The 57,671-nt window shown below is 64.5% G+C and carries 55 protein-coding genes and 1 tRNA gene (1 of these 56 cut by a window edge); 41 read left to right on the top strand and 15 right to left on the bottom strand.

Annotation, left to right across the window (positions count from 1 at the left end):
• Positions 1–486, top strand: the end of a protein-coding gene (locus ATJ78_RS09140) for a FecCD family ABC transporter permease (protein ID WP_098407315.1). Its footprint begins 543 nt before the window's first position; 486 of the gene's 1,029 nt are visible here — the last part of the coding sequence; the start codon falls outside the window, past its left edge; its stop codon occupies positions 484–486.
• 58 nt (positions 487–544) lie between these two features.
• Here the strand turns inward: ATJ78_RS09140 and ATJ78_RS09145 are convergent, their stop codons facing one another.
• The 4 genes from ATJ78_RS09145 to ATJ78_RS09160 all read right to left on the bottom strand — a co-directional run bounded on the left by ATJ78_RS09145 (position 545) and on the right by ATJ78_RS09160 (position 4,055).
• Entirely contained in the window at positions 545–955 is a 411-nt protein-coding gene (locus ATJ78_RS09145) for a Fe-S oxidoreductase (protein WP_098407316.1), read from the bottom strand.
• Positions 952–2,370 (bottom strand): dihydrolipoyl dehydrogenase family protein, encoded by a 1,419-nt coding sequence (locus ATJ78_RS09150; RefSeq protein ID WP_098407317.1) that lies wholly within the window; start codon positions 2,368–2,370, stop codon positions 952–954. Before ATJ78_RS09150 ends, ATJ78_RS09145 begins: the two co-directional genes overlap by 4 nt.
• A gap of 35 nt (positions 2,371–2,405) precedes the next feature.
• Positions 2,406–3,224, bottom strand: coding sequence for an arginase family protein (locus ATJ78_RS09155; RefSeq protein ID WP_098407318.1), 819 nt, complete (start codon positions 3,222–3,224; stop codon positions 2,406–2,408).
• A gap of 99 nt (positions 3,225–3,323) precedes the next feature.
• Entirely contained in the window at positions 3,324–4,055 is a 732-nt protein-coding gene (locus tag ATJ78_RS09160; protein ID WP_098407319.1) for a PspA/IM30 family protein, read from the bottom strand.
• A gap of 176 nt (positions 4,056–4,231) precedes the next feature.
• Between ATJ78_RS09160 and ATJ78_RS09165 the strand changes: the two genes are divergently transcribed.
• The 3 genes from ATJ78_RS09165 to ATJ78_RS09175 all read left to right on the top strand — a co-directional run bounded on the left by ATJ78_RS09165 (position 4,232) and on the right by ATJ78_RS09175 (position 6,983).
• On the top strand, positions 4,232–4,978 hold the full coding sequence (locus ATJ78_RS09165) for a gamma-glutamyl-gamma-aminobutyrate hydrolase family protein (protein WP_245836263.1): 747 nt from the start codon (positions 4,232–4,234) through the stop codon (positions 4,976–4,978).
• A 49-nt stretch (positions 4,979–5,027) separates the two neighbouring features.
• On the top strand, positions 5,028–5,867 hold the full coding sequence (locus ATJ78_RS09170) for a DUF3097 domain-containing protein (protein ID WP_169923340.1): 840 nt from the start codon (positions 5,028–5,030) through the stop codon (positions 5,865–5,867).
• Between the two features lie 177 nt (positions 5,868–6,044).
• Complete coding sequence (locus ATJ78_RS09175; protein ID WP_245836264.1) at positions 6,045–6,983, top strand: M23 family metallopeptidase; 939 nt, start codon at positions 6,045–6,047, stop codon at positions 6,981–6,983.
• Between the two features lie 252 nt (positions 6,984–7,235).
• Here ATJ78_RS09175 and ATJ78_RS09185 read toward each other — a convergent pair.
• Positions 7,236–7,308, bottom strand: a tRNA-Arg gene (locus ATJ78_RS09185).
• 159 nt (positions 7,309–7,467) lie between these two features.
• Here ATJ78_RS09185 and ATJ78_RS09190 point away from each other — a divergent pair.
• Positions 7,468–8,262 (top strand): transglutaminase-like domain-containing protein, encoded by a 795-nt coding sequence (locus ATJ78_RS09190; RefSeq protein WP_098407323.1) that lies wholly within the window; start codon positions 7,468–7,470, stop codon positions 8,260–8,262.
• A gap of 1 nt (position 8,263) precedes the next feature.
• Here the strand turns inward: ATJ78_RS09190 and ATJ78_RS09195 are convergent, their stop codons facing one another.
• Complete coding sequence (locus ATJ78_RS09195) at positions 8,264–8,908, bottom strand: arginyl-tRNA synthetase (RefSeq protein ID WP_098407324.1); 645 nt, start codon at positions 8,906–8,908, stop codon at positions 8,264–8,266.
• A gap of 107 nt (positions 8,909–9,015) precedes the next feature.
• Here ATJ78_RS09195 and ATJ78_RS09200 point away from each other — a divergent pair, with 107 nt between their 5' ends.
• From ATJ78_RS09200 to prfA, 7 genes are all read left to right on the top strand, one after another.
• On the top strand, positions 9,016–10,680 hold the full coding sequence (locus ATJ78_RS09200; RefSeq protein WP_098409298.1) for an arginine--tRNA ligase: 1,665 nt from the start codon (positions 9,016–9,018) through the stop codon (positions 10,678–10,680).
• 1 nt (position 10,681) lies between these two features.
• The gene (locus ATJ78_RS09205; RefSeq protein WP_143741397.1) at positions 10,682–11,473 is read left to right on the top strand and encodes an LmeA family phospholipid-binding protein; all 792 of its coding nucleotides are present in this window, start codon (positions 10,682–10,684) and stop codon (positions 11,471–11,473) included.
• Between the two features lie 85 nt (positions 11,474–11,558).
• The gene (gene lysA, locus ATJ78_RS09210; RefSeq protein ID WP_098407326.1) at positions 11,559–12,959 is read left to right on the top strand and encodes a diaminopimelate decarboxylase; all 1,401 of its coding nucleotides are present in this window, start codon (positions 11,559–11,561) and stop codon (positions 12,957–12,959) included.
• The gene (locus ATJ78_RS09215; protein WP_098407327.1) at positions 12,956–14,266 is read left to right on the top strand and encodes a homoserine dehydrogenase; all 1,311 of its coding nucleotides are present in this window, start codon (positions 12,956–12,958) and stop codon (positions 14,264–14,266) included. The genes lysA and ATJ78_RS09215 overlap by 4 nt, the downstream gene beginning before the upstream one ends.
• A 49-nt stretch (positions 14,267–14,315) precedes the next feature.
• The gene (gene thrB, locus ATJ78_RS09220) at positions 14,316–15,236 is read left to right on the top strand and encodes a homoserine kinase (protein ID WP_098407328.1); all 921 of its coding nucleotides are present in this window, start codon (positions 14,316–14,318) and stop codon (positions 15,234–15,236) included.
• Between the two features lie 160 nt (positions 15,237–15,396).
• Positions 15,397–17,493, top strand: coding sequence for a transcription termination factor Rho (gene rho / locus ATJ78_RS09225; RefSeq protein WP_434061489.1), 2,097 nt, complete (start codon positions 15,397–15,399; stop codon positions 17,491–17,493).
• Between the two features lie 99 nt (positions 17,494–17,592).
• Complete coding sequence (gene prfA / locus ATJ78_RS09230; protein ID WP_098407330.1) at positions 17,593–18,672, top strand: peptide chain release factor 1; 1,080 nt, start codon at positions 17,593–17,595, stop codon at positions 18,670–18,672.
• Positions 18,673–18,741: 69 nt separating this feature from the next.
• Here prfA and epsC read toward each other — a convergent pair whose 3' ends face one another.
• Positions 18,742–19,305: a serine O-acetyltransferase EpsC gene (gene epsC, locus ATJ78_RS09235; protein WP_098407331.1), complete on the bottom strand. Its 564-nt coding sequence runs from the start codon at positions 19,303–19,305 to the stop codon at positions 18,742–18,744.
• Between the two features lie 2 nt (positions 19,306–19,307).
• On the bottom strand, positions 19,308–20,246 hold the full coding sequence (gene cysK / locus ATJ78_RS09240) for a cysteine synthase A (protein ID WP_098407332.1): 939 nt from the start codon (positions 20,244–20,246) through the stop codon (positions 19,308–19,310).
• A 147-nt stretch (positions 20,247–20,393) separates the two neighbouring features.
• Here cysK and prmC point away from each other — a divergent pair, with 147 nt between their 5' ends.
• Complete coding sequence (gene prmC, locus ATJ78_RS09245) at positions 20,394–21,266, top strand: peptide chain release factor N(5)-glutamine methyltransferase (RefSeq protein ID WP_098407333.1); 873 nt, start codon at positions 20,394–20,396, stop codon at positions 21,264–21,266.
• 2 nt (positions 21,267–21,268) lie between these two features.
• Here the strand turns inward: prmC and ATJ78_RS09250 are convergent, their stop codons facing one another.
• Positions 21,269–22,216, bottom strand: a complete 948-nt coding sequence (locus tag ATJ78_RS09250) for a TetR/AcrR family transcriptional regulator (RefSeq protein WP_169923432.1) — start codon at positions 22,214–22,216, stop codon at positions 21,269–21,271.
• A gap of 139 nt (positions 22,217–22,355) precedes the next feature.
• Here ATJ78_RS09250 and ATJ78_RS09255 point away from each other — a divergent pair, with 139 nt between their 5' ends.
• From ATJ78_RS09255 to ATJ78_RS09320, 14 genes are all read left to right on the top strand, one after another.
• On the top strand, positions 22,356–23,261 hold the full coding sequence (locus ATJ78_RS09255) for an ATP-binding cassette domain-containing protein (RefSeq protein ID WP_098409299.1): 906 nt from the start codon (positions 22,356–22,358) through the stop codon (positions 23,259–23,261).
• Positions 23,258–24,055: an ABC transporter permease gene (locus ATJ78_RS09260; RefSeq protein WP_245836265.1), complete on the top strand. Its 798-nt coding sequence runs from the start codon at positions 23,258–23,260 to the stop codon at positions 24,053–24,055. The genes ATJ78_RS09255 and ATJ78_RS09260 overlap by 4 nt, the downstream gene beginning before the upstream one ends.
• A 76-nt stretch (positions 24,056–24,131) precedes the next feature.
• On the top strand, positions 24,132–24,794 hold the full coding sequence (locus tag ATJ78_RS09265) for an L-threonylcarbamoyladenylate synthase (RefSeq protein WP_098407336.1): 663 nt from the start codon (positions 24,132–24,134) through the stop codon (positions 24,792–24,794).
• Positions 24,795–24,802: 8 nt separating this feature from the next.
• The gene (locus tag ATJ78_RS09270) at positions 24,803–26,059 is read left to right on the top strand and encodes an MraY family glycosyltransferase (RefSeq protein ID WP_098407337.1); all 1,257 of its coding nucleotides are present in this window, start codon (positions 24,803–24,805) and stop codon (positions 26,057–26,059) included.
• Positions 26,056–26,502, top strand: coding sequence for a Cg1360 family ATP-synthase-associated protein (locus tag ATJ78_RS09275; RefSeq protein WP_098407338.1), 447 nt, complete (start codon positions 26,056–26,058; stop codon positions 26,500–26,502). Before ATJ78_RS09270 ends, ATJ78_RS09275 begins: the two co-directional genes overlap by 4 nt.
• A 171-nt stretch (positions 26,503–26,673) precedes the next feature.
• Positions 26,674–27,468, top strand: coding sequence for a F0F1 ATP synthase subunit A (gene atpB / locus ATJ78_RS09280; RefSeq protein WP_098407339.1), 795 nt, complete (start codon positions 26,674–26,676; stop codon positions 27,466–27,468).
• A gap of 44 nt (positions 27,469–27,512) precedes the next feature.
• Positions 27,513–27,746, top strand: coding sequence for an ATP synthase F0 subunit C (gene atpE / locus ATJ78_RS09285; RefSeq protein ID WP_098407340.1), 234 nt, complete (start codon positions 27,513–27,515; stop codon positions 27,744–27,746).
• 29 nt (positions 27,747–27,775) lie between these two features.
• Positions 27,776–28,336: a F0F1 ATP synthase subunit B gene (locus ATJ78_RS09290; RefSeq protein WP_098409300.1), complete on the top strand. Its 561-nt coding sequence runs from the start codon at positions 27,776–27,778 to the stop codon at positions 28,334–28,336.
• Positions 28,337–28,342: 6 nt separating this feature from the next.
• Positions 28,343–29,137: a F0F1 ATP synthase subunit delta gene (locus ATJ78_RS09295; protein ID WP_098407341.1), complete on the top strand. Its 795-nt coding sequence runs from the start codon at positions 28,343–28,345 to the stop codon at positions 29,135–29,137.
• A gap of 51 nt (positions 29,138–29,188) precedes the next feature.
• A complete protein-coding gene (atpA, locus tag ATJ78_RS09300; RefSeq protein WP_098407342.1) occupies positions 29,189–30,814 on the top strand; it encodes a F0F1 ATP synthase subunit alpha in 1,626 nt (541 codons plus the stop codon).
• A gap of 3 nt (positions 30,815–30,817) precedes the next feature.
• Positions 30,818–31,714 carry a F0F1 ATP synthase subunit gamma gene (locus tag ATJ78_RS09305; RefSeq protein WP_098407343.1) on the top strand — a complete coding sequence of 299 codons (897 nt, stop codon included), beginning with the start codon at positions 30,818–30,820 and terminating at the stop codon, positions 31,712–31,714.
• Positions 31,715–31,746: 32 nt separating this feature from the next.
• A complete protein-coding gene (atpD, locus tag ATJ78_RS09310) occupies positions 31,747–33,210 on the top strand; it encodes a F0F1 ATP synthase subunit beta (RefSeq protein WP_098407344.1) in 1,464 nt (487 codons plus the stop codon).
• 2 nt (positions 33,211–33,212) lie between these two features.
• On the top strand, positions 33,213–33,482 hold the full coding sequence (locus ATJ78_RS09315; RefSeq protein WP_098407345.1) for a F0F1 ATP synthase subunit epsilon: 270 nt from the start codon (positions 33,213–33,215) through the stop codon (positions 33,480–33,482).
• A 30-nt stretch (positions 33,483–33,512) separates the two neighbouring features.
• Positions 33,513–34,253, top strand: coding sequence for a YaaA family protein (locus ATJ78_RS09320; RefSeq protein ID WP_098407346.1), 741 nt, complete (start codon positions 33,513–33,515; stop codon positions 34,251–34,253).
• 13 nt (positions 34,254–34,266) lie between these two features.
• Here the strand turns inward: ATJ78_RS09320 and ATJ78_RS09325 are convergent, their stop codons facing one another.
• Positions 34,267–34,770 carry a methylated-DNA--[protein]-cysteine S-methyltransferase gene (locus ATJ78_RS09325; RefSeq protein ID WP_098407347.1) on the bottom strand — a complete coding sequence of 168 codons (504 nt, stop codon included), beginning with the start codon at positions 34,768–34,770 and terminating at the stop codon, positions 34,267–34,269.
• Between the two features lie 102 nt (positions 34,771–34,872).
• On the opposite strand from ATJ78_RS09325, the gene ATJ78_RS09330 reads away from it, so the two are divergent.
• The 7 genes from ATJ78_RS09330 to ATJ78_RS09360 all read left to right on the top strand — a co-directional run bounded on the left by ATJ78_RS09330 (position 34,873) and on the right by ATJ78_RS09360 (position 45,191).
• Positions 34,873–35,835, top strand: a complete 963-nt coding sequence (locus ATJ78_RS09330) for an aldo/keto reductase (RefSeq protein WP_098407348.1) — start codon at positions 34,873–34,875, stop codon at positions 35,833–35,835.
• 41 nt (positions 35,836–35,876) lie between these two features.
• Positions 35,877–36,461, top strand: a complete 585-nt coding sequence (locus ATJ78_RS09335) for a TetR/AcrR family transcriptional regulator (RefSeq protein WP_245836266.1) — start codon at positions 35,877–35,879, stop codon at positions 36,459–36,461.
• Positions 36,458–38,203 carry an ABC transporter ATP-binding protein gene (locus ATJ78_RS09340; RefSeq protein ID WP_098407350.1) on the top strand — a complete coding sequence of 582 codons (1,746 nt, stop codon included), beginning with the start codon at positions 36,458–36,460 and terminating at the stop codon, positions 38,201–38,203. Before ATJ78_RS09335 ends, ATJ78_RS09340 begins: the two co-directional genes overlap by 4 nt.
• Positions 38,200–40,173 (top strand): ABC transporter ATP-binding protein, encoded by a 1,974-nt coding sequence (locus ATJ78_RS09345; protein WP_098407351.1) that lies wholly within the window; start codon positions 38,200–38,202, stop codon positions 40,171–40,173. Before ATJ78_RS09340 ends, ATJ78_RS09345 begins: the two co-directional genes overlap by 4 nt.
• Positions 40,174–40,245: 72 nt before the next feature.
• Complete coding sequence (locus ATJ78_RS09350; RefSeq protein WP_098407352.1) at positions 40,246–41,406, top strand: DUF4192 family protein; 1,161 nt, start codon at positions 40,246–40,248, stop codon at positions 41,404–41,406.
• Positions 41,407–41,503: 97 nt separating this feature from the next.
• On the top strand, positions 41,504–42,319 hold the full coding sequence (locus ATJ78_RS09355) for a PP2C family protein-serine/threonine phosphatase (protein ID WP_245836267.1): 816 nt from the start codon (positions 41,504–41,506) through the stop codon (positions 42,317–42,319).
• Positions 42,320–42,392: 73 nt separating this feature from the next.
• Complete coding sequence (locus tag ATJ78_RS09360; protein ID WP_098407354.1) at positions 42,393–45,191, top strand: FtsK/SpoIIIE domain-containing protein; 2,799 nt, start codon at positions 42,393–42,395, stop codon at positions 45,189–45,191.
• On the opposite strand, the gene ald is transcribed toward ATJ78_RS09360, so the two are convergent.
• Both ald and ATJ78_RS09370 read right to left on the bottom strand, forming a co-directional pair.
• Positions 45,192–46,307, bottom strand: a complete 1,116-nt coding sequence (ald, locus tag ATJ78_RS09365) for an alanine dehydrogenase (protein ID WP_098407355.1) — start codon at positions 46,305–46,307, stop codon at positions 45,192–45,194.
• Positions 46,308–46,402: 95 nt separating this feature from the next.
• A complete protein-coding gene (locus ATJ78_RS09370) occupies positions 46,403–47,404 on the bottom strand; it encodes an asparaginase (RefSeq protein WP_098407356.1) in 1,002 nt (333 codons plus the stop codon).
• A gap of 67 nt (positions 47,405–47,471) precedes the next feature.
• On the opposite strand from ATJ78_RS09370, the gene ATJ78_RS09375 reads away from it, so the two are divergent.
• Positions 47,472–47,945, top strand: a complete 474-nt coding sequence (locus ATJ78_RS09375) for an OsmC family protein (protein WP_098407357.1) — start codon at positions 47,472–47,474, stop codon at positions 47,943–47,945.
• Positions 47,946–47,955: 10 nt separating this feature from the next.
• Here ATJ78_RS09375 and ATJ78_RS09380 read toward each other — a convergent pair whose 3' ends face one another.
• Positions 47,956–48,714, bottom strand: coding sequence for a lysophospholipid acyltransferase family protein (locus ATJ78_RS09380; RefSeq protein WP_098407358.1), 759 nt, complete (start codon positions 48,712–48,714; stop codon positions 47,956–47,958).
• A 120-nt stretch (positions 48,715–48,834) separates the two neighbouring features.
• On the opposite strand from ATJ78_RS09380, the gene ATJ78_RS09385 reads away from it, so the two are divergent.
• Both ATJ78_RS09385 and dxr read left to right on the top strand, forming a co-directional pair.
• Positions 48,835–49,806 carry an FKBP-type peptidyl-prolyl cis-trans isomerase gene (locus ATJ78_RS09385; protein WP_098407359.1) on the top strand — a complete coding sequence of 324 codons (972 nt, stop codon included), beginning with the start codon at positions 48,835–48,837 and terminating at the stop codon, positions 49,804–49,806.
• Between the two features lie 22 nt (positions 49,807–49,828).
• Complete coding sequence (gene dxr / locus ATJ78_RS09390) at positions 49,829–50,905, top strand: 1-deoxy-D-xylulose-5-phosphate reductoisomerase (protein ID WP_098407360.1); 1,077 nt, start codon at positions 49,829–49,831, stop codon at positions 50,903–50,905.
• Here dxr and ATJ78_RS09395 read toward each other — a convergent pair.
• A complete protein-coding gene (locus ATJ78_RS09395; RefSeq protein WP_245836268.1) occupies positions 50,902–52,458 on the bottom strand; it encodes a Mur ligase family protein in 1,557 nt (518 codons plus the stop codon). The genes dxr and ATJ78_RS09395 overlap by 4 nt on opposite strands.
• Positions 52,459–52,557: 99 nt before the next feature.
• On the opposite strand from ATJ78_RS09395, the gene ATJ78_RS09400 reads away from it, so the two are divergent.
• Complete coding sequence (locus tag ATJ78_RS09400; protein WP_245836269.1) at positions 52,558–53,961, top strand: M50 family metallopeptidase; 1,404 nt, start codon at positions 52,558–52,560, stop codon at positions 53,959–53,961.
• Here ATJ78_RS09400 and ATJ78_RS09405 read toward each other — a convergent pair.
• The gene (locus ATJ78_RS09405; protein ID WP_245836270.1) at positions 53,945–55,327 is read right to left on the bottom strand and encodes an MFS transporter; all 1,383 of its coding nucleotides are present in this window, start codon (positions 55,325–55,327) and stop codon (positions 53,945–53,947) included. The genes ATJ78_RS09400 and ATJ78_RS09405 overlap by 17 nt on opposite strands.
• Positions 55,328–55,419: 92 nt before the next feature.
• On the opposite strand from ATJ78_RS09405, the gene ATJ78_RS09410 reads away from it, so the two are divergent.
• The 3 genes from ATJ78_RS09410 to ATJ78_RS09420 all read left to right on the top strand — a co-directional run bounded on the left by ATJ78_RS09410 (position 55,420) and on the right by ATJ78_RS09420 (position 57,623).
• Complete coding sequence (locus tag ATJ78_RS09410) at positions 55,420–56,553, top strand: sensor histidine kinase (protein WP_098407363.1); 1,134 nt, start codon at positions 55,420–55,422, stop codon at positions 56,551–56,553.
• Positions 56,550–57,209, top strand: a complete 660-nt coding sequence (locus ATJ78_RS09415) for a response regulator (RefSeq protein WP_098407364.1) — start codon at positions 56,550–56,552, stop codon at positions 57,207–57,209. Before ATJ78_RS09410 ends, ATJ78_RS09415 begins: the two co-directional genes overlap by 4 nt.
• 99 nt (positions 57,210–57,308) lie before the next feature.
• On the top strand, positions 57,309–57,623 hold the full coding sequence (locus tag ATJ78_RS09420) for an SHOCT domain-containing protein (RefSeq protein WP_245836271.1): 315 nt from the start codon (positions 57,309–57,311) through the stop codon (positions 57,621–57,623).
• The last annotated feature ends 48 nt before the right edge of the window (positions 57,624–57,671 follow it).

Genomic DNA, 57,671 nt, shown 5'->3' on the forward strand with positions numbered 1-57,671 from the left:
AAGAGCGAGCAGGCGACAGTCTTGGCGACGTGGCTGAATGGCAGCCTCGAAGCTCGATCGCTCGGCGATGTCGGGATCATCGCCGTTGTGCTCGGTGTCTTCGGAGCTGCTGCTCTTGTGCTGTCGCGTCGGCTTTCCATCGTCGAGATGGGTGATGACATCGCCGATGGCGTCGGGGCGTCGGCGAGCCGTACACGAACCATCGCCGTGACAATCGCGATTGTTCTCGCAGCGGGAGGAGTCGCGGTCTGCGGCCCCGTTGCGTTCATCGCGCTCATGGCTCCGCATCTTGCGCGCCTTCTCACACGCTCGCAGTCACCCGTTGCAGCCGGTCTCACGGGGTCGGTGCTCCTCATGCTTGCCGACGTGATGGTGCAGTTCTCGCCGCTTCCGAATCAGCTGCCCGTCGGTGTGGTCACCGCCGTGATCGGAGGAATCTTCCTCGGGGGACTCCTCGTGTCGCAGTGGCGCAAGGGCGCACTGTAGGCGGACTCTGTCTGCGCGAGTTCTCGGCGACGTCGGGCACACCACGCAGCGCTTCGAGCTAGCGTACTCGTGCGTATTGTGCGTCGGACCCGCCGCGCTGTCGGGAACGCGGCAGATAGCCGCCCTTCTCAAGGCCGGCCTCAATCTCGAACCGATTCTTCATCGGATCGAACCCCTCGAGCGCATACAGCACAGGGAACAGCAGGCCGTACGTACGCCATTGCTGCTTGTGCACGGCCTCGTGCTCGAGCACGTCTGCGCTCACGTTCGTTCGCGTGAGGTAGCACGCGCCCACGCACGAGCCTCCGCGCCCGAAGGTCCATCGGGGCATGCCGCGAAAGATGAAGAGTCCGTTCTTGCGTTCAACTCGCCCCGTCGACCAGATGAAGCCCCACACGAGACCGACGAGGGTTCCGTAGGCGTAGCCGAGCAGGCTGAGGGGAGAATTCGTGAGGATGCTGCGAATCACTCGGCTTCCGCCTGCCGCGCCTTTTCGAGCACACGCAGCCACGCTTCGCTCATGGTCGGGAACGCTGGAACCGCGTGCCAGAGCCGGTGCAACGGCACCTCTCCCACAACGGCGATGGTCGCAGCGTGCAGCATCTCGGCGACGTCATCGCCGACGAGCGTTGCGCCGAGCACGATGTGCCGCTCCGTGTCGATCACGGCGCGGAGGGTGCCTTCGTAGCCGTCTGCGTGCAGGGCCGCGCCAGCGACGGATCCGAGGTCGATGTCGATCGTCCGCACGCTCCGGCCCGCCTTTCGTGCGGCGGCATCCGTCATGCCGACTGACGCCACTTGCGGGCTGCTGAACACGACAGACGGCACTGCGTCGTGGTCTGCCGTGGCTGTCGTCTCAGACCATGGTCGTGTATCAGGCACGTCCCCCGACGCGCGCGCAGCAATCGCTGCTGCGGCCGCACGTGCCTGGTACTTTCCCTGGTGCGTCAGCAGGGCGCGGTGGTTTACGTCTCCGGCCGCATACAGCCAGTCACCGGGCACGTCCTTGACGAGCATCGTCTCATCGACATCGATCCAGTCGCCTGGAGTGAGTCCGACTGCGTCGAAGCCGAGATCTGACGTTCCAGGGTTTCGTCCCGTTGCCATCAGCACGCGGTCGGCGGTGACGGTCTCGCCCGTGGAAAGCTGGAGCATCGCGCCGCGTTCAGTGCGGGAGAGCGCCTCGACGTCGGCAATCCGCACGTCCGCTCCCGCAGAGCGCAGGCGTTTTGCGACGGCGTCTCCGGCGAACGGCTCGTGTCCGGTCAGGAGTCCGCTTCTGGCGATGACTGTCACGTTCGATCCGAGCGACGTGAATGCGGTCGCCAGCTCGGCAGCAACGACACCACCGCCGACGATGGCGAGCGAATCGGGAACCTCCTCGGCGACCGTGGCATCGCGGCTCGTCCAGATCTCGACGTCGTCGATACCAGGCAGATCGGGAACATTGGCGACAGAGCCGGTGCACACCGCGACCGCGACGCGCGCTGTGAGAGTCGTCGTCTCAACTGCCGTGACTTCGACGGTGCGTTCGCCGGTCAGTCGTCCGCTGCCGCGAACCAGCGCGATTCCAGCATCCTCAAGCCATGACACCTGACCGGAGTCGTCGCCCTTGCCCGTGAACGAGTCACGGCGGGCCAGCACGGCAGCGACATCAAGTCCCCGAACGACAGATTGCGCGGCTCCGTCAACAGCGAGGGCGCCAGCACGCGCCGCGCCCGGTCTCAAGAGAGCCTTCGAAGGAATGCACGCGCGATACGAGCACTCGCCTCCCACTTTCTCCTGCTCGACAATGACGCATGAAAGCCCCGCCTGCGTCGCATAGTCGGCGACGTTCTCGCCCACGGGACCGGCGCCGATGACCACAACGTCGTATTCGCTCATGGTCTGACACTACCCGCGCGCGGGAATGAGCGGAATCAGCGCCGGGTCAGGGCGCCCAGAATGCGCAGAATCGCGGCTAGGTCGTCGGTCGCGGCAGCGGCGGATGCCGGTGCGAATCCGGTGATCCCGGCTCCGGCAACGTCGAAGTCTTCGCGGACACGCCCGATCAGCTCGACGAGGGACGTGAGTGGAATTCCAAACGGTTCGGCCCAGTGCGTGCCATCGATGTCCGCCGGGTCGAGAACATCGAGGTCGATATGCACGTAGACGTGCGAGGCGCCGACCGACGCCAGAGTCGCCACGATGTCGTCGGCCTCGTCGGCGCTCAGAGCATGGACACCGGAACGATCGAGGTACTCGGCTTCGGCATCATCGACCGAGCGGATGCCGGCGAGCACAACCTTTCCGTGTGGCACCGGGCGCGATGCCGCAAGTACGTCGTGGCCTTCGCCGAGCACGGAGCGCAGCGCCATGCCGTCGAATGCTCCGGAGAGCGACGTATCGGCCGTGTGCAGGTCGGGATGGGCGTCGAACCACAAGACGGCGAGATCGCCACCGGTGCGCTCCATCGCGTGATCGATCGCCGCGACCTCGATCCCGCAGCCGCCCCCGATGCTCACTGCTTGGTCGGCTGTGTTTGCGAGCTGTTCGCGCAGGCGCTCGCGCACCGCGACGAGCGACGTGAACCGGCGGATTCCGGTATCCAGCGCGTCGCCCGCTCCCGTCGGAACAGCAACGTCGTGCGTTGCGCTCGCAGGCAGGTCACCTCGGATCGCCTCCGCTCCGTCGATGAGCTGCATGGCTCGTGACGACGACGAGCCTTGCCACTGCGGAACGACCATGAAAGCAGTCATTACTCAAGTATGCGACGAGGACGCTGTGGCATCAGCATCCTGAGAACGAACGGGGGCGGGTGCCGAGAATCCTCGGCACCCGCCCCCGCGCTGCGTGCATCAGGACTCGATCGAACCGCTGCTGCCGCTCTTCAGCGCTGCGAGGCGTGCTTCGACCTCGGTGAGCTCGCCCAGGTCTTCGAGCTCTTCGAACTGTGCGTCGAGGCTCGATGACGCGAGCTCCTGGTGGCCCAGCACCTTCGCCTCTTCGCGCCGGATCTTCTCATCGAATCGGCTGACCTCGCTCGTCGGGTCCATGATGTCGATGCTCTTCATGGCGTCGTGCACCTTGAGCTGCGCCTGCGCCGTCTTCTGGCGCGCCACGAGTTCGTTACGCTTCGACTTCAGCTGCTCGAGACGCTCCTTCATGCCGTTGAGGCCGTTCTTGAGCTGCTCGACAACCTGGCTCTGCGATGCGATCTGCGGCTCCGCAGTCTTCGCTTCGTTCTCCGACCCGATCTGACGCTGCAGCGCCACCTTCGCGAGGTTGTCGAACTTGTCTGCTCCTGCAGTGTCGCCTGACGCGCGCATCTGGTCGGCGCGCTTGCTGGCAGCGAGTGCCTTCGTTCCCCAGTCACGGGCGGCATCGACGTCTTCTTTGTGGTCCTGCTCAAGCATGCGCAGATTGCCGATCGTCTCGGCGATCGCACTCTCGGCCTCGGCGATGTTGTTCGTGTAATCGCGAACCATCTGGTCGAGCATCTTCTGCGGGTCCTCCGCGGCGTCGATGATCGCGTTGATGTTAGCTCGGGCAAGCTGTGCGATGCGCCCGAAGATGGTCTGCTTGCTCATGTGCTCCCTCTCGTCGCAGCCGGCCGCGCGGCCGCCGGTCGTTTCGTCTCGAGTCTACGGGGAGCGGCGTTTCGGTTTCCTGCGAATGTGCTTGGCCGTGTTTCCGACTGTGACGGTGCATGTGGCGGCGCGGGGGAGCGAGCGAGAGAATTGGGTGGGCCTAGAGAGGGGGAGTCGTGACCAACAGTGACCGGATGCTGCAGCTCGCTGTCGTCGAAGTGACCGACGCGCGCCCGCACGCGCCGGCTTATGACGCGTACACGCGCGGCATGATCAGGAGAACCGTCTCTGACGCGACGGTTCTCGGCTGGGACGCACGCCTCCTCACCGCTGAGCGTCTCGGTACAGAGGGGCTGCTCGATGCAACGGCGTCTGCCGATGCGATCGTCATCATGGGCGGTGAAGATATCGCGCCGGAGTTCTACGGCGGACAGTCCGGGTACGAGGGCGAAGGCAGGCACTTTCGAACAGCGGATGCTGCCGAGCTCGCGCTCGTCAGGCGAGCGGCCTTGCGCGCGACTCCGCTTCTCGGCATCTGCCGTGGGCATCAAGTGATCAACGTGGCATTCGGGGGAACGCTCGTGCAGCACATGGAAGAAGCCGGGCATCGGCTGACCGATCTTCCTGTCGAGTACACACTCGTGGAGCATCCCGTGTCTCTTGAACGTTCGAGCACGCTCGCACTCCGCCTGGGGGAGCACATCACGGTGCAGTCCGGCCATCATCAAGTGATTGAGCACCCTGGGCCAGGTCTCAGGTCCGTGGGCTGGTCTCACGATGGGCATATCGAGGCTGTCGAGCACGAGATTCTGCCGATTACGGGCGTGCAGTGGCATCCAGAGGCTCCGATGGCGCCGACTGACCAGCTGGAGCGGCTCCTCGACGGCCTCGAACGCGAGGCTCTTCGGCAACTCGCAGCGTGACCGGGGCGCCTTCGCGAGCAGCGGATGCGTTGCAGATAAGGTGCCGCACGTGACTCATGACCGCTATGGAACAGACGTGCTCGCCGGTGACTGGAGAAACCGCGGAAAACCCTCGCACACGGCCGTGGAGGCTGAGAAAGGCCTCGTCGTCGAAGACGCCGGAAGCGGATGGTGCGGCGCCGTCGTCGGAGTGGAGGGGCAGACCGTTGAGCTCGAGGACTACTCGGGAAAGGTGCGAGCGTTCCCTTTGGGCAAGGGCTTCATGATCGATGGCAGACCCGTAGAACTCGTCAAGGCGCGCCCCAAGGCGCGCGGTAACGCTCGCACGGCGTCTGGGTCGTTCGCCGCGCCACAGCAGCGAGCTCGCGTCGCACGGCAGAGCCGCATCTTCGTTGAAGGACGGCACGATGCCGAGCTTGTCGAAAAGGTGTGGGGTGACGACCTCCGCGTCGAGGGAGTCGTCGTCGAGTATCTCGGCGGCATCGACGACCTCGACGCGATCATTCGTGATGCTGCCCCGACACGCGACGCACGCATCGGCGTCCTCGTCGACCATCTTGTGCCCGGATCGAAAGAAAGCCGCATCGCCGAGCGCGTCGCCGCCTCGGCTCACGGTGCCAACGTGCTGATCGTCGGTCACCCCTATATCGATATCTGGCAGGCCGTGCTGCCCGAGCGCCTCGGGATCTCGACGTGGCCGACGGTACCGCGACGCATGGAGTGGAAGCACGGCATCTGCGAAGCCTTCGGGTGGCCTCACGGCGACCAAGCCGACATCGCACGGGCGTGGAAGACGATCCTCTCGCGCGTCTCGAGTTACACGGATCTTGAACCGCAGCTGCTCGGTCGCGTGGAGCAGCTGATCGATTTCGTCACGGAACCCGACTGAAAATGTTCGCCAATCGGCAAGAAGAGCGTGCACAAATCGTTATGATCCCGTATCCTCGGATGAGTTCGCGTGACAACCGGCCGGTGACCCCCACTCGGCTGAGCCGCACATGCGGGGTGGATTCCCTACTTTTCGCACCCGGTGGCTCACGGTGTGTCATGTGTGGAGGATTTTCTGGTGACTGATTCGTTCGAGACGAGGCGAGACGCCTCTGACGGCACCCCGAACGCACCCGCCACCCGTCGAGCTCGCCGAGAGATGGAGTCACGTCGCATCAAAGACCGCGGCACGGCGCACTCCGCATCGACGGCACCGCGCAAGACGCCGACAACTGCCTCACAGAAGCAACCGCGCTCGGGCAAGAGCATTGCTCGCTCGTGGGCCTCGACGGCGATCGTCGGGCTGGTCGTTCCCGGACTTTTCGCGACAATGGCACTTCCGTCATATGCGACCCCTGAAGTGGCGGGAGACGGCCCCTCCAGCTACGACATCGCAACAGCATCCGCCCAGACGCTTGACGCCAGTGGCGTCGCCGTTGAGCCGGCGCTGAACCTCGTACGCGACAGCTACGGCGCCACGACGACGGAAGAGCTCGAGGCAGCGCGCGAGGCGGCCGCGGCTGAAGCCGCGGCGAAACGCGCGGCAGAGCAGGCTAAAAAGTCGAGCTCCAGCAACGCTGGCGGAGGAAACGTCTACTCGGCGATCGCCGGAGATGGTACGGTGCGCTGGCCTCTCCCCAGTCGGGGAACGATCGGCGACGGCTTCATGAGCCGTGGCGGGTCGCACGAGGGCGTCGACATTCTGATCGCCGGGGGGACTCCGATCGGGGCCGTCGCCGATGGCGTTGTCGTGACATCGCAAGAGAGCTACGGCGGATACGGTGTCGCGGTTGTCGTCGAGCACCAGATCAACGGACAGACGGTGACATCGACGTACGGCCACATGACCTACGGCTCCCGTCAGGTTTCGGTTGGTCAGCACGTGAGCGCTGGCCAGGTGCTGGGCCTCGTGGGAAGCACGGGACGATCAACGGCCAATCACCTGCACCTTGAGATCCGTATTAATGGCGGCCTGGTCAACCCGCTCAGCTGGCTGAGCGCAAACGGCGCCTACTGATCTGCTTCGCTGTCACACCACGATCTACTGAGAGACGGCGGCTCTCCCGTTCAACGCGCTGCTGCCCTGCTGGACGACTGGGAACGCAGAATGGCCGACGACGGATTCGCCTCCGTTATGACGTCGTCACTGGCGTCTGAGAGCGCCCAGCACATGTACCGGCGACGCGGCTACGTCGGCTGCGGGTCACTACTGCTACCGGACGAGGCGAGCGAGATACTCTTCAGAAAAGAACTCGCCACGACATAACTGTGCCCCCGACAGGAATCGAACCTGCGACCTACGGTACCGGAAACCGGCGCTCTATCCGCTGAGCTACGGAGGCGAATGCACACGATGGATCGCATCGGTGCGAACCTAGGCTAGCACCCGCGAGCCCGCACCAGAAAAGCGACGCGATCTCGAGCCTGTGCATCGACCGAGAACCGACGAGCGGGGAGTCCTCCACCTGTCCATACTCGCTTGCGGGTGTGAGGATGAAGGCATGCAGCGCACCGTGACGGCACACCTGGAGTTCAGCCTCGGCGGGCAGAGTGACCTGCTGTTCCAGATCGCTGTCGCGGCGGGCACACCGATCCTCTCAGAATCATTCACGTTCTCGAATAACGGCCGGATGTATCTGCCCCGAGAGATCGTCGATCGGCATGGCACGCGCATTCTGCGCTTCACGGGCGACCCAGGAAACTACGACGTTTTCTACTCAGCTCTCGTTGCCGGTTCGCGTCCGGTCGAGCCGGTCGGTGAAATCGACCTCGTGAGCTACCTGCGGCCCAGCCGCTACGCCGAATCCGATGCCCTGTATGTGCAGGCGCGCTCGATGTTCGCGGGTCTCACAGGGCTCGCACTCGTCAACGCTGTCGCGACCTGGACTCATGACACCCTCGAGTATGTTCCCGGCTCGAGCCGAGGGACCGACAGCGCTCGTACGACCCTGAATGCAGGCAGGGGTGTCTGCCGAGACTTCGCGCACGTCGTTGTGACGATGCTGCGCGCCTGCGACGTTCCGGCCCGCGTTGCGGCGGTCTATGCGCCTGGCCTTGCGCCCATGGATTTCCACGCGGTCGCGGAAGCGTGGGTTGACGGTCGCTGGAGGGTGGTCGACGCGACGAGGCTCGCTCCGCGCCAGTCGCTCGTACGCATCTCGACGGGCCGTGACGCCTCGGACATCGCGTTTCTGACGAATCACATCGCGAGCGTTGCGCTCTCGTCTGTCGAAGTTAATGCCGTCAGCGACACACACATCGTCGACGACCACCTCTCAGCTGCCGTGCTCGCCTGAGCTACGACAGATTTCCGAGCACGAACTGCGCGATCTGCTCGGCACCGCGCGCGTTCGAGAAGTCCTTCGACGAAATCACGACCCAGTGGTCATCTGTGAAGATCTGGGCTGTTCCCACACCTGACGTGCTCGAGAAGTATCCGGTTTCGCCATACGTCGAAACGGCATCCGAGGACTTTTCAGCGTCGGCGGCAAGGTCGTCGAGGGTTTTCGGCTCGAGCTTGGCGATGGCGACGTCGATCGTCCGCCCGCTCGTGTTGTTGCTCCAGCGGCACGTGAGCCCGTTGTACGAGGCGACGGCGGCCGCTGGCGTGTCGGCTGCGGGGGAGAACTCTCCCAATGCACTGACGTTCGGGTTGAACTCGTACATCTGCTGCAGCGTGATGACCTCGTCACACGACATGCCGACATCTTCACCAGCATCCGGATGCGTAGATGGGGCCGTCGTCCCCTCATCGGGCGTCTCGCGGTGCTCGTCTGGCGGAGCGGTGTCCGAGGCGCCTGGTGTCGACGACGGGGCCGAGGAAGCACTGGAGGTGGGTGTGTCATCAGGACCGACGGGGGGAGCGCATGCCGTGAGGGTGAGGCTCGCCGCGGCCAGGGCGATCAGGGCGCTGCGACGAATGAATGCACTGCTGGCGGACATGGGTTCCCTTCGAAGGCGTCAACGACGAATCGAGAGTATCAAGCACTCGCGCGGGCGTGAGGCAGACGCGCGAGCCCGGCGTTGCGCTCGCGTTAGACTCGATGACCATGACTCCAACTGATCTTTCGCGCGTCTTGTTCGACATTCTCGCCCCCGTGGCAGAGCGACGCCGCGACGGATCATCGGCTGAACTGAACGAATCGATGGTCACGATTGAACGGCCGAAGAACCGCGATCACGGGGACTGGTCATCGAACATCGCGATGAAGCTTGCGAAGACTCTCGGAGCTAACCCGCGCGAGCTTGCCGACGAGATTGCCGAGCATCTGCAGAACACCGAGGGAATCGCGTCGGCGGAGGTCGCCGGGCCCGGGTTCATCAATGTGCGTCTCGAAGCCGCAGCGGCGGGTCAGCTGGCCAAAACCATCGTGGACGCTGGAGTCGCGTACGGACACAACGAGAGCCTCTCAGGGACGACCATCAACCTCGAGTTCGTCTCGGCGAACCCGGTCGGCCCGCTGCACATCGGACATACTCGATGGGCCGCCCTCGGAGACTCGATCAGGCGGGTTCTCGCGGCATCCGGCGCCGATGTCGCAAGCGAGTACTACATCAACGATGCGGGCAAGCAGATGGACACCTTCGGTGCTTCGGTGCTCGCAGCGGCACAGGGTGAGCCGACCCCCGAAGGCGGCTACCCAGGCGCATACATCTCAGATCTGGCCGCCGCCGTCGTCGCACGCATACCGAACCTCACGGAGCTGCCGCAGGAAGAGGCCATGACCGCGGCTCGAGAAGCGGCATACGATCTTCAGCTCGCCGAGATCAAGGAATCCCTCGCACGGTTCAACGTGCACTTCGACATCTGGTTCTCTGAACGCACCCTCCACGCAACAGGCAACGACGGCAAAAGCGATATCGACGCGGCGATCGACCGACTGCGCGAACAGGGCCACGTCTACGACAAGAACGACGCAATCTGGGTGCGCACGACGGACTTCGGTGACGATAAGGACCGCGTCATCCGTCGCGGAAACGGCGTGTACACCTACTTCGCCGCCGATGCAGCGTATTACCTCAACAAGGGGGACCGCGGCTTCAAGCACAAGATCTATCTGCTCGGCGCCGACCACCACGGGTACGTGCATCGCCTCAAGGCCGTTGCGGGCGCGGCAGGCGACGACCCCGAACGCGATATCGAGGTGCTCATCGGACAGCTGGTGAGCATCAACGGAGCCCGGCTGTCGAAGCGTGCGGGAAATATCATCGAACTCGACGACCTTCAGGCGTGGATCGGAACCGACGCGCTGCGGTACTCACTGGGCCGGTCGCCCGCGGATTCGCCGCTCACGCTTGATCCCGAGCTGCTGAGAAAGCGCACGAACGATAACCCGGTCTTCTACGTTCAATATGCCCACGCGCGCACGTGCGCCGTGGGCCGGAATGCCGCAGAGTCGGGCGTGGACCGCAGCGTCTTCGCGCCGGAGACCCTCACCCACGAGACGGAGAGCGCCCTGCTGGGAGCGCTGCAGGAGTTTCCGCGCGTCGTGGCGCAGGCGGCCGAGCTGCGCGAGCCGCATCGCGTCGCGCGCTACCTCGAAGAGGTCGCAGGCCTCTATCACCGCTGGTACGACAACTGTCGTGTCATTCCCCGCGGCGACGAGCCGGTCGAGAACGTTCACCGCACCCGGCTCTGGCTCAACGACGCATCGCGCCAGGTGATCGCGAACGGTCTCGACCTGCTGGGCGTCTCAGCTCCCGAGCGGATGTGACGTGACCGGGCTCCCGGAGGCGCAGGAGGTACCACGCCGACGCGGTGGACGACGCGTCGCGATGGCGTTCGTGATCGTCGTCGTCGTCATCGTCGCGATTCTCGGCGTGGCCCTGTGGCTCGCCGACGGCCTCATCCGCGGTATCGCGCAGGACAGCGTCGAGGACGTTCTCGAGTCAAAGCTTCCCGGTGACGTCGAGGCAGAGCTTGACGTGGCCATCGGCGGCGGACTCTTTCTTCCGCAGGCCATCAGCGGTGAGTTCTCTGAGGTGACGGTGACGACCGAGGACGCCGTCGCCAACGGCATCCCGTTCGATCTCGTGGCAACGGCACACGGCGTTCCCCTCGACGAGAACGCGGCGATCGATCACGTGAGCGCGGTCGTCAGCGGAGGAGAGGATGCTGCTAACGCGCTGCTCGTGCTCGGCGGCGCTGATCCCGACCTGAGTCTTGGCGATGGCACGCTCAGCTATGAGCAGTCGACGTCGATTCTCGGCATGACGGTCGGCTACACGCTCGTCACCGAACCAGAAGCGCACGGAGATTCCGTGACGCTGACTCCGGTTGACGTCGAGGTGGCGTCCAGCTTCGGGAACCTCGATCTCACTGGTCTGGTCAATCGGCTGCTCGGGGGCGAGCCGCTCAGCGTGTGCGTCGCATCGTCACTGCCCGAGGGGATCAGCGTCGACGCGATCGACGTGACGTCCCGAGAAGTCGCGTTGACGCTGTCTGCAGATGACGTGCCGCGCAGTGGCCCCGACCTTGCGTCTCGAGGGACCTGTGACGCCGGGTGACGCGGTTGATGCGCGGCGCAGCGTACGTTCTCGATAGACTTCGTGCCATCGCTGTAACTCTCCCGCCCCGCACGAATGGTCTTCTGTGACGCACAATCCACTCGCCCCCTCGTGGCTGACCGAGCCCGACGATGCAAACGCGCTCGCGCCAGGGCTCTGGCCGAGGACCGCCGAGCGTGAGTCATCGGGTGAGCTGCAGATCGGCGGTGTGCCGGCGACGGAGATCGCGCGCCAGTTCGGCACGCCCGTGTACGTGATCGATGAGCGTGAAGCTCGCGAGCGTGCCGACGATGTCCGCGGCGCGCTGCAGGACGCATTCGAGAAGATCGGCAGCCACACGCACGTGTACTACGCGGGGAAAGCCCTGCTGACGAGCGTCGTCGCGCGCTGGATGGTCGACGCCGGTTGCCGCATCGACGTGTGCTCGGGCGGAGAACTCGCGGTCGCGCTCGCCGCAGGAGTCGAACCAGGAGATATCGGGTTTCACGGCAACAACAAGTCGCTTTCCGAGATCGACCGCGCCGTCGGCTCCGGCGTCGGCACGATCATCATCGACAGCATCCAGGAGATCGGCAGAGTGGCCGAAGCTGCCGCGCGCCATGGCGTACGGCAGCGCGTTCGCCTGCGCGTGAACAGCGGGGTGCATGCGCACACGCACGAGTTTCTCGCCACGGCGCACGAAGACCAGAAGTTCGGTCTGTCGCTCGAGGACGCGCCCGACGCGGTGCAGCGCATCCGCCATGCTGAGAGCCTCGAGTTCGTCGGGCTGCACTGCCATATCGGTTCGCAGATCTTCGGAGCGGGCGGGTTCGCAGAGTCCGCGGCGCGACTGCTCAGCGTGCACAAGGAGCTGTTGCGCGACGGCCCGGTACCCGAGCTCAACCTCGGGGGAGGCTTCGGAATCGCATATACGAGTGCCGATGCGCCGACGCCCATAAGCGACCTCGCAGACGCCATTGCCGCGATCGTGCGCGATGAATGCGGCAAGCTGCAGATTCCCGTTCCCGACATGGCTTTCGAGCCGGGGCGCGCGATCATCGGGACAGCGGGCATCACGCTCTACGAGGCAGGAACGACCAAGCCCGTCACGGTCGAAACCGCAGAAGGGCCGCACACTCGTCTGTACGTCAGCGTCGACGGCGGAATGAGCGACAACGCTCGCACAGCGCTCTACGACGCGGATTATTCTGTGCGCATCGCGTCGCGACGCTCTGCCTCGACGCCCGCGCTCGTTCGCATAGCGGGCAAACACTGCGAGTCCGGCGACATCGTCGTGTCCGACGACTACCTACCCTCCGACGTCAAGCCCGGAGATCTCCTCGCGGTTCCCGCTACCGGCGCGTACTGCTGGTCACTCGCGAGCAATTACAACTACCTGGGACGGCCGCCGATCGTGGCCGTTCGCGACGGCCACGCGCGTGTGATCGTGCGCGGCGAGACCGAAGCCGACCTCATGGCGCGCGACGCCGGATTGGATGGACGATGATCGACAGCCGCACCCTCAGGGTCGCCCTGCTCGGGGCCGGTTCCGTTGGCTCGCAGGTTGCCCGGATGCTGATCGAGAACCGACAGGAGCTCGCCGCTCGCTCCGGAGCCGATCTCGAGCTCATTGGCATCGCGGTGCGTGATGTCGACGCGAAGAGGGACGTGGAACTGCCACGAGAGTTGTTCACCACAGATGCAGAGTCGCTCATTCTCGGGGCGGACATCGTGATCGAGCTCATGGGCGGGATCGAGCCGGCCAAGTCGCACATTCTCGCTGCCGTCAATGCGGGTGCCGACGTCGTCACGGGAAACAAGGCGCTGCTGGCCGCTCACGGACCCGAACTGTTTGCCGCAGCCGAGCAGGTGGGAGCGGAGATCTCGTACGAGGCATCCGTCGCCGCGGCGATTCCGATTCTCCGGCCCCTGCGCGACAGCCTCGCCGGCGATAACATCCGCAGTGTTCTCGCGATCGTCAACGGATCTACGAACTTCATTCTCGACCGCATGGACCGGTTCGGCGAGACCATGGACGAGGCATCGAAGCTCGCGTTCGAGGCCGGCTATCTCGAAGCGGACCCGACACTGGATGTTGAGGGCTACGATGCCGCGCAGAAGGTGACGATCCTCGCCGGTCTCGCATTCCACTCGCAGATCGATCCGTCGAAGGTGCACCGAGAGGGCATTACCGACGTCACAGCAGAGCAGATTCAGGCCGCCCAGTCCGCCGGATACGTGATCAAGCTCCTCGCCGTGGCCGAACGCCTCACAACGGCCGACGGCGAGCACGGCATCTCGGCGCGCGTCTACCCGGCACTCGTTCCGCGTGAGCATCCGCTCGCCTCGGTGTACGCCGAGAACAACGCCGTATTCGTGGATGCCGAGGCGGCGGGTCCGCTCATGTTCTACGGTGCTGGTGCAGGCGGCGTGCAGACCGCATCCGCGATTCTCGGAGACGTCGTATCAGCCGCGCGTCGCCATGTCGCCGGCGGACCAGGACTCAACGGATCGAGTCACGCCGGGCTGCCCCTGCTGCCGATCGACGACGTCATCACGAAGTGCCAGATCAACCTTCGCGTCGAAGACCGCCCCGGCGTGCTCGCCGAGGTGGCCGGAATCTTCTCCCGCTGCGGCGTGTCTGTGCAGACGGTCGAGCAGACGATCGGCGAAGACGAAGAGGGGCTCGCGACGCTGATCATCGGCACCCACAGGGCACGCGAGAAGGCGATCCGCGACGTTGTCGACGCTCTGCAAGACGCCAGCGCGACCGATCGGATCGTGAGCGTGCTGCGGGTCGAAGGAGCACAGTAATGGCACTCCTCCGGCGCGGCATCGCCGAGCACTATCTCGAGGTGCGCGCGTGAGCGTCGTGGGGCGCCGAGTGGCAGTGAGGGTTCCTGCGACCTCTGCGAACCTCGGTCCGGGTTTCGACACTCTGGGGCTGGCGCTCTCCATGTACGACGAGCTGACCGTGACGGCGACCGATCGTCCAGAGGTCACTGTTGCCGTGACCGGCGTCGGTGCGGGGGAGGTCGCGCTCGATGAGACAAATCTCGTCGCGTCGTCGGCCCTCGCCACATTCGCCGCCGTCAGGCAGGAAGCGCCCGGCATGCACATCGAGGCGCACAACTCGATTCCACACGGTCGGGGCCTGGGATCATCCGGCGCTGCCGTCGTCGCCGGCATCGCTGCCGCGAAGGGTCTGCTTGAGGGAACAGTCTCGTTCACCGAAGACCTCCTGCTGGGCATCGCCTCGGAGCTTGAGGGTCACCCCGACAACGTTGCGCCGGCGCTTTTCGGAGGTCTCACGATCGCGTGGACCGGCGCTGACGGTCCGCGGCACAAGAAGCTCATGCCGCACCGCGGTGTCTCTCCGTTGGTGTTCATTCCCGAGTCGACGCTGTCGACGCGCCGAGCACGCGAACTGCAGCCCATCAATGTTCCGCACGCCGACGCGGTGTTCAACGTGTCACGGTCTGCTCTGCTCGTTGCTGCCATGCTGCAGAGCCCGGAACTGCTCTTCCACGCCACCGAGGACAAGCTTCATCAGAGCTACCGTTCGTCGGCGATGCCGGAGACAGCCGATACGATCGCGCTGCTTCGTGCACACGGGTATCCCGCAGTCGTGTCGGGTGCCGGCCCCTCGATTCTCGTGCTCTGCGATGGCCCGGGGGACCGACTGGAAGCAGCGAGGCTCGTGCAGGGCGAAGCCGCCATTCCGTGGCGCGCCGAGATGCTCGCCGTCGACTTCAAGGGTGCTACAGTAGTACCGATCCCATAGGGAAACACCAGTCACGGTGAATCTGACCCTCGGATCATTCACCAATCACAGTCCTTACCCGTCGTGTTTCGTGTTCTGACATCTCTGGGACATCACAACGGCGTAAGCGGCTCTCCCTGCCCCATCATCGATGGACAGGATGAGAAAGGAACACTCCCCAGTGACAGACGCAGGAACCCGCGCAGACGGCGCGGCCCGCGGCACGAACCTTCAGACCCTGAAGGTCGCAGAGCTGCAGAAACTGGCTGCCAGCCTCGGCGTCCAAGGCGCCTCAAAGCTTCGCAAGGGCGAGCTCATCGCCGCGATCTCAGAAAAGCAGGGCAGCGGCAGCGGGCAGAGTGCACCCGAGGCACAGACGCCCGAGGCACAGACACCCGAGACGCAGACGCCCGAGGTGCAGGCACCCGAAACGCAGACCGAGAAGAAGCGGACACCTCGCGGATCTCGACGTGTCTCGACGTCAATCATCGAACCAACCGCGTCGACAGCAGACGACCAGTCCGCCTCGCCGAGCGAGCCCGTGCAGACCACGCCAGAGCAGGCCGCCGAGTCGGTGCTCGATGCGCCGTCCGACAGCAGACGCGACAATGGTCAGTCGTCGCAGCCGGCGAACGCCGCGAGCGACAATGGCGATAACAGCACGTCGGAAGCTGCCGCGAGCGACGCGCAGCGCGAGGCTCGTGACGGAGGCGACCAGCGCGACAAGAAAAACGGCAAGCGCAACGGGCGCCGTCGTGGCCGCAAGGGCGACGACGACAGTTCTGGATCGCAGGACACCGGCACTCAGAACGGATCGAAGCCGTCCGAGAGCGAGTCGGCGTCTCCGTCGGGCGACGACTCGGCATCGGCCGAATCATCGGATTCCGATGCAGACGGCAACGATGATCGCAACCGGGGGCGCAACCGCAACCGGAATCGCAACAATCGCGGTGACGCGCAGAACGACGACCGCCAGCAGGGCCGCCGTCAGGGCAACGACCGTAACGACGGCAACAAGCAAGACGACCAGGGCGGTCGTGGACGCAATCGTTATCGAGACCGCAAGCGTGGTCGCAACGACGAGGTTGAGCCGGAGATCACCGAAGACGACGTGCTCGTCCCGATCGCCGGAATTCTCGACGTTCTCGACAACTACGCTTTCGTTCGCACAACCGGCTATCTCCCGGGCGCAAACGACGTTTACGTCTCACTCGGCCAGGTCAAGAAGTACAACCTGCGCAAGGGAGATGCGATCGTCGGCGCCGTGCGCCAGCCGCGCGAGGGCGAAAACAACTCGCGCCAGAAGTACAACGCGCTCGTCAAGATCGACACCATCAACGGACAGTCAACGGATGACGCATCCGATCGCGTCGAGTTCGGCAAGCTCACGCCGCTCTACCCCCAGGAACGCCTGCGCATGGAGACCGAGCCTGGCAAGCTCACTCAGCGCCTGATCGACCTCGTCTCGCCTGTCGGCAAGGGACAGCGCGGGCTGATCGTCGCTCCGCCCAAGGCGGGCAAGACGATCGTGCTGCAGCACATCGCGAACGCGATCGCGACGAACAATCCCGAGGTGCACCTCATGGTTGTTCTCGTCGACGAGCGTCCCGAAGAGGTCACCGACATGGAGCGCACGGTCAAAGGCGAGGTCATCGCCTCGACGTTCGATCGCCCTGCCGAAGACCACACGACGGTTGCTGAGCTTGCGATTGAGCGAGCGAAGCGGCTCGTCGAGCTCGGGCACGATGTCGTCGTGCTGCTCGACTCGATCACGCGTCTGGGGCGCGCCTACAACATCTCTGCACCGACGAGCGGACGAGTTCTCTCCGGCGGAGTCGACGCCGCAGCGCTCTACCCGCCGAAGCGGTTCTTCGGCGCCGCGCGCAATATCGAGAACGGCGGCTCGCTCACGATTCTCGCGACAGCCCTCGTCGAGACGGGATCGAAGATGGACGAGGTCATCTTCGAGGAGTTCAAGGGAACGGGCAACTCCGAGTTGCGCCTCTCGCGCCAGCTCGCCGACAAGCGCATCTTCCCGGCGATCGACGTGAACGCGTCGTCGACGCGGCGTGAAGAAATGCTTCTCGGTCAGGACGAAGTCAAGGTTACGTGGAAGCTCCGCCGTGCCCTGGCAGGACTCGACACGCAGCAGGCGCTCGAGGTCGTGCTCGGCAAGCTCAAGGAGACTTCGTCGAACGTTGAGTTCCTCGTGCAGATGCAGAAGTCGATCCCTCAGCCCGGGACGAACGGTCACGGGCATGAGCGCGACCACCGTTAGCTGATTGTCGAACCCGTCTGTTCCGCGTGCCTACGATAGAAGGGCGCGGAACAGACGGGTTTTCGTCGGTGCACTCGAACTCACGAAACGGAATACGCAATGTTTGAATCAGTCTCAGCGCTGATCGATGAGCACGCAGACCTTCAAGAGCAGCTCGCTGACCCGGCCGTGCACGCTGACCCGGCGCGATCGCGAAAGATCAACCGACGGTACTCGGAACTGTCGAAGATCCTCGCATCCCACGCGGCGTGGACGCGTGCCCAAGACGACCTCGCAGCGGCGAAGGAGCTTGCAAAAGAGGACGAGGCCTTTGCCGACGAGGTGCCCGCGCTCGAGGAAGAGCTTACGGAGGCAGAAGAGAAGCTGCGCAGGCTGCTTGTGCCGCGCGATCCCGACGACGGGCGTGACGTGATCATGGAGATCAAGGGCGGTGAGGGCGGTGCCGAGAGCGCGCTCTTCGCCTCGGACCTCCTGCGCATGTATCTGCACTACGCCGAGTCGAAGGGGTGGAAGACAGAGCTTCTCGAACGCGATGAGTCCGACCTCGGCGGCTACAAGAACGTTCAGGTCGCCATCAAGGGGTCGTCGAACGATCCCGCGGAGGGCGTCTGGGCTCATTTGAAGTACGAAGGCGGTGTGCACCGCGTTCAGCGGGTGCCCGTCACGGAGTCGCAAGGTCGCATCCACACGTCGACGACAGGCGTGCTCGTCTTCCCCGAAGTCGACGAGCCAGAAGAAGTCGAGATCAGCCAGAACGACATTCGCGTTGATGTGTTCCGCTCATCGGGGCCAGGTGGCCAATCTGTGAACACCACGGACTCCGCCGTTCGAATCACTCACGTTCCCACGGGCATCGTCGTCTCGATGCAGAACGAGAAGAGCCAGATTCAGAACCGTGAGGCGGCGATGCGCGTGCTCAGGGCGCGCCTGCTGGCGAAGCAGCAGGAAGAGCTGGATGCTGCGGCCTCCGACGCGCGCAAGAGCCAGATCCGCACCATGGACCGTTCCGAGCGCATTCGCACATATAACTTTCCCGAGAACCGCATCGCGGATCACCGGACGGGATACAAGGCGTACAACCTCGACCACGTGATGAATGGCGATCTCGACTCGGTCATCGAGTCGTGCATCCAGTCGGACGAGGAAGCGCGTCTCGCCGAACTCGGCGACAACGCCTGACGCGCGCACCTCGCCCGTTCCGTCTCGTGCATTGGGCTTGCTTTAGCGGATGAGACGTCGTCGAACGAGCTAGATGTGGTAGTCCGGCTCGGCAAGCCCGTAGTGCTGTCCGGCAACACGGGGCCGCGCCGTGGCTGGTACTCCGACGACGATCGAGCGCGGCGGAGCATCCTTTGTCACGACGGCGTTCGCGCCGATAATGCATCCTCCACCGATGACGACGGGGCCGAGCACTTTCGCGCCGGCTCCCACCGTCACACCGTCGCCCAGCGTCGGGTGACGTTTGCCTTTGCCGCCGCCTTTGCCTCCAAGAGTCACGCCATGGTAGAGCATGACATCGTCGCCCACTTCGGCGGTTTCGCCGATCACGACGCCCATTCCGTGATCGATGAACACTCTGCGGCCAAGCCGCGCGCCCGGGTGAATCTCGATTCCCGTCGCTGCCCGGGCGAGCTGAGACCCGACGCGAGCGGCGAGTCGAAAGCCGTTCTGCCAGAGCCGATGATTCAGCCTGTACCACCAGATCGCGTGCAGACCGGAGTACACCACGGCGATCTCGAATGCGCCGCGCGCGGCAGGATCATGCACTCGAGCCGCCGTGATGTCCTCACGGATGCGGGACAAGAACGCCATCGTCAGTCGCGGAGGTCCTCGTAGAGGAACGTAGACAGGTAGCGCTCACCGAAGTCGGGAACGACAACGACGATGTTCTTTCCCTCGTTCTCTGGGCGCGCCGCGACCTGAAGAGCCGCCCACACGGCCGCACCCGACGAGATCCCTCCAAGGATGCCGTCATCCGTCGCGAGCGTGCGCGCTGTCTTCACCGCGTCATCGACGTCGACGGTCATGACCTCGTCATAGATGTCGGTGTCGAGAATGCCGGGGACGAAGTTCGCGCCGAGACCCTGAATCTTGTGGGGGCCGGCTTTGCCGCCGCTGAGAATGGGGGAATCGGCCGGCTCGACGGCGACGATCTGAATCTCGGGATTGTGAGCCTTGAGCGCTTGTCCCGCGCCCGTGATCGTCCCGCCCGTTCCGACGCCCGACACGAGAATGTCGACATTTCCGTCGGTGTCGCGCCAGATCTCTTCACCGGTCGTCGTGCGATGAATATCGGCGTTCGCCTGGTTCTCGAACTGGCGCGCGAGAATAGCGCCGTCGGTCTCGGCCGCGATCTCTTCTGCTTTCGCGACAGCACCGCGCATGCCGTCTGCGGGATCGGTGAGCACGAGTTCAGCACCGAAGGCGCGCAGGAGGACCCGGCGCTCCATGCTCATCGACGAGGGCATCGTGAGCACGACTCGGTATCCGCGGGCAGCGCCAGCAGCAGCGAGCGCAATGCCGGTGTTGCCGCTGGTTCCTTCGACGATCGTTCCCCCCGGCTTGAGATCTCCCGACGCTTCCGCCGCGTCGAGAATGGCGATGCCGATTCGGTCTTTCACGCTGCCAGCCGGGTTGTAGAACTCGAGTTTGGCGTGCACGTTCGCGGAGACGCCGCTCGCGGTGCGCCCCAGCGTGACGAGCGGAGTGTTTCCGAACGCTTCGGTGATGTTCGCGTGGATCTTTCCGGTCACGAATCTCTCCTTCAATGCTTTTAGCTACAAGTTAAATGCGTGTTGTGTCGAGACTAGTCGCACCCGGTGTCGACATGGCAACTGTGACGGCGAGGGTTGCGCACGCGGCTAGGATTGTGGCACTGACCATCCCTCGCGAAAGCCGCTATGCCGACATCGAGTCCCACTGTGCCCGACGTTCTCGACGCTGCCGAAGCGGTGCTCGCGCGATCGGGAATCCTCGCACCCGATGTCGATTCAGAGCTGATCGTCGGACACGTGCTCGGTCTCGGCCGCGGCGAAGTCCAGGCGGCGCGGCTGACCGGTCGACGGCTGCATCCCCGCGATGCGGCGCTCATCGCTGAACTGGCTGACAGGAGAGCGACTCGAGAGCCAGTGCAGCACATCACCGGAGTTGCCGGGTTCAGGAGCCTCGAGCTCAGCGTCGGGCCGGGAGTCTTCGTTCCGCGGCCAGAGACCGAGCAGGTTACGCAGATCGCGATCGATGCTCTTCTCGCCGTTCCCGCCCCGTCACCTCTTGCCGTCGACCTCGGTACCGGAAGCGGAGCGATCGCGCTGTCACTCGCGAAAGAGGTTCCGGCTGCTCGCGTCTTCGGCGTCGAGAACTCGGTCGATGCATTCCTCTGGGCCGTCGAGAACTCGCGGCGGGTCGGCGCAGCGAATGCGTCGATCATCTTCGACGATCTCGCTCACGCTCTTCCCGAGCTTGACGGAACAGTTTCGGTCGTGATCTCGAACCCGCCGTACGTGCCGGACGCCGCGGTGCCGATCGACCCGGAGGTTCGGTTGTTCGACCCCGCTGCCGCTCTCTACGGCGGGGAGGACGGGCTCGATGTTGTCCGCGTGCTCTCGCAGGCGGCGGCTCGTCTGCTGCAGCCGGGAGGAACGCTCGTGATCGAGCATGGTGAGCTTCAGGGCGCATCCATCCGTTCGATCCTGTCGGCCGACGGCTGGCGCGCACCCGCGACCTTCCCCGACTACACCATGCGCGATCGGGCCACGACGGCGATTCGCTCGTAGCGTCAGCGCTTTTTCGCGGCCTTCTCCTTCGCCTCCTCGCGCTTCATCGCTCGCTCGCGAGCCTTTGTCATCGCTTCGGCTTCTTTGCGTCGCGCCTCGCGCAGGGCCGCCTCGGCCTCGCGTCGAACACGAGACGCTTCTCGCACGTCTTTGTCTCTCGGCGACTCAGGGTGCGCGAGAGCGGAAGGTTCTTCGACCGCTTCTCCCGCGTCGATGCCGCTCATGTACGCTTCTACTCCGTTCAGGAGCGCGTCGATGCCGAAATCGAACGGATCGGCTGCTGCGGGCCCCATTGCGTCGGCGGCGACCGCAGGAGCGAGGTGAGGGAACCGGTCATTCGTGAGCAGCTCACGGATGATGTGATTGGCCGTGGCGTCGAGATCGTCTGGAGTGGTTCCCTGTGCTGCGCTCTCCGCGGTGTAGCCGCGATACACCGTTGCCTTCCATCGGGTCAGGCCGCTCAGCATCAGCGTGACCGCAATGCGCTTCTCGTGATCGAGCGAGGTTCCCTCGAAACAGCCCAATCCCTCATCCATCCACGCGAGCTGATTGGGTGTCACGGGAATCCCCGTGATCGGCACGTCGATGAGCCATGGATGGTCGCAGTATGCGGCGAACATCTCCGCGGCGAGTCGACGCGCGGCTTCACGCCAGGGGAGCGGTGGATCGGGACGCTCGGGGGGAACTCCGAGAGCCTGCTCGCCCATGAGGACGATCAAGTCGTCTTTTGCGGAGACGTAGCGATAGAGCGACATTGTCGTGAAGTCGAGTCTGTTTGCTATCGCGCTCATGGACACGGTCTCCAGGCCGCCCTCGTCCGCGATCTCGATGCCCGTCTCGACGATCTTCTCAATGCTGAGTCCGCGTTTCGGTCCCCGTTGCGGATCCGCAGCGATTCCCCACGCCATGGCTACGGCGCGCGGCAGTGATCCTTCGAGGTCGTCCGACATCGCTTCCTCCTCCTGACTGCCGGTCAGTCTATCGGGAAGATGTTTACGGCATAAACTGTGTGTGCTATAAACAGTGTGTCGCATAAGCAGTATGTCTCATACACAGTTGCTGCTGTGAGGCGGGATGGAAGGAGATTCGATGAATCATTCGATTGACGTTCGCGATCTCACGAAGAGATTCGGGGACCAGATCGTTCTCGACGGAGTTGACTTGCGCGTGTCCCCAGGGACGATTCACGCAGTTCTCGGTCCGAACGGCGCAGGAAAGACGACCTTAATCAACATCCTGACGACGCTAATCGGCCCCGATTCGGGCAGCGCGCGCGTGGCGGGTTTCGACGTCGCCACGCAGGCATCCATGGTCCGGAATCAGATCAGCGTTACGGGGCAATATGCTGCCGTCGACGAAGTGCTGACCGCACGCGAGAACCTGCGGATGATGTCTCGGCTCCTTGGTCTGTCACGAGCGGAGGCGCGTGCTCGGACTGAGGAGCTGCTCGAGCGATTCGCGCTGACAGGCTCAGCGGGAAAGCGCGTGCGCACATTCTCCGGAGGCATGCGGCGTCGCGTGGATTTGGCGGTCAGTCTCATCTGCTCTCCGCCCATCTTGTTCCTCGACGAGCCGACGACCGGTCTCGATACGCGCAGCCGCAGAGCACTGTGGGACGAGGTCGAGCAGTTGCGCGCCGAGGGAGTGACCGTGATGCTCACGACGCAGTACCTCGACGAGGCTGACGCTCTCGCCGACGTTATCTCCGTGCTCGACAAAGGCAAGGTCGTCGCGGCGGGCACTCCCGCGGAGCTCAAGGCGCAGGTGGGCAGTGACATCATTGAGGTGCGCGGCGAGCACGGGGAACTGATGCACGAGATGCACACGCTCGGTACGCCGCGCGACGTCGTTGACGTGCTTTCCTCCCAGAACATCGACAACGTCGGAACAGTCACGATCAGACGCCCGACGCTCGACGATGTCTTTCTCTCAGTCACAGGTGGTAGCGATGCAGAACCAGCGCACGTCTTCGATCGAGAGGAGCTGGCATCGTGACGATCGCCATCAGCAATCCGCGGACGAAGCCTCGGGCAGGAAACGCGGATGCCGTGTTCATCGCCAGAAGCATTCGGCATTCTCTTCGAGATGGCGAAGGCTTGCTCATGGCGATATTGCTCCCCGTCTTCATGATGGGGCTCTTCGTCTTCGTCTTCGGCGGCGCGATGAGCTTCGCTGGTGACAGCGGCTACGTGAACTACATCGTTCCGGGCATCATCATCATGTGCGCAGGATTCGGGGCGTCGTCGACGGCCACTCTCGTGGCAGGGGATATGCAGTCCGGTATCGTCGACCGCTTCCGCACGATGCCCATTCGGGGCGGTGCCGTTCTCACGGGCCACGTCGTCGCGAGCGTCCTGCGCAACCTCGTCGCCACCGGCGTCGTCGTACTCGTGGGCCTGCTCGCGGGCTTTCGCCCGTCGGCAGGCCTCGGGGGCTGGCTCGGCGCCCTCGCCATCATCACCGTGTACATCCTGACCATCACCATGCTCTTCGCGGCCGTCGGTCTCGTCGCTGGCAGCGTGGAAGCGGCCAACGCGTATGGCTTCGTCCTGCTGTTCCTGCCGTATCTCTCCAGCGGGTTCGTTCCCGTCGAGACGATGCCCTCATGGCTGGAGTGGATCGCCCGGTACCAGCCGATCACTCCGGTGATCGAGGCGATCCGCGCGCTCCTCTCCGAAGGCGACGTCGGAGTGAACGCCGTGTTCGCGATGCTCTGGTGCGCGGGGATCCTCGCGATCGCCCTCGCGTGGAGCGCTGTCATGTTCCGCCGCAAAGCGGGGCGACGCTGATCATCTAAGACGTGAGGATGCCGCGGTCCGCCGCTCGCGGCATCCTCACACGCCGCCCGCGATAGAATCGCTGGCGATGTCGAACACGTACGACTGCTCCATCGATTCGGAGCTTCTCACCGGAATGCGACTCGCGCGCACCTCTCTCGGGCGCGGCGAGCTCGTCGTGATCCCCACGGATACGGTCTACGGGATCGCCGCCGACGCTTTCAACCCCGGTGCCGTTCAGCGGCTTCTCGATGCGAAGGGGCGCACGAGGCAGCAGCCACCGCCCGTTCTCGTCTCAGGCACAGACACCCTCACGGCGCTCGCATCGGTCGTACCCGAGCTCGTGACGAGGCTCGTCGAGGCATTCTGGCCAGGCGGGCTGACCGTTGTGCTCCCCGCGCAGCCGTCGCTCGCGTGGGACCTGGGAGACACTGACGGAACAGTTGCACTGCGCATGCCCGACAACGAGATCGCTCTCGAGCTTCTGCGCGAAAGCGGCCCGCTCGCTGTGTCGAGTGCCAACACGACGGGCCTGCCTCCGGCCGAAACGGCAGCGTCAGCCCTTGAGATGCTCGGTGAGAGTGTTGAGGTTTACCTGGATGCCGGTGACGGCAAGAGCGTGCCGTCGACGATCATCGATGCGACGGCCCTGACCGTCGAAGATGGCACGGCGACGATACTCCGCGACGGTGTCATCTCGCGCGAACAGCTCCGCGAGGTCCTCGGCGATCGTCTCGCGGACGACGTCTAGGGCGGCCAATGCGTCAGTATGCGCTCATTGCCCTCGCGGCCATGATCATCACGTGGGTGCTCTCACTGGCGGTCTACAAGTTCGCTCTGCGCTTCAAGCTCTACCCGCCGATCAGAGACCGCGATATGCATTCGCGTCCGACGCCGCGGCTCGGGGGAGTGGCCATGTTCTTCGGGGTGGCGGCGGCGATGACGATCGCCTCGTTCAACCCTTTCTTCGGCGTCATCTTCGATGAGCCAGGGCCGATTCTCGCGATCCTCGGCGCAACGCTTCTGATCGTCGTGCTCGGAATCATCGACGACCTCGTCGATCTGGACTGGATGATCAAGCTCGCTGGCCAATTCCTCGCCGCCGGACTGATCGCGTGGCTCGGCGTGCAGATCTACTCACTGCCCATCGCCGGACGAACCGTCGGCTCGAGCTGGATGTCGTTCATTCTGACCGTGCTCACGATCGTTCTGGTCATGAACGCGGTGAACTTCATCGATGGGCTCGATGGGCTCGTCGGAGGAGTGGCGCTGATCGCCAATGGCGTCTTCTTCGTCTACGGCTACCTCTTGGTTCGCACGGTCAGTCAGTACAACTACTTCAATCTCTCGCTGCTGATATCGGCGGTCCTGCTGGGAGTCTGCGCGGGGTTCCTCCCGCTGAACTGGCACCCGGCGAAGATGTTCATGGGCGATGCCGGAGCGCTGCTGGTCGGTCTGCTCATGGCGACCTCAGCGATCTCGATCACCGGCCAGATCGATCCCTCGGCGGTCGAGAGCGGAGATGGACAGGGCCTCGGCGGATCGCAGCTTGTCGGTGCGTTCATTCCGCTTCTGCTTCCCATCACGATTCTCGTCGTGCCGCTCGTCGACTTCAGTCTTGCCGTCTTCCGACGGCTGCGCGCGGGAAAGAGCCCGTTCAGCGCCGATCGGCTTCACCTGCACCATCGGCTGATCGACATGGGGCACTCCGAACTGCACGCCGTGCTGATCTTCTACGCCTGGACCGTCGTCATCTCTGTCCCGTGCCTGTTCCTCTTCCTTTTCGATTCCTACTGGTACGCTCTCGTGTTCTTCCTTGCCGGTGTGATCGCCTGCACCGTCGCGACGTTCGCGCCGCTGGGGCGCCGCAAGCGGCACGAAGTCGTCTCGCAGCTCACGCCAGAAGACGAGACGAGCGCCGAGCAGCGTGGGCACGATCCCCTCGACGATGCCGTCCCCGACAACCACTCACACGGGGCCGCGTCTGCCCCGCGCTCTGAAGGGCCATCAGCATGACCTCAAATCCGGTTTTCCGCGCCAGTCTCGTCTGGGGTTCCGTCGTCACTGCGGTGATCGCCGTCGTCGGCGGCATCGTGGGCCTGTTCGTCGACGGTTCACGAGGGCTCGTCAGCGCTCTGCTCGGCGCCGTCGTCGCCCTCGTCTTCCTCAGCGTCACCGCTGTCAGCATCCTCCTGGCCAACCGCAAGGCGGGGAGCGAGCTCTTCGTTCCAATCTTCTTTGCGGGTGTCATGGGCGGATGGCTCGTGAAGTTCGTGGTATTTCTCGTGCTCGCCTGGGCAGTCAAACAGCAGGACTGGGTCAACGACACCGTGTTCTTCCTCGCCGTCATTGCGGGCGTGATCGGCTCACTCGTCGTCGACGGTGTCGTCGTCGCTAAAGTGCGCGTCCCGCACGCCAGCGACGTTACATTGCCGGGCGATGAAAGTCGCGATGATTAGGCACTTCTACGATTCGTAGAAACCCGCAACCTTTGCTAAAGTAGACGGAGATTCTCCCTGCCAGGTGTGAGCCTTCGGCTGCCGGGTATGGCGTCTTTCCCACCGATCGAACGTAGCGTGAGCCTTGCTCACTGCTCTGAAATCCAGGAGATAGCGCTGATAGCGAACGCTGTGAACCTGCTCGTGCCGACCGCCGACGATGGTGGATTCCACTCTCCTTCGATCGACGAGTTCTTCCCCGAAGTGCTGTTCTTCGCGGGCACCCCCTTCGAAATCAATCGGATCATCCTGATCCGCTTCATCGCGGTTCTCGCGGTCGTGCTGCTCTTCTGGATCGGCACCCGCCGCATGAAGATCGTTCCCGGCCGCTTCCAGAGCATCATTGAGATGGGTCTGGACTTCGTGCGGGTGAGCATCGCCGAAGATCTTCTGGGCAAGGTGGACGCCAAGCGATTCCTGCCGATCCTCTCGACGATGTTCTTCATGGTTCTCGCGATGAACCTCACGGGAATCATTCCGTTCCTGAATATTGCAGGCACATCCGTCATCGGAGTGCCTCTCGTGCTCGCGATCGTCTCCTGGATCACGTTCGTGTACGCGGGAATCAAGAAGAGCCCGGCCGGATTCTTCAAGAATTCGCTCTTCCCCGCGGGCGTTCCGTGGCCTGTCTACATCATCGTGACGCCGATCGAGTTCATCTCGACGTTCATCATCCGGCCGATCACTCTGACCCTCCGACTCATGATGAACATGATCGTCGGCCACCTGCTGCTCGTGCTGTTCTTCGCAGCGACGCAGTTCTTCATCATCTCGCTCAGCGGCTGGTTTACGGCGCTCGGTGTGTTCACGCTGGCATTCGGCCTTGTGTTCACGCTGTTCGAGGTTCTGGTCGCCGTGCTTCAGGCCTACATCTTCACCATTCTCACCGCGGTCTACATTCAGCTCGCGGTCGCCGAGGAACACTAACCGGGCACGGCAACCGCCTGCTCACCATCACGGAAGGAAAACACGTGGACGCAACAACCGTTCTCGCTGCAATCGAAGGAAACATCGCAACGGTCGGTTACGGCCTCGCTGCCATCGGCCCGGCAATCGGCATCGGCATCGTCGTCGGCAAGACGATCGAGGGCGTTGCCCGCCAGCCTGAGCTCGCCGGCCGCCTCCAGGTGCTGATGTGGATCGGTATCGCCTTCACCGAGGCACTTGCCTTCATCGGGATCGCGACCTTCTACATCTTCGTCTGATCCTCTTTCACCACTCGTAAGGAGGAATGATGCTGAACGCATTTGTGATGGCGGCCGAGGATGGGGCGACGCACAACCCCATTCTCCCGGCGTCGTACGACATCATCTGGTCGGCGGTGTGCTTCGTTATCGTTCTCGTCGTGTTCTGGAAGGTCGTCCTTCCCAAGCTCTACGTGATGCTTGACGAGCGCGGCGCGGCGATCGAGGGCAACATCGCCAAGGCTGATGAAGCGCAGCGCAAGGCCGAAGCGGCTCTCGAGGAGTACACCGCCCAGCTCGCCGACGCTCGCGCCGAGGCCGGGCGCATCCGCGAGGGCGCGCGCGACGATGGCAAGAAGATCGTTGCAGAGGCCAAAGAGCAGGCGACCGAGGAAGCGTCACGCATCACGTCGAGCGCGCATGCTCAGATCGAAGCCGAGCGGCAGTCGGCGCTGGTGTCCCTGCGGAGTGAGGTGGGCTCGCTCGCACTCGGGCTGGCCAGCAACGTCATCGGCGAGTCGTTGAATGATGACAAGAAGGCAACCGCTGTCGTAGATCGGTTCCTCGAGGACCTCGAGGCGTCCGAGTCGACAGCAGCAGGGAACAAGTAATCAGCTATGGGTAGCGCAACAAGAGAAGCTCTTGCTCAGGCGGTAGACGCGCTGGGTGCGGTCAGCGGTTCCGTCGACCTCGCCACAGCAGCGTCGCTGCTCGATGCGGGACGCGTCATCGACGGTTCTGCGCAGTTGCGCACGCTGATCGCCGACCCCGCCGAAAGTGCTGACACCAAGACGAAGGCACTTGCTCGAGTCTTCGGAGACCAGGTCAACGAAACGGTCTCGTCGCTGCTCGAGACGACGGCGAGGGCACGCTGGTCGTCTGCTGACGACCTTGTCGCGGGTATCGAGGAGCTGGGCGTTCGGGCTGCAGCCCTCGGCTCGAGCGACGCACCGATCGAGTCTGAGCTGTTCCAGTTCGGCGAAGTTGTCACCAACAACGCCGAACTCGAGCTCGCTCTGAGCTCGAAGCTCGGCGATCCGGAGCGCAAGGCCGACGTGGTCACCCGTCTTCTCAGCGGCAAAGCATCAGAGGCGACGGTGATCATCGTGTCGCGTCTCATCCAGCAGCCGCGGGGTCGCCGGATCGGCAAGCTTCTGCGCGATGCTGCGTCTGTCGTCGCTGACCAACGTGGCCGCACGGTGGCGACGGTAACGAGCGCAAGCCCGCTGAGCGACGCGCAGCTTGATCGACTTCGTGAGCGTCTTTCGGCGTCGTACGGTCGTGACATCACGTTCAACCTCGTCGTCGATCCTGCTCTGATTGGCGGAATGCGCATTCAGGCCGGCGACGACGTCATCGACGCGAGCATCTCCTCGCGCCTCGGTGATCTGAAACTCAAGCTCGCCGGGTAGACCGGTTTCATACACTTTCGGGGAACATCCCCGGCACAGATAGGGAAGAAGATGGCAGAACTTACGATCAGCCCCGATGAGATCCGGGATGCTCTCAAGGACTTCGTCTCGGCATACGAGCCCGACAAGGCCTCGAAGACCGAGGTCGGATACGTCACCGACGCTGCAGATGGAATTGCGCACGTCGAGGGCCTGCCCGGCGTGATGGCCAACGAGCTCATTCGCTTCGCAGACGGCACACTCGGCCTCGCTCAGAACCTCGAAGAAGACGAGATCGGCGCGATCGTCCTCGGAGAGTTCACCGGAATCGTCGAGGGCATGGAAGTCACTCGCACGGGTGAGGTGCTCTCGGTCCCCGTCGGTGACGGCTACATGGGACGCGTCGTCGATCCCCTCGGCAACCCGATCGACGGTCTGGGTGACATCGCCAGCGAGAGCCGCCGCGAGCTCGAGCTCCAGGCGCCGGGCGTCATGCAGCGAAAGAGCGTGCACGAGCCGCTTCAGACCGGGATCAAGGCGATCGACGCGATGATCCCCGTGGGTCGCGGACAGCGCCAGCTCATCATCGGCGACCGCCAGACGGGCAAGACCGCGCTCGCGATCGACACGATCATCAACCAGAAAGCGAACTGGGAGTCCGGTGACCCCGACAAGCAGGTGCGCTGCATCTACGTCGCGGTCGGCCAGAAGGGCTCGACGATCGCTTCTGTGAAGGGCGCTCTCGAAGAGGCTGGTGCTCTCGAGTACACGACGATCGTTGCCTCACCGGCATCCGACCCCGCGGGCTTCAAGTACCTTGCTCCGTACACCGGCTCGGCGATCGGCCAGCACTGGATGTACGGCGGCAAGCACGTGCTCATCGTTTTCGACGACCTCTCGAAGCAAGCTGAGGCATACCGCGCCGTTTCGCTTCTTCTGCGCCGCCCGCCGGGCCGCGAGGCATACCCCGGAGACGTCTTCTACCTGCACTCGCGTCTCCTCGAGCGCTGTGCCAAGCTCTCGGACGAGCTCGGTGCGGGGTCGATGACGGGGCTTCCCATCATCGAGACCAAAGCGAACGACGTTTCTGCATATATTCCGACCAACGTGATCTCGATCACCGACGGCCAGATCTTCCTGCAGTCCGACCTGTTCAACGCGAACCAGAGGCCAGCAGTGGACGTCGGTATCTCGGTCTCGCGTGTCGGTGGTGACGCCCAGGTCAAGAGCATCAAAAAGGTGTCGGGTACCCTCAAGCTCGAATTGGCGCAGTACCGCTCGCTTGAAGCTTTCGCCATGTTCGCGTCGGATCTTGACGCCGCGAGCCGCCGTCAGCTCGAGCGTGGCGCGCGCCTCACCGAGCTGCTCAAGCAGCCGCAGTACTCGCCGTACCCCGTTGAGGAGCAGGTCGTCTCGATCTGGGCCGGAACGAAGGGCAAGCTCGACACGGTTCCCGTCGAAGATGTACTGCGCTTCGAGCGTGAGCTGCTCGACTATGTTCGTCGTAACACGAACGTGCTCGACGAGCTGCGCGAAACCAACCAGCTGACGGACGAGGTCGTCGAGACTCTCGAGTCGACGGTTGACACGTTCCTGTCGGAATTCCAAACGGGCGAGGGCGAATCGCTGTCCGAGGTCGTTGAGGAGCTTCCCGAGGAAGACGTCAACCAGGAGAAGATCGTCAAGGGACGTCGATAATCTATGGGCGCACAGCTTCGGGTCTACACGCAGAAGATCAAGTCTGCGCAGACCACTAAGAAGATCACCAAGGCGATGGAGCTCATCGCCGCCTCCCGCATTGCAAAAGCGCAGGCGCGGGTAGCGGCGTCGGGACCGTACTCGCGGGCGATCACTCGGGCTGTGTCGGCAGTGGCCACCTACTCCAACGTCGAGCACGTGCTGACGACGGAACCCGAGAAGGTCACGCGCGCCGCGGTCATCGTGCTGACGAGCGACCGTGGTCTCGCCGGCCCGTTCAACTCGCAAGTGCTGCGCGAGGCGAGCGAGCTGACGGAGCTGCTGCGCAGTCAGGACAAGGAAGTGGTTCATTACCTGTACGGTCGCAAGGCCGTCGGTTACTTCCAGTTCCGCAAGTTCCCGATTGCCGGGCAGTGGATCGCTAACGCCGAAGCCCCCGAGTTCGTCACGGCGCAGGAGATCTCGAAGACCGTTCTCGAAGCATTCCAGACGGATGCTGACGAGGGGGGCGTCGACGAGATTCACATCGTGTACAACCGCTTCGTCAGCATGATGACACAGACTCCTGAGGTTCTGCGTCTGCTGCCGCTGGAGATCGTCGAGGGACTTGAAGAGCCCGACTCGAGCCAGGTGCTCCCGCTGTACGAGTTCGAGCCAGACGCCGAGAGCGTTCTCGATTCGCTTCTGCCCGTCTACATCGAGAGCCGCATCTTCAACGCGATGCTTCAGTCGGCCGCGGCTAAGCACGCAGCGACGCAGAAGGCGATGAAGTCGGCAAGCGATAACGCGGACAAGCTGATCACGGACTACACCCGCCTGCGCAACAACGCGCGTCAGGCGGAGATCACCCAGCAGATCTCAGAGATCGTCGGTGGAGCCGACGCTCTGTCTGCGTCATAAGAGCTTCGACCACGAAGAGAGAAGAAAGAGCTATGACAGACACTGCCACCGCTCCGGAGCAGGCGGACACCTCGGCCGGTGCAATCGGCCGCGTCGCCCGTGTGACCGGTCCTGTCGTGGACATCGAGTTTCCGCACGACTCGATCCCCGGCATCTACAATGCCCTCACCACCGAAATCCACATCGGCGGCGAGACGCAGAAGATCACGCTCGAGGTTGCCCAGCACCTCGGCGACGACCTCATTCGCGCCATTGCGCTGAAGCCGACCGACGGCATCGTGCGCGGCCAGGATGTCGTCGACACGGGCGCACCGATCTCGGTGCCCGTCGGCGACATCACCAAGGGTCGTGTGTTCGATGTGACCGGCAACGTGCTGAACGCGGAGCCGGGCGAGAACATCGAGATCACTGAACGCTGGCCGATCCACCGCAAGGCACCAGGATTTGACCAGCTCGAGTCGAAGACTCAGATGTTCGAGACCGGCATCAAGGTCATCGACCTTCTCACCCCGTACGTTCAGGGTGGAAAGATCGGTCTCTTCGGAGGCGCCGGAGTGGGCAAGACCGTTCTGATTCAGGAAATGATTCAGCGTGTCGCCCAGGACCACGGCGGTGTCTCGGTCTTCGCCGGTGTCGGCGAGCGTACCCGTGAGGGCAACGACCTCATCATGGAGATGGAGGAGGCCGGCGTCTTCGACAAGACTGCCCTCGTCTTCGGCCAGATGGACGAACCGCCGGGGACGCGTCTGCGCGTCGCCCTGTCGGCACTGACCATGGCGGAGTACTTCCGCGATGTGCAGAAGCAGGACGTTCTGCTGTTCATCGACAACATCTTCCGCTTTACGCAGGCGGGCTCCGAGGTGTCGACGCTTCTCGGTCGTATGCCGTCCGCGGTCGGCTACCAGCCGAACCTCGCAGACGAGATGGGCGTGCTCCAGGAGCGCATCACCTCGACGCGCGGTCACTCGATCACTTCGCTGCAGGCGATCTATGTTCCCGCTGACGACTACACCGACCCCGCGCCGGCGACGACGTTCGCTCACCTTGACGCGACAACGGAGCTCTCGCGCGAAATCGCATCGCAGGGTCTGTACCCCGCTGTCGATCCCCTGACGTCGTCGAGCCGCATCCTCGACCCGCGTTACCTCGGCGACGACCACTACCGTGTGGCGACGACGGTCAAGCAGATTCTTCAGAAGAACAAGGAACTGCAGGAGATCATCGCCATCCTCGGTGTCGACGAGCTCTCCGAGGAAGACAAGATCACTGTCGAGCGCGCGCGCCGCATTCAGCAGTTCCTCTCGCAGAACACCTACATGGCGAAGAAGTTCACGGGTGTCGAGGGCTCGACGGTTCCGCTCAAGAACACGATCGAGTCGTTCGACGCCATCTGCAAGGGCGAGTTCGACCACGTCGCCGTTCAGGCGTTCTACAACGTCGGTGACATCACGGACGTCGAAGAGCAGTGGGCTCGCATCCAGAAGGAGAACGGCTGATCATGGCGGGTCGTTCGCTGCAGGTCAGCGTAGTCGCGGCCGACCACGAAGTGTGGTCGGGCGCGGCGACGCAGGTCATCGCGAGGACCGTCGAAGGTGAGATCGGCATCCTCGCCGGTCACGAGCCGATGCTCGCGATCCTTGCCACGGGCGAGGTCCGCGTGACGACGACCGGCGGTGAGAAAGTCACGGCGAAGGCCGATGACGGATTCCTCTCGGTGGAGAACGACACGGTCACGGTCGTCGCAGGCAACGCCTCACTCGTCAAGTAGTTCTCAACTCTCTCTTCATACGAACGCCCCGTGCTGATCCTGCTCCCTCCGTCTGAGACGAAGCGAGCAGGCGGCACGGGGCGTTCGCTGTCGGTGGGCGCACTTCAGTACCGTGAGCTAGACGATCATCGGGACGCTCTTGTCGCCGCGCTCGTCGAGCTCGCGCAATCGCCCGAGAAGATGATCTCGGCGCTCAAGCTGGGGCCGAAGCAGCATGGAGAAGTCAGCGTCAATCTCAGCATCCTCGACTCTCCGACAATGCCGGCGATCGACAGATATACGGGCGTGCTCTTCGACGCACTCGACAGCGCCTCGCTCTCCGCGGCGCAGCGACGCTTCGCGGGGCGCCATGTCGCCATACACTCGGCGCTGTTCGGTCTCGTGCACGCTCTGGATCCGATTCCCGCGTACCGTCTCTCGCATTCTTCGCGCATTCCCGGCCTTTCACTCAAGAAGCACTGGCGCGCCGCGATTCGCGGGATTCTCGCCAGTCGCGACGACCTCATCATCGACATGCGGTCTGAAGGCTACGTCGAGTTGGGAACGGCTCCGGATCGCGTCGGATCGCATTACGTTCGCGTACTGACGGAGGGTTCTGACGGGACGCGCCGCGCTCTCAACCACTTCAACAAGAAGGCCAAGGGCGAGTTTGCTCGGGCCTTGATCCGCTCAGAGACCGACTTCGCCGATATCGAGGAGCTTCGCGCCTGGGCGCGCGAGGCAGGCTTTCGTCTCGAACCCCAGGCCGACTCCGTCGCGCTCGTCGTGTGACTTAGCCTGCACACTAGGCGGCGACGAGTTCGTGCTCGAGCAGCCAGCGCTTGATCTTCACGCCCTGAGAACCCGCGAACCCGGTGACCTTTCCGCTGGCGGAGACCACTCGATGGCTCGGAATGAGCAGCAGAAGGGGATTGGCGGCGACAGCGCGCCCCACAGCCCGCCCGCTACGCGTTCCCACGGCATTGCTGCCGAGCTCGGCGTAACTGATGACGGAGCCGTAGGGGACGAGACTGAGGCCGTCCCATACAGCGCGCTGAAATGCCGTTCCGTTCGCCGAGACGGGAACGCTGAAGTCGCGACGCGCGCCGTCGAAGTACTCGCACAGCTGGGCTGCCGCTTCATCAAGCACGTCGTTCGACCGGCGCGGGAGATCATCGTGGGGGAGGGCGCCGTCGTCTTCAACGGTGACGCTCGTCACGGTGTGGCCTTCGCTCGTGAGCTCGAGGCGACCGATGGGTGACGAGACGACGGCGAGGTACTCAGGGATGTCGAACGGTGGAGTTGTCATGCCGGCACACTATGCGCCGCGTCGACGCACCCGCGCAGCATTCACCGGTCATGTGGATCATTCCTCCGGAGGCACATCTGTGGACGGCGATACTCTGGGTGCATGGCAGAGATGACGTACCGCCCGCTGGGGCGCTCAGGACTCATGGTGTCGACGACGGGACTCGGATGCAACAACTTCGGTCGCGCGGGAACGGCCACCGAGACGCAAGAGGGCACAAACGCGGTCATCGGAGCAGCGCTCGACGCAGGCGTGAACTTCTTCGACACTGCCGATATGTACGGCAAAGAGCCGGGCCTCAGCGAGTCGCTCATGGGAAACGCGCTCTCCGGTCGGCGGGACGAGGTTGTGCTCGCCACCAAATTCGGTCACGCGAATGCTGACGTCGGGCTTCCCTCGTGGGGCGCGAAAGGATCGCGGCGGTACATGCGCCTTGCCGTCGAAGCATCGCTCCGCCGACTTCAGACGGAGTGGATCGACCTCTACCAGCTTCACACTCCCGATCCGATCACGCCCATCGGAGAGACGCTCAGCGCGCTCGACGAGCTCATCGTCGAAGGAAAGGTGCGCTATGTCGGCCACTCGAATCTCGCTTCGTGGCAGGTCATCGACGCAGACCGTACCGCTGAGCTGCGTGGCCACAGCCGGTTCATCTCGGCACAGAATGAGTACAATCTCAACACTCGAGACGCGGAGCGAGAGCTGCTGCCCGCCGTTCGTCACGCGGGTCTCGGTTTTCTGCCGTACTTTCCATTGAACAACGGCCTGTTCACGGGCAAGTTCACCCGTTCCGGTGGCCCCCAAGACACGCGGATCATGCGGCAGCGGCGGCACGTGATCGAGAACGCGCCCTGGGACGCCATAGACCGTTACCAGCGATTCTGCGATGAGCGTGGAGTCACCATGCTGCAGGCGACGTTCGCCTGGCTGCTCGCACAACCCGCGCTGGTGAGCGTCATCGCGGGGGCAACGAAGCCCGAGCAGATCAGGCAGAACGCGGATGCTGCCACAGCGTGGCAGCCGTCGCCGGACGACATCGCGGAGATCTCGCAGATCTTCGCCTGAATCGATTGCGGAGTGAGCGCTCACTCCATTATGCTTCTGCGGTGAGCACAGCATCGAAGCGAGCGCGACCCATGGCGCCCGAACAACGTCGAGAGGCCATACTCGACGCGGTCATCCCCCTCATCTTCGCGCATGGCCCGTCTGTCACGTCCAGGCAGATTGCCGAAGCCGCCGGCGTGGGGGAGGGCACGCTCTTTCGAGCGTTCGACGACAAGGACAGCATCATCACCGCCGCCGTCGAGAAGTACTTCGACCCCGAGAACTTTCGGGAGCGGCTCAGGCACATCGATCGCTCCCAGCCCCTGGAGAGCAAGCTCTTCGAAATCGTTCGCATTCTGCGTGAACGATTCGACGGCGTCGTGCGGCTTGCCGGTCTTGTCGGCGATCCACGCGACCACAAACAGATATCGCACCGTCGCGTATACGCGGAAATCATCGCCGAGATTCTCGAAGCGGACGCCGAGCGCATCACCTGGCCGCTCGAGCGCGTTGCCCACATGGCGCGCATGCTCGCGTTCGCATCAGCGATTCCGGCGTTCAACACGTGCACCGAGTTCTCTGACGACGAGCTCACGCGCATGCTTCTGTACGGCGTTATCGGACAGCATCCAGAGGAGAAGTCATGAAGGCAAGCGCACTTGCTCACCTGCTGCGACGGTATCTCACCCCGCACACGCCGCTTCTCATCGGTGTCGTCATTTTCCAGTTCGCCCAAGCTGTCGCCTCACTGTACTTGCCCACTCTCAACGCCGACATCATCGACGAAGGTGTTGCGAAAGGAGACACCGCCTACATCGTGCGCGTCGGTCTGCTGATGCTCGGCATCTCGCTTGGGCAGGTGGTGTGCTCGATTACCGCGGTGTACTTCGGCGCGAAGGCCGCGATGGCGCTGGGCCGGGATGTCCGCACAGCGGTTTTCGACAAGGTCGCGGACTTCTCAGAGCGTGAAGTTGCGGAATTCGGGGCTCCATCGCTCATCACGCGTACAACGAACGACGTGCAGCAAGTGCAGATGCTCGTGCTCATGAGCTGCACGCTCATGGTCATGGCCCCCATTCTCGCCGTCGGGGGAGTGATCATGGCGCTGCAGCAGGATGTTCAACTGTCGTGGCTCATGGCCGTGTCGATACCCGTGCTCCTGGTCTTCGTGCTGTTCATCATCTCGCGCATGGTCCCGCTCTTCCGCGCGATGCAGCGACGAATCGACGCCGTGAATCAGGTGCTCAGGGAGCAGCTCACCGGAATTCGGGTCATTCGCGCCTTCGTGCGCGAATCGACAGAACGCGAGCGCTTCAACGTGGCCAACGAGAACGTCACGAACACGACTCTGCGCGCGGGACGCTATATGGCGCTGATGTTTCCCGTCGTGATGCTCGTGCTCAACGTGTCGAGCGTCGGGGTTATCTGGTTCGGGGCCTTCCGCGTTCAAGACGGCGACATTCAGGTCGGTACCGTCATGGCGTTCTTGCAATACCTCATGCAGATTCTCATGGCCGTCATGATGTCGACATTCATGTTCATGATGCTGCCCCGTGCGGCCGTCTGCGCCGAACGGATCAGCGACGTGTTGAACACCGCGGGGAGCGTCGTCTTCCCGGACGCAGGTGAGAAGACGATGCCGCACCCAGGTCTCGTTACCCTGAACAGCGTCTCGTTCTCGTACCCGGGGGCGGACCAGCCGGTGCTTGACGGCATCTCGTTCACGGCAAAGCCGGGAACGCGCACCGCCGTGATCGGCTCGACAGGCGCGGGGAAGACGACGCTCGTCGGTCTTCTGCCGCGGCTCTTCGATGCGACCGATGGACGCGTCGAGATTGGCGGCGTCGACGTCACGAAGCTCGACCCCGACGTGCTGTGGAGTTCCATCGGTCTGGTTCCTCAGAAGCCGTACCTGTTCAGCGGCACGGTTGCCTCGAACCTGCGGTACGGAAAACCTGATGCGAGCGATGACGAGCTGTGGCAAGCGCTCGAAACCGCTCAAGCGCGCGACTTCGTCGAAGCGCTGCCCGACGGGCTTGACTCTGCGATCGCACAGGGCGGCACGAACGTCTCTGGCGGACAGCGTCAACGGCTCGCGATCGCCCGCGCGCTCGTGAAGCGTGCGGACATCCTCGTCTTCGATGACTCATTCTCGGCACTGGATGTTTCAACCGATGCCCGCCTGAGACGTGCACTGCGGCGGGACGCGTCGTCGGCGACTCAGATCATCGTCGCGCAGCGAGTGACCACGATCACTGACGCCGATCAGATCATCGTGCTCGACAGCGGACGCATCGTGGGAACAGGAACGCACGATGAGCTTGTGGCATCGAATGCCACGTACCGCGAGATCGTGGAGTCGCAGCTCACAGTGGAGGATGCAGCATGAGCGACGCGAAGCGGAAAGGACCAGGACTCGCGCCAGGGCAGAAGGCGATGAACTTCGGGCCAAGCGCTAAACGTCTCATCGGCCGGCTGAAGCCCGAGGGCGTGAAGATCGCTCTCGTGGTCGTCCTGACGGTCATCAGCGTCGGTCTCAATGTTCTCGGTCCGAAGATCCTTGGCAACGCCACGACACTCGTGTTCGAAGGCAGCATCTCGCTGCAGATCCCCGAGGGCGTCAGCAAACAGCAGGTCATCGAGGGGCTGCGCTCAAACGGTCAGGATCAGCAGGCCGACATGATGTCGAGCATGACGCTGACGCCTGGTCAGGGCATCGACGTCGACGCTCTCGCGCGCACGCTCCTGCTTGCGCTCGCCGTCTACCTGCTCTCGTTCGCATTCGCTCTCGTGCAGGCGCTCATCCTCAACGGCGTCGTGCAGCGCACCGTCTACCGGATGCGCCAGGACGTCGAGTCGAAGATCCACGCCCTCCCGCTCAGCTACTTCGACGCCGTGCCCAGAGGCGAGCTGCTCAGCCGTGTGACGAATGACATCGACAATATCTCGCAGAGCCTGCAGCAGACCATGAGCCAGATACTCACGAGCCTGCTCACCGTCGTCGGCGTCGTGACAATGATGATCGTCATCTCGCCGGTGCTCGCTCTCGTCGCGCTCGTCATGGTGCCGATCAGCGTCGTCGTCACCGCGCAGATCGCCAAGCGATCGCAGAAGCGGTTCGTTGCGCAGTGGAGGTCGACGGGCGAGCTCAACGCTCAGATCGAAGAGGGGTACACGGGACACGCCCTCGTCAAGGTGTTCGGACGGCGTCGAGAGGTATCGCGTCGATTCCGCGAGAAGAACGACGAGCTGTACGCCGCCAGCTTCGGGGCCCAGTTCATCTCGGGAATCATCATGCCGGCTATGACGTTCATCGGAAACCTGATCTACGTCGCGATCGCCGTCGTGGGCGGCCTCATGGTCTCGGGCGGAAGTCTTCCCCTCGGCGATATTCAGGCGTTCATCCAGTACTCGCGCCAGTTCACACAGCCGCTCGCACAGCTCGGATCGATGGCGAATCTGCTGCAGTCCGGTGTGGCGTCTGCCGAGCGCGTCTTCGAACTCCTGGACGCCGATGAGCAATCCCCAGATCCGCGACACCCGAGTTCGCCGAGGTCGGGTCAGGGTGAGTTGTCGTTCGAGGACGTCTCGTTCAGCTACTCCGCCGATGCGCCTCTCATCGAGGGTCTCACTCTCATCGCGCAGCCGGGCAGCACCGTTGCAATCGTCGGGCCGACGGGAGCGGGAAAGACAACGCTTGTCAACCTGATCATGCGATTCTACGAACCGACATCCGGCCGCATCCTCCTTGACGGCGTGGACATCTCGACGATGACGCGCGATGAGCTGCGGTCGCGGACCGGCATGGTGCTTCAGGACACGTGGCTGTTCGAGGGGTCGATTCGCGACAACATCGCCTACGGGAGGCCCGGTGCCACCGAGGCCGAGATTATGGATGCTGCACGGGCAGCGTACGTCGACCGATTCGTTCACGCGCTTCCCGACGGGTACGACACAGTTCTCGGCGATGAAGCAGACAACGTCAGCGCCGGTGAGAAGCAGCTGCTCACGATCGCGCGCGCGTTCATCGCGAAGCCAGACATCCTGATCCTCGACGAGGCGACGAGCTCTGTCGACACGCGCACCGAAGTGCTCGTGCAAGAAGCCATGGCCGCGCTCAGGGCCGATCGCACGAGTTTTGTCATCGCGCACCGGCTCTCGACGATCCGCGACGCCGACGTCATCGTCGTCATGCAGAACGGCCGCATCGTCGAGAGCGGAGATCATGATCAGCTGCTCGCGGCAGACGGAGCGTACGCAGCTCTGTATCGGTCGCAGTTCGAGGCCCCGCTCGATGAAGAGACCGCTGGCGACTCCCTCGCTGTCGATATCGCTGCGCCGGTCCCTCCACAGGCGTAGCACGCGACGAGGTTGTCCCCAGCGAGCCGAACGGGGGTGGCTCGTGGCGCACGGTGAGACGACACTTGCGCCATGATCACAACCTCTCGCGTGAGCCTCTCCGCGCCCCATGAACTTCTGTCGTACGTTCCGGCACTCGTCGGGTTCCGGCCCAGCGACTCTCTCGTGCTCGTCGTCTTCCGCGATCAGAGTTCGTGTGGTGCGATGAGAATCGATCTCAGACCATTCCTCAACGACGAAACGATCGACGCCGCACTCGCGGCTGCACTCGACTCCGTCGTCAGAATCCCGCGCGCGACGGGAGTGCTGCCCGTCGTCTACACGACCGAGCGCTGTGCCGACGGCGGACGCATACCGCATGAGAACGTCGCGCGTGTGCTCGCGCCAGCCATCGAGAATCGCGGGCTCGCCGTCGTCGACATTCTCTGCGTCGCGGCCGATGCCTGGGGCAGCTACCTCGACGACTCGTGTCTCGGGCATGACCTCGCGCTCCTCGAGGATCCGCAAGGGCTTCCTGCGGGCAGCATTCTCGACGCGGACGCCGAGCTGACCTTTCCCCTGGTGGATGACGATGCATATGAGGCCTTTGCTCGCGCAACCGCCGCGATTGCTTCTGGCGACGCCGGCCCGGAGCCCGCAGCAGACGATGGCGCATACGCGATGGACGAGAGCGCGGATTTTCTCAAGGCCATGGCATCGTATGTCGAGGAGGGAGCTCACGTGCTCGACGCTGAGCTCGCCCTGATCGCGCATGTGCTCACCGTTCCGTCGATTCGTGACGTCGTCGCGTACAGCTGGGCATGGGGAATCGACGTGGGAACGCACCTCTGGAACAGGGTCTTCACTCCGGAGCAGTTCACGATCGACAGCGTCGATGACCCGTGGATGTACGCATTCGCCGGTCGCATCGACGTTCGCCCTGACCCGGAGCGGCTGCGCGCGGCCATTCAGCTGCTGAAGCGGCTCTGCGCGTTGCAGCATCCTGATGCTCGCGTGCCCGGGCTGACGCTCATCAGCTGGTGCTATTGGGCCCTCGGCCTGAGCTCGTTCGCGCACGCGTGGCAGCGCAGAGCCGTCGAGACGGACGGAACGTACGGTCTGGCCATCATCATGGGAATGATTCTCGACGCCGGTACGATCCCTGACTGGGCGTTCTACGACCCGCACGAGTTGACGAGCGCGAGCGAACACGCCGATGGTCCGAACGCCGACGCTGCTGGTCGCTCGATCTGACCGTGCGCCTCATGGCGCGTCAGCCCATGCGAAACCGGTACTATGGCACGCTAGGACGTTGTATCGCGAGCGTCTGGATCCAATCGAAGGGCGAGACGTGTCAGAAGCCACCACGTTCACGGATTCACACGCCGTGACGGTGCGTGGAGAGAACCTCCTTCTCCGCTGGGGCGCCGTGACTCACGTCGGCCGAAAGCGCGAAGTCAACCAGGATGCTGTCATGGGTGCGTTTCCGCTCTTCGCCGTCGCGGACGGCATGGGGGGATACGCCGCAGGGGAACTGGCAAGCGCCGCCGTCGTCAAACACCTCACGGCCCTCTCCGAGTCGGGCTCTGACATCACGCACGATGGCATCGAGGCAGCTCTCCGCGACGCGATCGTCGACCTCTCCGGAGAAGAAGACATCGACGTGGGAACGGGAACCACGGTCACGGGAATCGGCTTCACCACGACGGCGGCCGAGCCGTTCTGGACGGTCTTCAACATCGGCGACTCCCGCGTCTATGTCGAACGCGACGGCGAGCTTGCTCAGGTAACCACTGACCATTCGGTTGTTCAGGAGCTCATTGCCATCGGAGCAATCTCACCAGACGACGCCGAGAACCATCCGCAGGGAAACGTCATCACACGCGCCGTCGGGTTCACCGACGACCCGATCCCCGATTACCTTCGGGCGCCGGTCGAAAAGGACACACGGTGGGTCATCTGCTCCGACGGACTCACGAAAGAACTCACCGACTACGGCATCCTGCACTTCCTCGAGCGCGGGTCAGATCCCCTGAATGCGGCAGAACTCATGGTCGAGGCTGCCGTTGAGAATGGCGGACGAGACAACGTCACGGTTCTCGTGCTCGAGGTCACCGACGCCGCGTCTGTACCGACAGCGGACGCCGACTTGCCGTCCACAGACTGACCCGACCCGGTCGTTATAGTCAGGACCCGCACACGCAGGGTCGGAGACTCCTCGGTCATGATGTCGTGGACACATGACACAGCACGCACAGATCCGGGTGCCCGCGCCTCCCGGAGAGCCAACGCGCGCCCCCTTCCCGGTCATGGCGAGCATCGCTCCCGTCATTGCCGCCGTCGCGATCTGGGCGATCACACGGTCACCCTACGTGCTCATGTTCGCGATCCTCGGTCCGGTCATCGCGATCGCCGGAATGATGGACAGCCGTCTGACGGGCCGACGACGCGCGCGTCGACAGGAACGCGAGTACCGCGAGGGCATCAGAGAGATCGAGGCGCTTCTCGACGAGCAACACGCCGCGGAGCGCGAGGCGAGACTCACGCAGACTCCCACCGCTCGGGAGGTGCTCGACAACGCAGGGCGCGTGACGCGCTGGCGTGCGCCGGATCAGCGACGACGAGTCGTCGCCGTCGGACTCGGCGACAGGAGCAGTTCGCTCTCGCTCACCGGGGCGACGGATGCGCCTGAAAACGAGGACCTGTGCCGGACCGCCTCGATCGTGAGCGACGCACCGTGCACCGTGGACGCCTCTCGCGGCATCGCGGTACTCGGGCCGCAGGTGCTGTCACGCGCTGTTGTCCGCGGCTACCTCCTGCAGCTCTGCCACGCCGGAGACCCGCGGACAATTCGAATCGTGTCCCTTCCCGACGCGGGATGGGAATGGGCGAAGCACCTTCCCCATGCGGCTTCGGCTGGTGACGCGGACGTCACGGTGCGCGTCATCGAAGAATCCTCGCTGACCGCACCGCCGGCAGACGTGACGCTTGCCGTGTGCGAATCCGTCGAGACGGCGCCGGCATCGTGCGCCGAGCTCATCACGTGCGACACGACGACGACCGCATCGTGGCAGAGCGCCGACGACCCGTCGAACGTTCACGATCTCACAATCCACCCGGTGACGGCGGTCGCGGCAGCAGCATATGCGAAACGTCTCGCCGCGCTCGCCGCAGACACCGGCGTGCTCTCGGCGTACGGCACGCCTCCGGATGCTGTCGTCTGGGCAGACCTCTCACACGAGGCCCCGGGTTCCGGCACGCGTGTGGTCGTCGGGCGCAGCTCGCACGGCGACGTCGCCGTCGATCTTGTCGAGCACGGGCCGCATGCTGTGATCGGAGGGACCACGGGGAGCGGAAAGAGCGAGCTGCTCTCGACGTGGGCGCTGGGCCTTGCGGCTCGCAACACCCCGGAGGAGGTCGCTCTGCTGCTTGTCGACTTCAAGGGCGGAGCGACATTCGCGCCCTTGCAGACGCTGCCTCACGTCGTCGGCGTGATCACGGACCTCGATCCTCACGGAGCAACTCGTGCACTCGAGAGTCTGAAAGCAGAAGTGATGTATCGCGAGCGCACGCTGCGAGAGCGCGGCGTCCATGATGCCTCGCAGGTTGCGAGCCTCGGCCGGCTTGTCATCATCGTCGATGAATTCGCCGCGATGCTCGACGGCTTTCCCGAACTTCACGCACTCTTCGTGGACATCGCTGCACGGGGCCGTTCCCTCGGCATGCACCTCGTACTGTGCACGCAACGGCCCACGGGCGTTGTGAGAGACTCGCTTCTCGCGAACTGCACGCTGCGCTTGAGCCTCCGCGTCAACAACCGCGCCGACAGCACTGCAGTGATCGGCGTCGAGACCGCCGCGAGCCTCCCTGTCGATCCGCCGGGGCGCTGCGTCGTCGTCGTGCCGGATCGCGATCCCGAGACGGTGCAGATCGGTCGTGTTCAGCCCGCCGATATCGCTGATGTCGCACGACGACACGCGGGCTCCGCGCCGCCGCGTCGGCCGTGGCTCGACCCGCTGCCCACCGATATTCCGCTGAGCTCGCTCCCGCTCTCGGCCGATGCGTTCGTTGTCGGCATGGCCGATCTGCCGCGCGAGCAGCGTCAGGAGGTCGCCCAATGGCGGCCGCACGCCGACGGAAGCCTTCTGGCGCTCGGCGCATCACGGGCAGGCAAGAGCACGCTGGCTGCCTGTCTTGCTCAGCAGACGGGAGAGCGCTGGCAGGTCACCGTACTCTCCGACGACCTCGAGCGGGCATTCGACCAGCTCGAGCATCTGGCTGGGCAATCCGAGCACTCGGGCTCGACACCCGTCAAGCGGGGCACCGTGTTAGTCATTGACGACCTGGACGCGCTCGTGGGCCGCTTGAGCGACGACGACGCAGACCATGCGATCTCCCTGCTCACTCGGGTTCCGCGCACGGGCCCGAGGGCTGGCGTCTGGGTCGTCGCTACGGCGCAGAGGCTGGCGCGCGGCATGAACAGCCTCTCCGCGCTCTTCGACACGACGATCATGATGAGAATGTCGTCGCGTCAAGAGCACATCCTCGCCGGAGGCGACAGCGCGGCATTCTCAGACGAACGGCCGGCCGGCAGCGCGGTGTGGAACGGCATCACCGTTCAGCTGGCATCCGTCAACGCGCTGTCTCGCTCACACGAAGCGAGTGCCGCACCGCCGCTCGAGGTCGGAGCGTCCGAGACCGTGCTCGTGTGCTCGCCCCGACCTCAGCAGACGGCGGCGCGGCTGCGCGAACGCCATCCCGATGCAGCCGTCACGACGCTCACTCCGGGCAGCACTGCGCCGAGGGGCGATGAATCACCGAGCCAGGTGATCCTCGTCGGTGACGCAGATGCGTGGCAGGTCAACTGGTCGCTCCTGGCGTCACTGCGGATCACCGCGACGCTCGTCGTTGAAGCCTGCTCGCCAGCTGACTACCGCGCGATCACGCGATCTCGCGCGCGTCCCCCGTACCTTCACAGCAGACCCGGGCGCGCGTGGCGCATTGCGAATGACGGCGTGATCACGCGATGCACTCTGTGATCAGGGCATGAGCGAGTCGGCCGGTGTGAACGCCAGGCCATGCGCGTCCGCGACGCCGCGATTGGTGAGCGCACCGTCGTGAACGTTGAGCCCCTTGATGAGCGAGGCGTCGCGCGCAGCGGCATCCTTCCACCCGTGTTGAGCGACAGCGCGCACGTAGGGGAGCGTTGCATTCGTGAGCGCGTACGTCGAGGTGTGCGGCACGGCTCCCGGCATGTTCGCGACACAGTAGAAGACGGAGTCGTGCACCCTGAACGTGGGCTCTGCGTGCGTGGTCGGACGGCTGTCTTCGAAGCATCCGCCCTGGTCGATGGCGATGTCGACGAGAACGCTGCCCGGCCGCATGCGGCTGACGAGATCGTTGGTGACGAGCTTTGGCGCCCGCGCTCCCGGAACGAGAACCGAACCAATCACGAGATCGGCCGAGGTGACGGAGCGCTCGATCTCGATGGTGTTCGACGCGATGGTCTCAATGCGGCCGCCGTAGAGTGCGTCGATCTCCCGCAGCCGAACAAGGTTCGTGTCGAGGACGGTGACGCGCGCGCCGAGGCCGAGTGCGACGTGCGCCGCATTGGTCCCGGCGACGCCTCCGCCGATGACGGTGACATTCGCGGGGTGCGTGCCCGGTACTCCGGGAACCAGAAGCCCCGGGCCTCCAGAAGGCTTGAGGAGGGTGTTCGCGCCGACGATCGCCGACAGACGCCCCGCCACCTCGCTCATCGGTGCAAGAAGCGGCAGCGAGCGATCATCGCCTTCGACGGTCTCATAGGCGAGCGCCGTGACCCCTGACTCGAGAAGCGCGCGCGTGAGCGGCTTGTCTGCAGCGAGGTGCAGGTACGTGAACAGCGTCAGTCCGCGACGGAAGTGCCGGTATTCGCTGTCGATCGGCTCTTTGACTTTGAGAACGAGGTCGGCGGAACTCCACACGGCGTCGGCGTCTGCGACGATCGTCGCGCCGACGTCTGCGTACGCCGCATCGGAGATCGACGATCCCTCACCCGCGCCAGCCTGAATGATGACGTCGTGGCCCGCGGCGATCACATCGTGAGCGCCCGCCGGGGTGATGGCGACTCGGTACTCGTTGTTTTTGACTTCTGTTGGTACAGCGATGCGCATGGTGCTCCTCATTGTGCACAGTGAACGGGCATGTTCCGCCCAGCATCCACCTTATGGCGGCGAGCGGCCGACGCGGGCGACGAGGCGGAACAGAGCTAGAGAGTCGGGGACACCTCGATCTGTCCGACCGTGGCATCTCCGCCGCTGATCGCGAGACCGAGTTCGGGAGTGAGAGCGTCGACATCTGCTCTCGCGAGCGCTCCGGCGCGCACGAGAAGCTCGAGACCGACGAGAGTCGCCGCCCGGCCGCTGCCGTCGAGCATCTTCAACGCGACAGTCGTGCCGTCTGCCGCCGCCATCACCATGACGCCCTCGGCCCCGAGCTTGGCGAAGACTCCGAGGCGTTCGATCACGAGCGTGTTCGGCGTGCCTGGACCTTGAATTCCCCACGGGTCCTCAAGCACGGCTTCGACGAGAACACCCGCGTTGCGATAGATCGCGAACGGTGATGAGGAAGACGACGTGCGAACCCGAGCGATCCCGCGCGCGAGTCCGACGAGCGACACCGCAAAGACGGGGGCGCCGCACCCGTCGATGGCCATCGCGGCCGGCTTCTCGCCCGTGAAACGCTCAACCGTGTCACGAACAGCGCGTTGCATCGGGTGATCGGGGTGCAGGTAACTCTCGGTCTCCCATCCGTTCGCGGCACACGCGAGCAGCATTGCCGCGTGCTTTCCCGAACAGTTCATGGCGATGCGCTGCGGTCCGACGCCCTGCCGGATCATGTCGTTGCGTGTGGGCTCATCTTGGGGAAGCGCGGGAGGGCAGCGGAGAGCGTCCTCTGTGAGCCCGGCTGTCGCGAGCATCGCACGCACCGTCGACATGTGCTTCATCGTCCCCGTGTGGCTCGCCGTAGCGAGCACCGCGTGGGCTCCCCGCAGCTGCACGCCAGAGTTCAGCACCGAGATCGCCTGAAAGGGCTTGAGCGATGACCGGGGGAAGATCGGCTTTTCGGGCGTGCCGATGCGGCGCTGAACGTCACCGTGCTGATCGAGCACCACAGCGGAGCCGACATGGCGAGACTCGACGAATCCCGAGCGAGTGACGATCGCGAGTTCCCGAGCGTCGTCTGCCGTGAACGTGCCGAGCTGTGCCATGAAACCTCCATCAGTGTGCGCCGATCATTCAGCGTACTCTGCACAACGGACGTGGCATGCTGAAGGCATGGTGAGTCATCACGAATACTCCGTCGACATCGTGTGGACGGGCAACCGCGGAACGGGAACGAGCGGCTATCGCAGCTACGGCCGTGATCTGCGTGTGAGCGCCGTCGACAAGCACGAGATCGCCGGTTCGGCCGATCGCACGTTTCACGGCGATGCTGATCGCTGGAACCCCGAAGAGCTTTTTCTCACGGCCCTCGCGCAATGTCACATGCTCTCGTACTTTCACGCGGCGGTGTCCGCGGGAGTCGTCGTAACCGGCTACAGAGACACCCCGGTCGGTACGCTCATCGTGAACCCGGACGGCTCAGGGTCGGTTCGCGAGGTGACGCTCCGGCCGCACGTGACGTTGGCTCGCGGGTCGGATCGAGGGGCCGCTCGCAAAGCGCACGACGAAGCGCACCGCCTGTGCTTCATTGCCAACTCGGTGAGCGTCCCGGTCACCATCGAGCCGGAGTTCGCGGACGAGCAGTGACCGGGTCGTATCAGAGGCGCTCGGGGCGCAGCACCGCGGCTTTGATCTTCTCAACGGGGGTCGCGGGCGGAGCCTCGTTGTAGGCGTGCGCGAGTTCTTGCCCCGTGAGATCGTGGATGGCCGCCATGATGGCGTCGGTCGCCTGTCGACGCGCACGGCCGGACGTGGCTGAGCCGAACGTGCTGACGTCGATCGGCGTGCCGAAGCTCACGGAGACCTTTGAACGTTTCGGCATCTTGGCGCCGACGGGCATCATCGCGCTGGTTCCACTCAAGCCGACAGGGACCACGGTTGCTCCCGTGGTGAGGGCGAGCCAGGCGACGCCGGTTCGTCCCTTGTACAGCCGCCCGTCGAGTGAGCGCGTTCCCTCGGGATAAATCGCGAACGCGCTGTCAGCCTCGAGAATGTCTCGCCCCTTGTCGAGGGCCGCCTGAGCGGCATGACCGGCTCCGCGATCGACGCCCACTGCGCCAATCGCCGTGAAGAAGTTGCGGACGAGCCAGCCCTTCGGACCGCGACCCGTGAAATAACTCGACTTCGCCAGAAACTGCACGGGCCTCGGCGCGCAGACCGGAATCGCGACGCTGTCGACGAATGACAGATGATTGCTCGCGAAGATCACACGACCGGTCTTCGGCACGTTGTGGCGGCCCACGACGGCGGGGCGGTAGTAGAGGCGAACAAGCGGTGTGAGAGCGAATCGCCCCAGCCAGTAGATAAATCCAGGCTTCTTCGCCCGCTCGGGTGTGGTTGTCGCTGCATCAGACACGGTCCGACGCTACCCGCCGACTCATTCCGATGCGGGCATGAATCGGCGTCCAGCGTTTCCCGATGCGGCGTAGGGCAGACTGGGCACGTTCATCCATCCACCGTCTGGAAGAGTCCATCCGTGCGCGTTCGCTCTGTCATCGCTCCCGCCGCCCTCACGGCCCTGCTGCTCACGGGGTGCTCGTCGAGCGCCGAACCGGCGGCGACGGAACCGTCGGCGCCATCGGCGGGAACATGCGTCGACACGGCGTCTGGCGCAGCATCCGAGTCTGTCGCCGTCGAGGGCTCACGCGGTGACGCACCGACGGCGACGTTCGAAACGCCACTCGACGTCGAGAAGACTGAGCGCACGATTGTCTCGGAGGGCGACGGTGAAGAGACCGCCCACGGCGACTGGGCCGGGATCGAGGTCACTCTCTACAACGCGGCGACGGGCGAGAAGGTGCAATCCAGCTCGTACGCGGGAGCGCCCATGCAGGTGATGATCGCCGACGATGCGCTGATTCCGGCACTTGTACGGGCGATCGAGTGCGTTCCCGCGGGCTCCCGCGTCGTGTCGGTGTCGCCCGCAGCCGATGCCTGGGGCGAGGAAGGCAGCTCAGACGGAGCGATCGGCCCTGGCGACGGCGTCGTGATCGTCGCCGATGTTCTCTCGATCACTCCCGAGAAGGCGACGGGCGAGCCCCAGGACGTTGATCCCGCACTTCCTGCCGTTACCCTCGACAAAACGGGTGCGCCGACCGTGACAATTCCCGACGGTGAAGCGCCTGCGGACTTTCAGCTCGGCGTGCTGAAGAAGGGAGACGGGATCACCGTGGAAGACGGTGACTCGGTGACCGTGCAGTACCAGGGAGTGAACTGGCGAACGGGCGAGGTCTTCGACCAGAGCTGGGGTGACGCTCCCGCGCAGTTCGGAACAGGACAGGTGATCGCTGGTTTCACGAAGGCGCTCGTCGGTCAGACGGTCGGCAGCCAGGTGATCGCCGTGATTCCCCCGGAGGACGGATACGGCGCCCAGGGCAGCGAATCGGCGGGAATCAAGGGAACCGATACGCTCGTGTTCGTCGTGGACATTCTCGCCACCAGCCGCTGACCCCGGCCGCTAGGCTGTCTGCATGAAGCGCGTCGTCATTCTCGGCTCGACAGGTTCCATCGGCACGCAGGCGCTCGACGTCATCGCCGCGAACCCGAGCCGCTTCGACGTCGTGGGACTGAGCGCCGGCTCGAACAGCGAACTGCTCGACGAACAGGCGGAACAGTTCGGCGTCGATGACACTGCACTCGGTGCGGAAGAGGCAGAACTGCTTGTGCGCGATGTCGACGCCGACGTGGTGCTCAACGGGATCACCGGATCGGTCGGGCTCGGAGCGACACTCGCTGCGCTCGAGTCCGGCGCAACGCTCGCGCTCGCCAACAAAGAATCACTCATTGTCGGCGGCGATCTCGTGCGCCGTGCGGCGCGGGTTGGCCAGATCGTTCCCGTCGACTCGGAGCACTCCGCGATTGCGCAGGCGCTGCGCGCAGGCACGTCGCGCGAAGTACGGCGCCTCGTGCTGACAGCATCCGGCGGCCCGTTCCGCGGTCGCTCGCGTGACGAACTGGTGACCGTTGCTCCCGAGGAGGCACTTGCCCACCCGACGTGGAACATGGGACGCGTCGTGACGACAAACTCGGCGACGCTCGTGAACAAGGGACTCGAGATCATCGAGGCGCATCTGCTGTTCGACGTCGACTACGACGACATTGCCGTCACCGTGCATCCGCAGTCCGTCGTGCACTCGATGGTGGAGTTCGTCGACGGGTCAACGATTGCGCAGGCTTCGCCGCCCGATATGCGACTCCCGATCTCGCTCGGGCTCGATTGGCCCGATCGAGTGCCAGGCGTCGGTCGGCCCATCGACTGGTCCGAGGCGCACCAGTGGGACTTCGAGCCGCTTGACGATGAGGCGTTCCCGGCCGTTGCCCTGGCGAAGCGCGTGGGTCGCGCGGGCGGAACGTACCCGGCGGTCTTCAACGCGGCAAATGAACAGGCGGTTCACGCTTTTCACGCGCGGCGCATCGGGTTTCTCGACATCGTCGACACGGTGCGCCGTGTTGTCGACGCCCACGAACCCGACGGTGAGCTCAGTCGAGAATCGCTCGCTGAGGCTGAAACCTGGGCGAGGCGCACGGCGGATGAGCTGATCGCCTAAGCCTTCTCGTCGAGAAGCCAGCCGGCCTCGAGCAGTGCTCCACGCGTCTCTGCCTCGACGGAGAACGGAATCTTTTCGCCGGCGATCTCGCGGTAGTCCTTGCCCGCAAGTCCCGCCCAGACGACCGTGTCGTCGGCGTCGGCGGCCGACACGGCGACGCGAATGGCGTCAGCGGGATCGGGGGCTTCACGGATGTCGCCGTCGGGAACCGCGTCTCGTGCGGCGTCGAGCAGCGCGCGCCTGATGTTCGCCGGGTCCTCGTCGCGCGGGTGATGGTCGGTGATGATGAGAATGTCGCTTCCGCGCGCTGACACGGCCCCCATCTCGGTGCGCTTTGACGTGTCGCGATTGCCGTTGGCTCCCGCGACCATGATGACTTTTCCCGCGGTGACACGGCGTGCCGCGTCGAGGAGCTTGGCGAACGCATCGGGGCTGTGGCCCGAGTCGAGGATCACAGCGGGCCCGTGCGACACGGGGACACGGTTGGAGCGCCCGGGAATGGACACGAGGATGCCGTCATCGCGCGTGAGCACGCTGTCGATGTCTTCGAGTTCGAACCCGCCCTCGACGAGCATCGCGATCGCGAGCCCCGCGTTCGCGGCCATATGCCTGCCGATCAGGGGAACGCGCGTGCTGAGCGAGCCGTAGCGCTCGCTGCTGAGCGTGAATTCCGTGGCCGCGGGGCTCTCCATGCCAATGTCGATGAACCAGTCGGCGGAGATGTCTTCGCGTGAGGTGATGGTGCTCACCGGAATGCCGGCGGCGTCGACCACTCGCTGGCCGGCGTCGGTGTCGAGGCAGACAACCGCAGAGCGGGCGCGGTCGGGCTGGAAGAGACTGATCTTCGCCGCGAGATAGTCGTCCATCGACGCGTAGTCATCGAGGTGATCGTGACTGAGGTTGGTGAATCCGGCAACGTCGAACATGAGCCCGTCGACGCGGTGGCGCGTGAGCGCGTGCGCACTCACTTCGATCACGATCGCCTCGACGTCGACCTCGCGCATGCGCGCGAGCAGGGCGTGCATCTCGGGCGACTCGGGCGTGGTGAGCAGAGAGGGGAACACTTCTGCGCCTGCGCGGCGCTCGGCCGTCGAGCTGAGGCCGACTCCGAGTCCGAGCTGGGTGAGGATCGCCTCGAGAAAGTGCGCCGTCGAGGTCTTGCCGTTCGTTCCGGTGAGACCGAACATGGGCGGGCGGTCTCGATCGGTGTCGTAGGTCCACGCCGCCATGCGGCCGAGAACCTCGCGCGGATTCACCGGCGCAATGAGCACAGGCACGTGCGGGCTGTCGAGCTGCTCGGCTCCCGCAGCATCCGTAATGACCGCGAGGGCCCCGCGTTCGATGGCCTCGGGAACGAACTGCGCGCCGTGGAAACGTGCGCCGGGAACCGCGACGTAGATGTCTCCTGGCCGTACAAGCGAGCTCGCGAGCGTGATGCCCGTGAAGGTGAGGTCTGCCGCTGGCGCGGTGAGCGAGAACGAAGCCGCGAGGTCGTTCAGGGATTTGGGCGTCGGATCGTGCGGTCGCGACGCCCTCAGTGTGTCTGCCTCCACGGCGGGTCGTGTCCTTCTCGAAGCGTGTGATGGATGTGTCACCATGCTCTCACAGGCCGGAGACAGCCGGAGCAGAGGCGGTCGCGCTATCGTTTCCGTGTGGAATCGGTGCTTCTGTACATTTTCGGCGTGCTCATCATCGTGGCGGGGCTCGCCGTCTCGATCGGCCTGCACGAACTCGGGCATCTGGTTCCCGCGAAGCTGTTCGGCGTCAAGGTGACGCAGTACATGATCGGCTTCGGCAAGACGCTGTTCTCGCGACGAAAAGGCGAGACCGAGTACGGCATCAAGGCGATTCCCCTCGGCGGCTACATTTCGATGATCGGCATGTTCCCGCCGACCAAGCCCGGCGAGAAAGTGCACGCGTCAAGCACCGGCTTCGTGCAGCAGCTGTCAGACGCGCACTCCGAACGCGATGCGACAGACGTCGCGGGGGCGATCGAAGGCGCGATCGAGGAGCCGTCCGAGGACGACACGAAACGTCGTGCCTTCGACTCGCTCGTGCAGGACGCCCGCGACATGAGCGCCGAGACGATTGGCGACGGCGAGGACTCTCGAGCCTTCTACCGTCTGCCCGTGTACAAGCGGATCATCGTCATGCTCGGCGGGCCGGCCATGAACCTGGTTCTCGCGATTCTCTTCTACGGCATCGTGCTCGTCGGCTTCGGCGCTCCCGCGGCATCCGTCGGGGCGGTCAGCGAGTGCGTGCAGCCCGCGGATGCTGCTGAGCAGAGCTGCCCAGCGGACGCAGAGCCCTCGCCAGCCGCAGCCGCAGGCTTCGAGCCGGGCGACCGCGTCGTGAGCATCGACGGAAACGCCGTGACGTCGTGGGACCAGTTCTCCGCCATCATCAGGGATCACCCCGGCGACGACCTCGCTGTGACGGTGCTTCGAGATGGCGAGCACGAGTCGCTGACGCTGACGCCGAAGCTCACGTCGCGACCGGAGTCGGCGGGAAGCGAGACGACCGTCGAGGTCGGCTTCGCCGGCGTATCGATGGCAGGCGACATCCAGCAGCAGCCGGTCACGGCCGTGCTTCCCGCCGTCGGAGACAACATCGGCGCCGTGGTCGGCATCATCACGCATCTTCCGCAGAGACTTGTCGACATCGCCCAGGCAGCATTCGGAACCGAGGAGCGCGACCCGAACGGCCCCATGAGCGTCGTCGGTGTAGGCCGTCTCGCGGGAGAAGTGGTGAGCATCGACACGATTCCCGTCGTCGCGAAAGCACAGACGATGTTCGGCATTCTCGCCTCGCTCAACGTCGCCCTCTTCGTGTTCAACCTGATTCCGCTCACCCCGCTCGACGGCGGGCACGTCGCCGCCGCGCTGTGGGAGGCCATCAAGAAGGGCTGGGCGAAGCTGCGTGGCAAGAAGGATCCGGGACCGGTCGACGCGGCGAAGCTCATGCCTCTCACGTTCACTGTCGTCGTGATCCTCGGCGGCATGAGCGTTCTGCTGGTCTACGCGGACATCGTCAAACCGGTCACGTTGTTCGGTTAGACGGGCGCCAGCGCGAGACGAGCACCAGAAGCAGCGCCGCGAGCACCGTGGATGCGACAGTCACCTCGAGCCAGCTAGCCGGGTTCGTGCCGTCGGCGAAGGCGATTCCCAGCATCGTCGTCGACAGAATCGCCCCGATGTAGCGAGAGGTCTGGAAGATGCCCGTCGCGACCCCCGCGGACTCTCGAGCGGCTGACGAATACAGCGCCTGGCTCATGGCGATGCTCACGACGCAGTACGGAACTCCCATCATCGCGGTGATGACGAGCGGCGCCCACGGCATCACGCTCGCCGACAGCACAGTTAGCAGCAGTGCAGCGCACACGAGCCACGCGCCGCCGAGGAGAAAGGCGGGACGGATGCCGCGACGCTCGATGAACCGCGCGGCCAGCGGAGTGAGCAGAACGTTGAGCGTCGCGAGGGGGAGCATGAGCAGGCCGACAGCATCCGCCCGGTAGCCGCCGAATTCTTCGAGGTACTGGGGGAGCCCGAAGAACACGACGTAGTAGACGACATTGAACAGTGCGAATCCGACGTACACAAGCAGAAGGCGTCGGTTGCGGACGAGCATGCGTACGTCAATGAACGGGGTCCGCGCGCTCAGCTCGCGCCACGCGAAGAGCGCAGCGCTCGCGAGCGCAAGGCCGAGAAGCACCCAGCGCGGTCGGTCGGTGACGCCGAGCAGAAACACGAGGAGCGTCACGAGGGAAGCCGTGAAGGCGAGGATCCCCGGCACGTCCGAGTCGACGAGGACCTTGGAGATCGGCTGGCGGGTTCGCGCTTCGTCGACGGGTGCGAACAAGCGCACGCCCGTGAACGAGATGACCGCGAGCGGAACGTTGATCCAGAAGATCGCCTGCCAGCCGAGGTAGGTCACGAGCAGGCCGCCGATCACGGGCCCGACAGCGGCGCCTGCTGTGTTGGCCATCTGCAGGCGCCCGAGAAGCCGCGGCGAGCTGAGTCCCGACTGCGCGGTGATCGGATGCAGCAAAGCGACAGCGCCGGGGAACGCGCACGCCGTGCCGACGGCGAGCAGAACGCGGCCAACGCAGACGAGCCAGAACGTCGGGGCGAACGGTGTGAGCACGCACGTGACGGCGACGACCGTCATTCCGAAGAGGAACAATCGACGTGATCCGAACCGGTCGCCGAGCCGACCCATGAGCGGCTGCCCCGCGGCGGAGGCGAGATAGAAGGCCGTGATCACCCACGTCACCGTGAGCACGTCGAGACCGAATGCATCGCGAAGCGTGATCAGCGCGACGGCGATCATGGAGGAGTTGAGGGGGTTCAAGAGCGTACCCACTCCGAGTGCTGCGACCGCGATGCCCGCTCGGCGCGGGGTCATCGAGTGCTCATCGCTCACCGTCCCACTCTACGGCGGCTACTCCCGGGGGAGTACATGCGTCATGCGCCGTGACGACGCGCGAGTGATGCGCGCGTGCGTAAGCTCGCAGTATGCCCACGACGAGCAGCATGGAGCCCGGTCGATTCCGGATGCCGCCAACGCTGCGCACCTGGCTGCCCGTCGTGCTGTCGCTCATCGTGCAGCTTGGCGGCACATTCTGGGCGCTGTCGCGGACGAGCCCCGACGCAGGAGCGTGGGCGCTCGCCATCGTCGTTGCCGTGATCGGCCCGGCAGCGCTCATCGTCGCACGCAGGTTCCCCGGTCCCGTGGCCGCGCTCACGATCGCCGCAGCCGCAGCTGACATCCTGCTCGCGCCCGGTCCGCAACCGCCCCCTTTCGCCCTGGTCTTCGGGGTCGTGCTCGGGCTCATTCGCGGCGCACGGCTCTGGGTCTACACCGCACTGGTCGCGGGCTGGAGCATCGTCCTGCTGCTGGGCGCCTCGGCCGGACTGGATTGGCACCCCGGCCGCATCGTCGCAACCACACTCGGCGTGGCGGTGCTCATTCTCATGGGAGAGACGATCCGCCGCCGGCGTCAGCGAGCACGCGAGCGCTGGCAGCGCATTCGCGAGCAGAGAGCGCGGGCCGAACGCGAGGAACGCGTGAGGATCGCCCGCGAGCTGCACGACGTGCTCGCCCATTCCCTCTCGCAGATCTCGGTGCAGGCGGGAGTCGGCCTGCACCTCATGGACGCGCAGCCGGAGCAGGCACGCAGCGCTCTGGAACACATCAAGGCGACGAGCAAACATGCGCTCGACGAGGTGCGCGGCGTGCTCGGCATTCTGCGGGGAGAAGACGCGCCGCTCACGCCCGCGCCAGGCATCGACCAGATTCGAGAACTCGTAGACGCTGTCACCGCCGTCGACGTCGTGTTTCAGCATCCCGACCTCGGCTCCGTTCCCGAGGCCGTGCAGCAGGCCGCCTACCGCATCGTGCAGGAGGCCCTGACGAACATCGTCAGGCATGCGCATGCATCGCACGCTCGCGTTTCGCTGGACACGACGGCAGACAGTCTGGTTGTGCGCATCGCCGACGACGGACGCGGCGGCGCCCGTGAAAGCGGAAACGGCGTTCTCGGCATGCGCGAGAGGGCTGAGCTTCTCGGCGGAGAGCTACGACTCGAGACGGGTGCGTGGGGGACGACGGTGACCGCTATTCTTCCCCTCGGAAGGGAGCCACGATGATCCGTGTCGCGATCGCCGACGACCAGCAGCTGATCCGCGCAGGATTCCGCTCGCTGCTCGCTGCGGAACCGGACGTCGAGGTCGTCGGTGAAGCGGCAACGGGCGAGGAGATCGTCGCACTCGCGAGGCAGACACGCCCCGACGTCATTCTCATGGACATCAGGATGCCGTCAGGCGACGGACTGTGGGCGACGGAGCAGCTTGTCGCCGACGCTGCGCTCGCCGACTGTCGCATCGTCATCGTGACGACGTTCGAGCTCGACGAATATGTCGCGAGGGCGATCGCCGCCGGGGCGAGCGGCTTTCTCGTGAAAGACACCGAGCCCGTCGAACTCATCCGCTCGGTGAGGGTGGCCGCTCGAGGCGATGCGCTGCTGTCGCCCACCGTGACGAAGCGCCTGCTCGAGCGAGTTGCGGGCAGCATCCGACCCCCACAACACCACTCGCTCGATGTGCTGACCGAACGCGAGCGCGAGGTTCTCGCTCTCGTCGGCGAGGGTCTGACGAACGATGAGATCGCGGCAAGGCTGTTTCTCAGCCCGCTCACCGCGAAGACGCATGTCTCCCGGGTGCTCGGCAAGCTGGGTGCCCGGGATCGCGTGCAGCTCGTGATCGTCGCCTACGAGACGGGCCTCGTGCATCCGGGTGCGCTCTGACCGGCATGCTCTGCGCGGAGTACGCCAGGTGTCTTCCGTCGGCGGATGTGCCGTGAACCCGATCCGACGACGCTGGAATCACCGGCTCACACCGAACCGGTGATTGACACAGTTAGGTTCACGATGCTCATCTCACCCGTCATCACATCACTCGCCGCGCATGGCCCCTTTGCGGGCGGCGACGGCCCCGGCTGGTGGTTCCTCCTGATTCCGCTGTTCTGGATCGCCGTCTTCGCTCTGCTGTTCACGTTCGTGTTCCGCCGCCGTCGCGACGCCATGCAGAACTGGAAGGCTCAGCACTCACCACGTCACGCCGCTGAGAAGACGCTCGCACAACGGTACGCGAACGGCGACATCGACGAGGCCGAGTACCGCGCCCGGCTCGAAGTGCTGCGCGCGAACACCGGCGACTAGCCACGGGATGCTGTCGGACGACGCTCGTCGGCCGACAGCATCCTCGTG

The sequence above is a fragment of the Paramicrobacterium agarici genome (assembly GCF_002563955.1).
GTDB classification, from domain to species: Bacteria; Actinomycetota; Actinomycetes; order Actinomycetales; family Microbacteriaceae; genus Paramicrobacterium; species Paramicrobacterium agarici.

Excerpts from the sequence above, each read along its gene's own strand:
- ATJ78_RS09325 (WP_098407347.1), bottom strand. The coding sequence starts at position 34,770 with ATGACAACTCCACCGTTCGACATCCCTGAGTACCTCGCCGTCGTCTCG.
- ATJ78_RS09360 (WP_098407354.1), top strand. The coding sequence starts at position 42,393 with ATGACACAGCACGCACAGATCCGGGTGCCCGCGCCTCCCGGAGAGCCA.
- ATJ78_RS09155 (WP_098407318.1), bottom strand. The coding sequence starts at position 3,224 with ATGACTGCTTTCATGGTCGTTCCGCAGTGGCAAGGCTCGTCGTCGTCA.
- ATJ78_RS09160 (WP_098407319.1), bottom strand. The coding sequence starts at position 4,055 with ATGAGCAAGCAGACCATCTTCGGGCGCATCGCACAGCTTGCCCGAGCT.
- ATJ78_RS09370 (WP_098407356.1), bottom strand. The coding sequence starts at position 47,404 with ATGGCACAGCTCGGCACGTTCACGGCAGACGACGCTCGGGAACTCGCG.
- ATJ78_RS09270 (WP_098407337.1), top strand. The coding sequence starts at position 24,803 with ATGCGTCAGTATGCGCTCATTGCCCTCGCGGCCATGATCATCACGTGG.
- ATJ78_RS09250 (WP_169923432.1), bottom strand. The coding sequence starts at position 22,216 with ATGTCGGACGACCTCGAAGGATCACTGCCGCGCGCCGTAGCCATGGCG.
- ATJ78_RS09315 (WP_098407345.1), top strand. The coding sequence starts at position 33,213 with ATGGCGGGTCGTTCGCTGCAGGTCAGCGTAGTCGCGGCCGACCACGAA.
- ATJ78_RS09190 (WP_098407323.1), top strand. The coding sequence starts at position 7,468 with ATGCAGCGCACCGTGACGGCACACCTGGAGTTCAGCCTCGGCGGGCAG.
- ATJ78_RS09305 (WP_098407343.1), top strand. The coding sequence starts at position 30,818 with ATGGGCGCACAGCTTCGGGTCTACACGCAGAAGATCAAGTCTGCGCAG.
- ATJ78_RS09150 (WP_098407317.1), bottom strand. The coding sequence starts at position 2,370 with ATGAGCGAATACGACGTTGTGGTCATCGGCGCCGGTCCCGTGGGCGAG.
- prfA (WP_098407330.1), top strand. The coding sequence starts at position 17,593 with ATGTTTGAATCAGTCTCAGCGCTGATCGATGAGCACGCAGACCTTCAA.
- ATJ78_RS09215 (WP_098407327.1), top strand. The coding sequence starts at position 12,956 with ATGATCGACAGCCGCACCCTCAGGGTCGCCCTGCTCGGGGCCGGTTCC.
- ATJ78_RS09375 (WP_098407357.1), top strand. The coding sequence starts at position 47,472 with ATGGTGAGTCATCACGAATACTCCGTCGACATCGTGTGGACGGGCAAC.
- ATJ78_RS09295 (WP_098407341.1), top strand. The coding sequence starts at position 28,343 with ATGGGTAGCGCAACAAGAGAAGCTCTTGCTCAGGCGGTAGACGCGCTG.
- ATJ78_RS09275 (WP_098407338.1), top strand. The coding sequence starts at position 26,056 with ATGACCTCAAATCCGGTTTTCCGCGCCAGTCTCGTCTGGGGTTCCGTC.
- ATJ78_RS09345 (WP_098407351.1), top strand. The coding sequence starts at position 38,200 with ATGAGCGACGCGAAGCGGAAAGGACCAGGACTCGCGCCAGGGCAGAAG.
- ATJ78_RS09195 (WP_098407324.1), bottom strand. The coding sequence starts at position 8,908 with ATGTCCGCCAGCAGTGCATTCATTCGTCGCAGCGCCCTGATCGCCCTG.
- ATJ78_RS09255 (WP_098409299.1), top strand. The coding sequence starts at position 22,356 with ATGAATCATTCGATTGACGTTCGCGATCTCACGAAGAGATTCGGGGAC.
- atpA (WP_098407342.1), top strand. The coding sequence starts at position 29,189 with ATGGCAGAACTTACGATCAGCCCCGATGAGATCCGGGATGCTCTCAAG.
- ATJ78_RS09265 (WP_098407336.1), top strand. The coding sequence starts at position 24,132 with ATGTCGAACACGTACGACTGCTCCATCGATTCGGAGCTTCTCACCGGA.
- ATJ78_RS09200 (WP_098409298.1), top strand. The coding sequence starts at position 9,016 with ATGACTCCAACTGATCTTTCGCGCGTCTTGTTCGACATTCTCGCCCCC.
- ATJ78_RS09410 (WP_098407363.1), top strand. The coding sequence starts at position 55,420 with ATGCCCACGACGAGCAGCATGGAGCCCGGTCGATTCCGGATGCCGCCA.
- ATJ78_RS09330 (WP_098407348.1), top strand. The coding sequence starts at position 34,873 with ATGGCAGAGATGACGTACCGCCCGCTGGGGCGCTCAGGACTCATGGTG.
- atpD (WP_098407344.1), top strand. The coding sequence starts at position 31,747 with ATGACAGACACTGCCACCGCTCCGGAGCAGGCGGACACCTCGGCCGGT.
- ATJ78_RS09340 (WP_098407350.1), top strand. The coding sequence starts at position 36,458 with ATGAAGGCAAGCGCACTTGCTCACCTGCTGCGACGGTATCTCACCCCG.
- ATJ78_RS09290 (WP_098409300.1), top strand. The coding sequence starts at position 27,776 with ATGCTGAACGCATTTGTGATGGCGGCCGAGGATGGGGCGACGCACAAC.
- epsC (WP_098407331.1), bottom strand. The coding sequence starts at position 19,305 with ATGGCGTTCTTGTCCCGCATCCGTGAGGACATCACGGCGGCTCGAGTG.
- ald (WP_098407355.1), bottom strand. The coding sequence starts at position 46,307 with ATGCGCATCGCTGTACCAACAGAAGTCAAAAACAACGAGTACCGAGTC.
- ATJ78_RS09350 (WP_098407352.1), top strand. The coding sequence starts at position 40,246 with ATGATCACAACCTCTCGCGTGAGCCTCTCCGCGCCCCATGAACTTCTG.
- prmC (WP_098407333.1), top strand. The coding sequence starts at position 20,394 with ATGCCGACATCGAGTCCCACTGTGCCCGACGTTCTCGACGCTGCCGAA.
- ATJ78_RS09415 (WP_098407364.1), top strand. The coding sequence starts at position 56,550 with ATGATCCGTGTCGCGATCGCCGACGACCAGCAGCTGATCCGCGCAGGA.
- dxr (WP_098407360.1), top strand. The coding sequence starts at position 49,829 with ATGAAGCGCGTCGTCATTCTCGGCTCGACAGGTTCCATCGGCACGCAG.